This window comes from Pedobacter sp. SG908 (genome assembly GCF_011759615.1).
Lineage (GTDB): Bacteria > Bacteroidota > Bacteroidia > Sphingobacteriales > Sphingobacteriaceae > Pedobacter > Pedobacter riviphilus.
Window position 1 is genome coordinate 3,330,969 of record NZ_JAAOYY010000001.1, and the last position, 57,671, is coordinate 3,388,639.

The window sequence follows — 57,671 nt, forward strand, 5'->3', positions numbered from 1 at the left end:
ATCATCTAAGGTAAGTACCCGGTCTATCAAAGGAATCCCCGCATAATGTTTCATTAATAAATGGTAATACCATGCCCTCAAAAAACGGGCTTCTGCTTTCATCCTTTTCTTTAGCGCAGCTGATAATGGCGATTCATCTACCCTGCTGATGAACAGGTTGGCTTTTCTGATCGATTTATAGGTATTCTTCCAGATATTGTTAAAGGGATCTGGAAGTGAACTGGCACTGTAGCTCCCTTTTTGAAAAGTTCCGGCAGGGGTTGTGGTTGTAGTTGCCCAACGCTCATCAGATTCGTCACTAAATTCTGACAGTGAATTTGAGGTGTTGATGCGGGTAGTCATACTCTCAGGGCCCAGATCGGCATATATGCTGGTTAAGATCTGTATGGTGCGCACGCTATCGGTCCATACATCTTTATCAAAGATATCTGTTTGCGTATCGCCTGTTAACACGCCGTCCTTTTTACAGCTGAACAGCGCACTTACGGCCAATATAATTAATGCAATATGTTTTAGTAATTTCATGACACTTAAAAATTAAGGTTTAATCCAAGACTATAAATTTTCTGTTGTGGATAATTTTCTCCCCTGCCACTTGGCGACTCCGGATCGACGATTTTGAGGCTATCCCAAGTAAACAGATTTGCTCCATTGGCATAAACACGAAGGCTTCCTACCCCTATTCGCTTAAGAATAGATGGTGTTAGCTGATAGCCAATTTCAAAGTTTTTTAAACGCAGGTAATTACCTGAACGAAGCCAGAAAGTAGAGGTTGTTGGCCTATTATTGGCTCCACCACTTGCCAGGTGCAGTTTTGGATAGGTTGCATTGGCTGCGTTTTCGGGCGTCCATCTTCCGAGATGGAGTTCCTGAAAATTCCCTATATTATCATAAATCAGTTCATCTGAAGGTCTAACACTATTATTTACAGCGCCCTGAAGCAAAAAGCTAAAATCGAAGCCTTTATAGTTTAACCCTGCTGATAGTCCAAAACTGGTGTTTGGTACTATCGGATAACCGATAGGCCCTTTGTCATCATCATTTATAATTCCGTCGCCATTTAAATCAGCATATTTAAGATCACCCACCTGTGGTTTAAATGCAGTAACCGGGCTATTTGCAATATCTTCAGGGCTTTCATAAAATCCGATCCATTGCCATCCGAATGGTTGACCAACAGGTTGCCCCGTAAGTTGCAGCCAAGAGTATTTTTTACGTTCTTCATCACGTTCCAGAACTTTATTTTTAGCTATGGCAATGTTTCCTTTTACGAAATAACCCAGCTTACCATCTTTGTTGCTGTAACCTATCTCCAGCTCCAGTCCCTTATTACTTACTTTACCCATATTAACTTCGGGTAGGGTAATCCCCACAATATCGCCTACAGTAGTTCTGGTGGTAATGATATCATACCTATAATTATCGAAGTAATCAAAGGTGATGTTCACTTTAGATTTAAACAATTGTGCATCAAAACCAATATTTGCTTTTCTTTCCTTTTCCCAGGTAAGGTTTTCATTGCCCAGTTTCCCTTCAGCTAATCCGTTATAAGTGGTATTAGAATCACCGAACTGATAAGTACCAGTTGGCACATAAGTACTTAAATAAGCATAAGTGGTTAGATCCAGTCCAACATTATCATTTCCAACAATTCCATATGACCCTCTTATCTTAAAGTAATCCAAGAATTTGACATTTTTCTTGATGAAAGATTCTTCAGAGAGCACCCAGCCCACCGAAGCTGCCGGGAAAAGGCCATATCTACTTTTGTCGTTAAATTGATTAGATCCGGTGTAACCGAGGTTAAATTCTACCAGGTACCTACTTGCATAGTTATAAGTTGCCCTTCCTACCCAACCCAGGTAACTGATTTTACGGGATGGATCAGGGACCCCGCTGCTATTTACATACACCCTTGTGTTCTGGTTATAAAGCGCCAAAGCCGTTAAATTGTGTTTTCCGAACTGGTTTGCATAGTTAAGAGATGCTTCGAGATTGGTAGCATTTCTTGGAGCAAGGTTACCTGTACCCAGCTGATAAGGCCTTAGTACAGGATAGGCAGCATTGAACAAGCTATAAGTATTATTGGTTGGATTGTACCTGTACGTTGGGTAACCACTTCTGAACAGATCTTTTTCTGAAAACTGGGTATTGTTAAAAGCAAATGCACCTTTTGCCGATAAGCCCTTTAATAGAAAATCGAGTTTATGTGTTGCGGTTAAATTAGAGGTAAGTACCGTATTGTAAGTTCTATCGTAACCCGCCAGCGTTAACTGGGCCACCATATTAGGGTGCTGGTTGCTTTGAGGCGGTGCAGCAAACGAGCCGTCTGGATTGTAAACCGGGAATGAATACGGGGCAAAACCTGTGCGTAATAACTGGTTAAAAACAGAACGACCTGATTCATTTGGATGCGGCTGATTGATGTTTTCCAGTCTTGAAGACAAATCAAGGCCAATATTCAGGTTGTTATTTACTTTAATATCTACGTTTGACCTAAAGTTATAACGTTTAAAGTAGTAGGTATTGTCGGTTTCGCTTTCCTTAAAGTCTTTAAACAAACCGTTCTGGTTCATCATTCCGGCAGAAACAAAATACTTTACATTTTCGGTACCGCCAGAAACGTTTGCGTTAAACTGGTTCTGCAATGATTGCGGGCGCATTACTTCATCATACCAATTTACATTGGGGTAAACTGAGGGGTTTGTACCTAAACGGAATTCTTCGAGTTGGCTATCGGTATAAGGAAAATTGGCAGCCTGCCCATCATTAACATAACTTTCTTTTAATAACAACAACGAATTATAGGCATCTAATAATTTGGGCAAACGGGTAGATTGCTGTATTCCAGTCTGGTTACTGATTGACACCTTTGCTTCTCCTGTTTGGCCACGCTTGGTTGTAATAATAATAACACCATTTGCGCCACGTATACCATAAACTGCAGTGGCTGAGGCATCCTTTAAAATAGAAATATTCTCCACTTCATTCATATCGATCTGACCAATATTATCCTGCTGTACCCCATCCACAATCAATAAAGGTCCTGTTCCTGAGCGGTAGGTACTAATACCCCTAATCTGTATTGCTGCCTCATCCTTGCCGGGTTGTCCGCTATTTTGTTGGGTAAAAAGGCCCGGCAAACGACCAGATAAAGCATTGGTAAGGTTGGCAACCGGGCTCTGCTTCATCTCTTTTCCACTTATACTCGAAACCGATCCGGTCATTGTCGCTTTTTTCTGTGTTCCAAAACCAACTACCACAACATCATTCAATCCTTCCACATTCTCTTCCATCTGTACATTGTATTCATTTTTGGATTGCAGCTTCTCTGTTCTTGTCCTATAACCTACTCCGCTGAATATTAAGGTTCCGTTAGTAGGTGCGTTCTGTAGAACATACAGCCCTTTATTATCTGTTGTACTTCCAATAGCTGTACCTTCTACTTTAACATTTATTCCCGGAAGCCCTCCCGCGCCATCGGTTACCCGGCCATTTATTGTTCTGGTTTGGGCAAAACCAAATAGTACACTCAGTGTACAAACCAGCATTATATATATCTTCTTCATTATATCGTAAATAATAATTTATGCGCCTCGCTTAATTCCAGCCCTGATTTTGAACAAGGGCATTGTTTTTCTGTATTTCTACATAAGGTATCGGATACAGATACATTTTAGCGGCATCGAATGTTACCGACTGCACTACAGCATTAGGATCGTAGGTTAGCGTTTTGTCGGCATTTTGAATAATCTTCATTCCTTTTAAGGTGCCATTTAAAACATTTTCTGCAATTTTCCACCTGCGGATGTCCCAGAAACGGTGTTCTTCGAATGCCAGCTCAATGCGTCGCTCGTTTCTGATGATGGTTCTCATTTGTGCCTTATCCAATGAGCCCTGCGCAAATACCCCAGTGCTGCCACCTCTTTTCCGGAGGTCGTTAATTACTTTGTAAACAGACGCATCAGGAGCAGCTAATACTTCATTCTGAGCTTCGGCATAATTGAGGAGTATTTCGGCATATCTGAAAATGGGAAAATTATGGGTAGCGCTAGAAAAACCTGTCGCAGAACCACTGGTAGTCATAAACTTTCGCATATAATATCCCGTTTTTGTACCCATACCAATACCAATCCGCGTATTGTTCTTACCGCCAATAAACGTTTCTACAGGACTGCCTAGCCATGAAAAACCATTATGAAATATGGTTAAGTAAAAGCGTGGGTCGCGGTTTTTATATGGATCTGTTGCGCTATAGCCCGAACCTACCTCATCAATAGCCTTACCGTTTACCATCGGAAAGGCATCTACAAGATTCTGCGTCGGATTGGTTATTCCCTGCCCTGCTCTTTTATAACCAGGAGGCTCATTTAAACTTTCGATATTTGTATTGTCTGCCTGTTGGTAAGCCAATATAAATTCTTTATTGCTCCGTGTAGTGAACATGGTTCCAAAATTGGCTTCGAGTGAATAACCGTTTAGTTTAATCAGGTCGTCGGCTGCTTTTGCCGCTGCCTGCCACTTCGATACATCATTTGAAGGATTGTATAACGGGCTTGCTTCATACAACAGCAAACGTGATTTAAGTGCCAGCACGGCACCTTTTGAAAGCCTGCCCAGCTCACCTGTAGTTAATGTGGCTGGCAATTTATCTTTCAGGAATTCACATTCTGCCAGGATATAGTCTACACATTCTGTCCTCGTATTTCGGGGCAGTTGGAGGTTATCGTTCAGCACAAAAACTTTGTCGCCAATTAGTGGAACACCTCCCCATCGTTTTATCAGTTCAAAATAAAAAATGGTGCGTAGCCCCCTTGCCTGAAAACGGAGTGCATCTTTTTTGACATCTGGAATACCTGAATTCCCAATATTTGCCAACAAGATATTAACTCTCCTTATTGCACCGTAATAGGTGGCCCATGGATTTTCCGGCAGGTCTGATGAACCCCACTGCCCGGTCTTAAATTTATCGGTTGCAGTTACGGAAATATCTCCGCTCAATGCATCATCTGTTCCGGCATCGAGTAAATTATTACCGATACGATTGAAACCATTAGGCAACTGAGCATATACTCCTGCCAAATATTCATCAATGAGTACGCCTTCTCTATCCTGCGGATTAAAGATGTCGTTCAGATCGGTACGTTCTACGGGAAGCTGGGTAAACACATCCTTTTCGCAGGATGAGATAAACACGGTAAACAGTACCACTATTAATATATTGTATAATTTCATATGTTTAAAATTTAGCGGTTAAACCAATGTTATAGCTTTTGTAAAGCGGATAACTGCTGAAGAGCGACTCTGGATCTAGGTCTTTAAGTTTTGTAATGGTAGCCAAGTTAAAGGCCGAAGTAAACAGCCTTAAGTTACTGAGTCCTATCCTCTGTGTAACCGAAGAAGGAAGGGTATAACCCAATTGTACATTTTTAAGCCTCAGGTAATTACCGTTCCTGATCCAATAAGTAGAAGTTCTGTGGTTGTTGGTGTTAGTACCAAAGCTTAAACGTGGATAATCTGCAGAAGTATTTGTTGGCGTCCAGCGATTTAAGTGATATTGCTGAACATTTCCGTTATCCTGAAATTCCCAGGCATTGCTTCCTGTAAAATATACATCCCTTCCGGTTACTCCCTGAACAAGGGCAGAAAAATCAAAATATTTATATTTCAAGCCAACAGTACCAGCATAATAAACGGGCATCCCTTTTTTCCCAATAGCGGTAACATCATCTTCATTGATCACCCCATCTGCATTCTGGTCTACATACCGGATATCTCCAGGCTTAAGCACACTTGAAAACTGTTTGGGGCTCTGATCAATTTCGGCCTGGTTTTGGAAAAGACCTGAAGCAACAAGCCCGAAAGCTTGTCCGATTCGCTGACCGGTACGTTGCTGATAGGCATATTTTCTCGTCAGTTCATCGGTAAATATTATTTTGCTGTTAGGCGCCTGAAGATTCCCACTCAAGCTTAAATCTACCTGTCCAATCCTTTTTTGGTAATCTAATCCCAGCTCAATACCGCTATAGTTATAAACTCCTAAATTTTCTAATGGATAAGTTGTTCCCAATAATGGGTTTGACTGGCCTCTTTGCTGTAACACATCGTAGTTGTGTTGCCTGAAATATTCAATGCTTAGCCCTAGACTGTTTTTTAAAAACCTTGTATTAATACCTGCACTGAATACCCTTGTTTTTTCCCAGGTAATGGAAGGGTTACCTAAAGATGCTTCATTCCAGCCTGCCATTCCGGTAGCAGTACTTCCAAAATAATAAGCATTACTTGCCGTAGTGTAATAAGGCTGATAAGCAAAATTTGAAGCCCTGTCAAAACCGAGCAGACCGGCTGATGCTTTTAACTTTAACTGATCAAAAATGCCACTTTTCAGAAAGTTTTCTTTACTGAGGTCGTAACCTACAGAAATAGCTGGGAAAAGCCCATATCTTTTATGCGCAGGGTATTGTTCGGTTCCCTGATAACTTGCGCTAAAATCGGCAAAAATCTTTTCATTGTAGTTGTACGAGGCAGTTGCAACAAGCCCTTGGTAAGCATGGGTAAGTGCAGTACCAATATCATACTGATCCCAGATATAGCGTAATGAAGCATCAATATTATGATTTGAAAAGCTACGGTTATATTTTAAGCCTGCATCATAATTCAAACGCCTTGCAAAACTGTTTCCATATGAATTTGCATTGGAATAACTGGCATTGGTACCAAATTGCAAATAGCTCTCAGCTTGGGTAACAGGATCAATAACAGGCTGAAAAACAGCAAAATTAGATCTGCTCCGTGATATAATATTGCTATAATAAGATGTATAATGTATAGAGCCCGTTAAAGAAAGTCCGCTGGTAATGAAATTAAGCTTACGGTTTAGGCTAGCATCAATTAACACCGTACGTCGGTTATCCCTGTTATAACCCGTCTGAAACAACTGCCCATAAATATTCTTCACATAAAGTGAATTTCCGGATAGCGAACCGTCTTTATTAAAAACAGGGTATGCATTTGAAGGGGTTTGCCTAATCTGGTCGAGTATGGCATCGGTTCCCGCACCAGGACTGTTTACCTGTTCGTATTTTCCCGACAATCCTAAAGCTATGCTTAAATTCTTGTCAATATCAACATCAACATTGGATCGGAAATTATAATGGTTAACTGTATTGTTGGTATTCAGATTATTCGTTCCATCCCTAAAAATCCCTCCCTGATTCTGATTCTCCAATGCAACAAAATATTTTGCAGTGGGTCCTCCACCCTGAACGCTCAGATTAAAACGGTTGAAACTATAACGGGGTTTAAGTGCGATGTCATACCAGTTTACATTGGGGTACTGATATAGATTGGCACCGTTCTTATAACCCTCCAAATCTGCGGGACTGTAGATCTGAGGGCGTCCATCGTTTACCGATGCTTCATTGGCAAGCACCGCATAATTATAGGAATCGAGATATTTAGGTAGGTTTATAGACTCCTGTATTGCTCCTTGTGCAGAAAAACTGATGATCTGCTTTCCGTTAAAACCATGTTTGGTTTGCACCAATACTACACCATCAGCACTGCGCATCCCCATAGCTGCAAGTGAAGCTGGGTCTTTAAGTATAGTAATGCTCTCTATTTCATTAAAGCTTAGTCCATCCATATCCCTGATTGCTCCATCTACCATAATTATTGGAGTTCGCCCTCTTAGATTAAGGGAAGAGCGGTCATTGCCATTTGAGATAGATTGCGAAGTAATCAGCCCGTTCAGCCTTCCGCTTAGGGTATTACTAATACTTGGAACAGGAATTTCACTCAAATCCTCTCCTTTAACTTTAGCTATTGAACCGGAAAATGTTGAAGATTGATGTGTTCCAAATAAGCCGTTTACCAATTCATCCGTACCATTCTTCTGGAGAAATACATCAATGCTTTTTCCTTTAACAGGATGCTCCTGTTTATCATACCCGGCTAATTCGAAGATAAGTACATCATCAATATCAGCTTCAAGACTATAGAAGCCCTTTGCATCAGTGATTGCACTAGCAGATTTGCCTTTTACGCTCACCTTTACTTCTTTTAAAGGATATCCATAACGGTTTTTTACCTGCCCTTTAATTAATTTCTGATGATAATGGTACTCAGCTCCATCAACAGGAGAAGCGCTTGCTACATTGTACGATAGTGACCATACTATCACAATGAAAAATATCAGGTATTCTTTTTTCATGCGCTTACTATAATTTGATTAATACTGGTCGAAAAAATTCTTTTCATACAATAATTGATTAGGTCTAAAAAACTGAGGCTTAAAGCATTCCTGTTGGCACTAAATCCGATCGGGCAGTTATTTACACCCAGTGCTACCACATAATAGATGGGCCATTTACCGCCCTGCTCTTTAGAAGGATAATTTTTGGGATCTGACAAGCTTGGATAACAGAGACTGTCTTGCTGCCGGAAAATCCCAAGAAGCTCAAAATGTTTACATTTCGTAAAAAATTGGTTCATTGGTTTGTTGGTTAGTTGATTTATATTGACCGATTACTCGGCTTGGTTAGTTTGTAAAATTGTTTAATCAACTGAATATTATATGAGGAAAATTTTAAAGGAATGGTATGAAAAACTTAAATTTCAAGGCTTTTTAACGCTTTTTAGGTCATTTTCAGCGAAGAACCCTAAAGGCCTGTGGTTTATTGTAACCAACTTGTGCTAGCAAAAAAACAGGAATGGATGTAGCTGTGCTACAGGCTTGTTATTAAAATAAGAGAGTCTTTCAAAAAGAATGAAAACCGCTAACATTTAAAAATGACCGCATAAAAAAAGAGAGTGCTTTTTAGGCACTCTCTTTTTCATTAATCTTAAAAATTAAATGGCTATAACTTAATTACTTTTACAACCCTTCTTTCTGTGCCTTGTCGCACTTCTACCAGATATACACCAGTAGGGAGTTCTGCACCAAAGGTTAGTTGTTCTGTAGCTGCTATTTTAGCTTCTTTAACCAATTGTTGGGCAATATTGTATACCCTATACTGTAATGCTTCGTTACTTGGGCTTTCTACCTGCACTTTAAACCCGGTTGTACTTGGATTTGGCCACGCACTAACTTTTAATGCTAGCAATGATCCGATGTGATTGCCGTTATTGGTATTTAACGGCAGCTCTTCATAATTCACTGCAACCGCTTCCTGATTTAATAATAGTTCGGGCTTGTAGCTGGCCGCCTCACGCGAATTAAAGCCTACCAGGTTACCAAATCCTTTCGTTCCCTGATTAATCAATCTTAAGGAAACTATTTTTTTGCCTAAAGCAAGCTGGCTATTAATATATGCTGTTACATCAAGTTCATACCAGGCACGGCCAGTATTTTTAACGGTATAAGTACCAAGTAGTGTACCGTTTTCAGATGGCTTGTTATTCCAGGTAATGGTGCCCTCTCCCCAGGTGGTATTAGACAAACCATATACCGATATCATTCTGGATGGATTAACATCTATATGGGAAGCATATATCCTGATCTTTGCACTGTTTACAGCTGAACCAGAAAATGAGCTATAATCGAAACGCAAATAAGATTCTCTTAAAAAAGACCAATTATCGCTACTTACGTCCAGGCTTTTTGAGTTTCCATAATTTGTGTTTGCAAAAATCCCATCACGCACAAATGCATCAGCCACCGGATTAACGGTTAAAGCCTGTGGCAGGTTTACTTTCACATTAACGGCTGAAGATACAGCCACTCTGCCTAAATTATCAGTTGCTTTTGCGGTGAGTGTATACGTTCCAGGAGAAACATTGTTCCAAACGATGTTATACGGTGTGGTTGTAGATTGCCCCAGTAATACTGCTCCCTGGTAGAATTCGACTTTGGTAATCGTTCCGGTAGTACTGGCATTAAGGGTAATATTTGAATTTGATGTAAATGTAGCATTGTTTAGCGGAGCGTTTATCGCTACTGTTGGTGCAGCGCTAACCGTAACATTTACAACAGCAGATAAGGCTGTTCCGCCATTATTATCGGTTACCTTTGCGGTAAGCGCATAGTTTCCTACCTGAAGATTTGTCCAGGTAAAACTGTAAGGAGCAGTAGTTGACTGACCTAAAAGTGTATTACCCTGATAAAACTCAACTTTACTTACTGTCCCGTCGGCATCGGTAGCATTGGCATTTATGCTAAGGTTTGTACCTGCGGTAAATACAGCAAGATCTATTGGCGAACTGATGGCCACAGTTGGCAAGGTGTTGATGGTAACCTTAACGATATCTGAAACTGTTATCCCACCATTATTATCAGTTGCTTTAGCTGTAAGCGCGTAAGTTCCTGTAGCAGGAGCATTCCAGGTAAAGCTATACGGCGCAGTGGTTGACTGGCCTAAAAGCGTGTTACCCTGATAAAATTCCACTTTGGTAATTGTTCCATCGGCATCGGCAGCATTGGCGTTTACCACTATATTAGTACCTGCAGTATATACAGCATTGTTTGCAGGTGAGCTGATGGCTACTGTTGGCAGCGTATTAACGGTAACCTTAACGATATCTGAAACTGTTGTTCCACCATAATTATCAGTGGCTTTAGCCGTAAGCGTGTAAGTTCCTGTTACAGGGGCATTCCAGGTAAAGCTATACGGCGAACTGGTTGACTGGCCTAAAAGCGTGCTGCCCTGATAAAACTCCACTTTGGTAATTGTTCCATCGGGATCGGCAGCATTGGCATTTACCACTATATTAGTACCTGCAATATATACAGCATTGTTTGCAGGTGAACTGATGGCCACCGTAGGTAAGGTATTGATGATAACCTTAATGGTATCTGATAGGGCTGTTCCTCCGTTATTATCGGTTGCCTTAGCGGTAAGTGCATAGGTTCCGGAAGCAGGATTATTCCAGGTAAAGCTATAAGGCGCTGTGGTTGACTGACCTAAAAGCGTGTTGCCCTGATAAAACTCTACTTTAGCAATTGTTCCATCGGCATCGGCAGCACTGGCCTCGATAGTAACATTGGTACCTGCTGTAAATACAGCATTGTTTGCAGGTGAACTGATCGCCACCGTAGGTAAGGTATTGATGATAACCTTAATGGTATCTGATAGGGCTGTTCCTCCGTTATTATCGGTGGCCTTAGCGGTAAGTGCATAGGTTCCGGAAGCAGGAGCATTCCAGGTAAAGCTATAAGGCGAACTAGTTGACTGACCTAAAAGCGTGTTGCCCTGATAAAACTCTACTTTAGCAATTGTTCCATCAGCATCGACAGCGCTGGCCTCGATAGTAACGTTGGTACCTGCTGTAAATACAGCATTGTTTGCAGGTGAACTGATCGCCACCGTAGGTAAGGTATTGATGATGACCTTAATGGTATCTGATAAGGTTGTTCCTCCGTTATTATCGGTTACCTTAGCGGTAAGGGCATAGGTTCCCGAAGTAGGATTATTCCAGGTAAAGCTATAGGGTGCTGTGGTTGACTGGCCTAAAAGCGTGTTGCCCTGATAAAACTCAACTTTGCTTACCGTCCCGTCGGCATCGGTAGCATTCGCATCGATAGTAACGTTTGTACCAGCGGTAAACACAGCATTTTTTGCCGGTGAACTAATGGCCACGGTTGGTAAGGCATTTATTGTTAGCTTAACCGTGTCGGATACCATTATTCCTCCATTATTATCGGTAGCCTTAGCAGTAAGCTTGTAATTTCCTACAGCAGGATTAGTCCAGGTAAAACTATAAGGTGCAGTGGTTGACTGACCTAAAAGTGTGCTACCCTGATAGAATTCTACCTTAGCAATAGTTCCATCGGTATCAGCAGCATTTACGTTAATGGCAACATCAGTACCCGCTGTAATTACAGCATTATTGGTTGGTGATGTAATCGCTACTGTTGGGAGTACGTTAGCTACATCTACAGCCGGATAAACCAATTTTCTCGTACCATCATATCCAATAGCATAAACACTGGTAGAACCCGCCCCATATTGAACTGTTGTAGTTGCGTTTGCTGTGGTTGCTTCTCCAGCCCCATAAATAGCCACATCGGTAAGTACCTTTTGGTTATAGGTCTCAAAAGCTACTGCATTGGCCCATTTCGAATTGTCAATTTTTAATGTGTTGGTATTAACGGTTACACCAACCGTTGCAACTGCTGTTGTTGCCAATGGCGTACGGTTTTTAAAGGTGTTTATCGTATTTGCCGATATGTAATTTAATACCGGAGATACTGGTTTAGGATATCCTTTAGCCTGTATACTAGCAATTAGCGCATCTATCTGTGCTTGTGTAATGGTTAACCGCTTAATAGAATAATCGTCTATATCCAAGTCAATTGGCAATAGATAACCGCTTTTAACAAAGAAATCGGTCAGATCCTCTTGAACGGCATCGCAGGTAGCACTTACAAAATTGAGTAATAACTGACCTTCACTTAGACCTGTCTGGCTGGTGGTGCGCATTTTCTCCAGCACATCGCCATACCAGAAAGCCACATCTGGCTGCCCTACCGGAGCTGGTGTACCTGATAATCGCTGTTGCATGGTAGGTAGATTTTTACTTGCACCAGCAAGCTGATAATATACTTCCAATTGCCATAAAGGCACCAATCGCACAAATACGTCACCCTGTGCCTCCATGTGTTTTTTCTGTATCAGGCAATTATCAAACAACGATCCGTACCGGCCACCATATACACTGGCAGCCCCTGCCTTAGGTACATCGTTACCTTTTTCAAGTCTTGTCGTATTTGCATAATTGGTACTAAAGCGATATTGTATCCATGCCGAATTAACATTGTTTGTTACCTCGGTCATGCCTATCCATTTCGCTCCCGGTCTAACCTGGTTATTATGACCAAACTCATGGGCAATTCCCCAGGGATCTTTAAAAACCCCTGTAGCACTTGCCAGGTTAGCGCCACTTCCACCAACACCTATAGGATAATTTACACCGTCGCCTCCCGCGTTGGGGTTTCCATCTCCGGTTATAGACCTTAGAAACATGTGGTTTTTAGGCACTTTGTTATATTTTGTAAGGCCGTTTAAAATATACTCATTGTGTACAATGGTATCATAGGCCGTAACCAGCTCTTTTCCTCCAGATGCCGAATTACTGATCAGTATATTTTTGTGTAGATTTAGGTTAGCATAGGTTCCTTTTATATCTAACTTCGGGTACACACCGTTAAGCAACATCTGTGTCCACTGGTCGTTGGTATCGGTTAAGGGATTGTAATATCCATTCACCTGGCCTGTAGTAACATTAATCTGTATAGGCTGCAGATTGGTATTATCGCTAAAATAAGCGATATAGCCTAATCCATCATGAAGTACATTAATAATATTTATCCCTTTTTTCAAGGGATAGCTATCGGTAGTAGCACTATAATCAAGCGCAAAATCTTTAATGATTAATTGCGGATTTACCCCATAGGTATCGCCAACAAAAACAACCGCTTTGGTATTCGCCTTAAAAGCAATTCCAGTTGGATTTTCAACTCTGTTTAAGCCGTTTGTTTTTAGTCTGCTTTCTACCGTCCCCGGGTTTGGGTAAAAATCGTAGGTTTGGACACGGTATTTCCTATTGTAGCTATTGTTAAAAATACATTGTGCCAAAGATTTAAAAAATGGAGAAGCAATGGCATCGATATCAGTCTGCGTTATTCCAGGTTTTAACGTGGTATGCAGATCATCAGCAAAAATATTGGTGTATAAATTGCCGGCGCTGTTTTTCTGATAGAACTGCATTTCAGCACAACTGGCGAAATTATTTTTACCCGTAAGCACCTTAACTACAATTTGGGTAACGTTGGTTAACGCTGTGGGGAAACTGATCTGATACGCGGCTGTACTAAAACCCGTATCAAAATTCATTAATTTGGTTAAAGTAGTTTGTGTTGTCGTTTTATACCAGATTTCGCCTGTACCAAAAATACCATTTGAGCCACCATCTTGCCTTGGTAGGTAACTGATATAATCGATAGTAGGATTGGTTGTAAAATTATAGGTTAAACTGATCGGGAATCCTCCACCCGCATAGTTAGAATGATATAATGTAGCTGTATTATTATCGTAGGTACGCGAAATATCTTCACCCGCATTTGCCGCAGGACTTACACTGGCGCTTGAAATGGCTAGTTTAACATCAGAATAAGTCGAAAAATCTTCTGCTATCGGATTATCGCAATCTAAAGGCTGAACAGCTGCACCTGTTTCTGCAGAGCTAAAATTGATTTCGGCGCAACTCGAAAAATTGCCTCCTGCTGACCTGATTACAAAGCGCACGATATAGGGTTTTACAATTGGGCTTGCCGTCATGTCGATCGTTTTTACGGCATTGGTTTGGGCCCAGCTGATATTGCTCTGCTTACTTACAAAAACCGAAGGTGCATCGGACGTAGTATAATAAACATCTACAGTAGTCCAGATACCATTTGGACCCGATTGCCTTGGAGTATAATCAACCTTATTAATGCTTTTTACACCAACAAAATAAAAGTCAACCGTATCTGGCATTGCGTTTAAAGACCAGTTAGAGTGATACATGGTTGTCAGATTACCATCGTAGGCTTTGGAAATTTCGGCACCAGGCTGTGATGGCCGTTTTGAAGCGGCTGCGGTGATGGTGACCGGGTTTTGGGCATTCGCAATTGCACAAAGCAATAGCATAGCAAGAAAAGAGAGTAATCGTTTTTTCATTTAGTCTGGGTTTAAGTTAAATAATATTTGTATTATATTGCTTTTCAACCGCTTGCCTGGAAAGGCTGTTGGTTATCAAAGCCGTTGGTTTAGTTTTATTCAGCCCTCTCCTCCTATTCTGACATATCTTTTCCGCAGTAACGCGTGATTGGGAAATGCCTGTTATTCCCGTTATTTTCCTTTCTTCGGGAGAAAATTTACCGCAAGGCCAAACCGCAGCGTATTGGCCAATGGATTGCTTCTTTCAGCAGTAGCCAGGTAAGACATATCAATACTGTAGATTTGATACCTAAAACCCGCTCCGAGGGTAAAATAACTACCATCACCTTTCTGCGCATCCTGATAGTTATAACCTGCACGAAATACCATCATATCTTTAAATAGCAATTCGAGTCCTGTTGATAAACCTATTTCCCTTGCTTCTTCACTAAAGCCTCCGGGTGCATCATTAAATGACCCAAAAATCCCTGCCGGAACAGACCTATCGGGATTCTTTCCGCTGATAATCTTTCCATCAGCTGAATAAATGGGCTGCGTAGGTATAAGAAGTTTATTCAGATCTAAAGCGAATGTGAGTTTGCTTTCTTTTCCGATGAAGGTAACTGCAGATCCGAGTTTGAGCTCGGTAGGCAGAAAATATTGCTTCCCGGTATTGCTATAGCTCATTTTTGTCCCAATATTGGATATATTCACTCCCATCGACCAATCTGCAGGCCCTCCGAACAACATGGCTCCGGTTCGGTAGATTCCGGATATATCGGCTGCCAGGGCCCTTCCTGGCCCTGCCTGCACGCCTGAACTTGTTGCCCCTGTAAACAGGTTGCTATTGATAAAACGGATACTTCCGCCAAGTGCGAACTCTTTTCCGAAACTCCGCGCATAGCTTATATCAACCGCAAACTCAGAAGGACGGGCCATTCCCAACTCCTGCGAATTATCATCGGTGAGATTAACCGTACCCAGAGAAAAATATCTCAAAGAAGCCCCTATGGTATTACGTTCATCCAACTTGCTGTAACCGCTCAGATAGGAAAGATTCATATCTGGAACCAGATTCCTCATCCATGGCGTATAGGTTAGTCCTATTCCGGCTGATCCCTGGGGCAGATAGGCCATAGATGCGGCATTGATGGCCGCCGAATGGGCATCAGCCTCAACCGCCACCCCGGCATTTCCCATTCCTGCAATGCGGGCACCCGGAGTAATCCGTAAAAAGGGGGCTGCAGCTATTAAATTGTTAGATCTGGTGCCGTTATCTATTTTCCCTGCCTGCTGTGCATCTACTTGTATAAGAACTAAATCAAGCAGCACTAAAAGGAAAAGTATTTTGTTCATCGGTTATTTATTGGTTATGAGTTAAAATCATCAGTCTCTTAAATCCAAAAACAACCATTATTTCTTCCACTATTAACCACTGGTTTGTATTAGCCAGTTTTACTATTATGACATTACATTGCCAGTACCTTTTCTTGAAAGGCATATCGCAAATGAAATTCTCAATTTCGGGCAATACTGTAATTCTTCTTGAGTTCAACATAATATTTCTTTCAAGAGATTATATACAGCAAAAACTCGCTTGTAGATTTAGTTGGTTATCGCAACCAATTAGTTGGTTTGGTTAGTTGTAAAATGCTTATAGAATGATTGGTATAGTTCTTAGTTAGAGACCTTTATCAAAACTAAACACATTTGATTTAAGTCAAATAAAAAAGACAGCACAAACGTTTGTTTACTAATAAATTGCCAGCAAAACTGTGTTTAAACAGGGCTAATGTTATCAATAATGTTACAGAATTTGCTCCAAATTTTTTAAACAATGAGGTAATGTTAGCGGCAGAAATAGAAAAATAGTAAATTCTATTTAACATGGTTTAATTCACTGGTTAAGCGCATAGTTATCCTGATTATTTGAGAAATAGGGAACATATGTAAATTTATTATTACAAAAATAGGAGATGATCGAAATAAATAGTAAGGCAAAAACTGGAAATCCATTTAATATGGGTTTATTGGTGATCACCATTTTATTACAAAATTTGAAATAGAGAATTAAACGCAAACGTTTGTGCTTTGTTTTTAAAAGAGCGCTGCACAATGATTATAGCCTTTTCTGGGTAATTACTCGGGTTCGTTTATATTAAGCCCATCCAACTTACCAGATCTATCCTATAAGGAAATTAAGATCAGCAAACTGGTGCAAAATATCCCGAATAGATACAGCATGAGCCGTTCGCAAAATCTTTGCTGTACTGGCATCGCCCAGGCTTTAATCCTAATTTTCAGAAATGGGTTTGTTTTCATAAACTACAGGTGCTTGCGCCTGTAACCAGATCGTCATCCATGCGGATCCCATCCGGCTGGCAATGGCCTCTTCTCTACCCGGATAGCTGTTTTCCTGATCACCTGCATAAGTATGCCCATCCGCAAAACGCTTTTGCTGAACCAGTACCTTATCCATATGCAGTTTAGCCCAGTATTTTCCTTTATGCTTTTGGGCAAGATTATCCCAGCCATAAGTAAATGCGGCAATATCGAGGTTAGCATAGTTATCGTAAACCCCTTGCCCCCAGTCTGATCCTTCGGGATAATAAACATCGGCAGTTCCTTCGCGATACATAGTACCGCCCGGTGCCTTATAGGGTGGTGATGAAAATTGATGCGCGGTTACCGAATAATAAATTTTATCAAGATTGAAGCGCGCTGCCTCTGGTGTTTTTTTTCCAGCCAGCGCAAATACAATCGGCGCATTTATCATAGACGCAATTGCATTGTACTGCGGATGGATGATACCATGATTGATCACAAAACCGGGTTCTTCCATATTAGAGCCCTGCACCCAGTGATTAACAGGATATCCGTGTATCACGCGCGAATTATGCAGATCGGAAGGCAAAGCTGTTGAGGCCATCAGATATTCGACAGCCTTATGCAACCATTTACCCGAATGCGGATGACTTGGCAACATCACTGCAGCTAAATATAACAACTCGGCATTCCAGGCATCCTCTTCAATTTTAGAATCGCCAGGAAATAATACTTTCCCACTACTGTCTTTATAATAAAGTGGAACTAAGTTAAGAAAACGGTCTGCTTCCGAAACAATCATCCGGGTGATGTAAGTTTGATCTTTTTTGGAAAAATCATCCCATAAAAGCCAGGCCGCATATCCCGAATAATAAGCCCAGTGGGCCGCCTGCCAATCGCCACCCCATACCTTGCGTTTCTGGTTCACCTTATGATCGTAGGCAACAGCGCTTACCATTTGGATTGTTTTATTTTTAGCCTCTTCCAAAGAAACCCCTGTTATAGCAGAATCGTATATCCCAGTTTTGATGGCAATCGCAATACCGAACGACATTGCCGCAGGAAAACGGTATCGGTATTCGTTAACCTTTGATTTGCTTTTAAGATCGAGGTAACCGCTCGAATCTTGCTGGTATTTTTTTATATCCCGATACCAGGTTGTGAGCGCAAATTTATTGGCATTTAGCAGACTTGTTTGCACAACTTTTGCCAGTTGATCATGAGGCGCTTTTTTTTGGAAACTGCTCCAGTTAATCGGCATTACTTTTACCGTGTAGTTGGTTAATGGGCCCGACTGGCTGTAAACAGTTTTTGTACTGAATAAAATGGTGATTAGAAAAAGTAATAGTCTAGGTTTATACATTCGATTATCTCCGGTTAATTTTAATACATGCTCATTCTAATGTGCATAATTTTAAAAAACTAGTTAATGGGTTTATTTGGTTATAGATCTTGTTGATCAATTGTTTGGTTAGGTTAGCTTGTAAATTTCCTTAATTAACTGATTATTAATAAGAGAAAATCTTAAACAAATAGGCAGAAAATCTTAAATTCTACGATTTTTTCAATACTTCGCCAGTCGATTATGAATATTAAAACCAAATATCTCATAGCTTTGTTACAATGATCATCCTGCTCCATCTAAATTTAAACAGAAAATGCGCCATCCGTATATCCGGCTGGATAGGCATTATATGCTTAATACTGTGTGGGTCTTTACAGGTAAATGCCCAATTGGCTGTTTCTACGCATTTTAGTACAGAAGACGGGCTTATTCAGAACAGTGTACTTTCTATTGCTCAAGACCGGCAGGGCTTTATGTGGTTCGGCACCGAAGGTGGTTTGAGCCGATTTGATGGCTTAAGGTGGCGCAGTTTTAAGAATATCCTGGGTGGTACAAATAAACCTTCATCTGATGCTTTGATCAGGTCTTTGTTTTGGGACAAGCAGAACAAGTTGTGGATGGGTACTTTATTAGGGTTGATCACCTTCGATCCACTTACCGAAAAATTCAGACAGGTCAAGCTTCCCTACCAAAAGCAACCCGAAGTTAGGCAGGTAACAACAGATCGTTCTGGAAATATCTTGGCCAGCACCACAGCCGGTATAGTATTAATTACTCCAGGAAATAAAATCATTGCCTCTCCTAAGACTTTTGATGACGGGGAAAACATATTATGTTATACGGTATGCCAGGCACCCGATGGCAAAATCTGGTGCGGTACAAATAGGGGGCTTTTTGAGATAAAGGCCAAAGCTGATAAGATTATCCTGACCAGAACAGTTGCTGAACTACCCATTTTCTTGCAAAAGGAGAAAATTACTTCAATTAAAATAGATAGTATTGGAAGGTTTTGGTTTGGGTCTTATTCCTCTGGTCTTTTATTATGCGATTATGAACAAGGGAGATTCACCAGCGAAAAAAAACAACCTATGTTGCCAGGTGGAGCTACACACAAGATCCGCTCGATCATCAGTTTACTAGACCATAAAATTAGCGTTGCCACTGCAGACGGACTGTTTTTTTTCGATATTAATACACTGGGCATGATTGAGCTGAACAGCAAGCTGGGCAATGAAGAGACCCTGCGCAACAGTTCTGTACATAGTGTGTTTCAACAGCATTCGGGAACCATTTGGATTGGGACTTACTACAGCGGTTTGGACTTAATAAAGCCAATCCTTACCCCTTTCCACCATCTAGCTATTGGTCCAACTTCTTTAAACCTTAATCATCGGGTGGTGAGCAGCATGTGCAACCGTAATCAAAAGGAGCTTTGGATTGGCACCGAAGGCGGAGGAATAAATATTTTTAACCAGGTTACCAAAGAAGTCTCTTATTTAAAAAACCAACCGGGTAATCATAAATCAATCAGTTCAAATTTCATTAAAACCCTGTTTAAAGATAAGGATGGGAATTTATGGATTGGAACTTTTTCGGGCACTTTAGATGTATTTAATGCCAACACTAATACGATCGAACATCGCTCAACTGAAAGTGACCGTATTACAGAGGTGAACTCAATTATAGAAGATAACCAGAACCGGCTGTGGATGACCTCGAGCGATGGCTTAAAGGTGTATAAACGTACCGGAACCGGTTTGAAAGCGGATGGATTGATGCAGGAAAAAGCGTTAAAATCTTTTATAGCCGGTGTTGCCTTTCAGGATACCAAAAAAAGGTTATGGTTTGCCAACGAAACCAAGGTAATGAAAGTTGAAGCTAACATCATCAGTACCTATCATTTAAAGTATGCTGTACATACCATTTCTGAACACCAAGGAATCGTTTATTTAGGTTTGGAAAGCCATGGCATAGCTGAGTTTAATGAAAAGCGTAGGCAGTTTATTCCATATCGTTTGAATAGTCTGATCAGCAAACGCTCAATAGTAAGTATAGCTTTTGATAGACAAAACCATATCTGGCTGGCCAGCGATAGTGGATTGCTCAAGGTTACACCACAAAAGAAAATCGTTACACAATATACCAAAGCAGATGGACTGGTGAGCACGAACTTTAATATCAATGCTAAATATCAAAGTGGCAATAACCTGTTTTTAGGAACACTGGATGGATTGATCTATTTTGATCCGGAACAGATCAGGAACAATACCTCAAAATCGAGTATAGTAATTACAGGTATGCGAATTTTCGATGTACCTGTAGAGATTGACAGTTCGGTACTGCGCAAATCCATCACCTATACGGATAGGGTCGAACTTAGCCATAACCAGAACTCGTTAACCTTCGAATTTGCCCTGTTGGATTTTATTAAACCCAGAAAAAATACATTCCGGTATACGCTTCAGGGATTAAGCAAGGGATGGACAACAACTAATCTAGCAGAAGTAACATTTAACAACCTTGCTCCCGGCAATTATACCTTAATGGTAAGTGGCAATAACGGCAGCCCCAACTGGATGCCCCCCATTCATTTAATCATTAAGATATTGCCTCCATTTTGGGCAACATGGTGGGCATATACCCTATATGGTTTTATGCTAATCAGCATTATTTTCTTCATCAGCCGTTATTTTGTATTACGCACACTCTTAAAAAGAGAAGACGAACTTCACCAATATAAGATCAATTTTTTCACCAATGTATCTCACGAGATCAGAACACATCTGAGCCTTATTTCTCCACCGATAGAGCAGCTCGTTTCGGATGAACATTTGAATAAGAAACAAAAAGATAAAATATTAGGGGTTGCCGGCAATGCCAGACGGTTACTCACGCTCGTTAACGAACTGCTTGATTTTAGAAAAACCGAGGACAAGCATCTAACACTATCTGAAAATGTACAGGATTTGCTGCCAATATTGGAAGATTGCCTGCAGATGTTTGCAGAAACAGCTGAGCGAAAACAGATTACTACCGTATTCGAAAGTGAACATCAAAAATCAGCCTTTTTGTTGTGCGATGCCTTCCAATTAAAAAAAGCCATTATTAACCTATTGGCCAATGCCTATAAGTTTACACAGAATGGTGGCCTGGTTGAACTCAAGATTAGCCAAACCGAGGGCGATGTGACGATCAGGATTGAAGATAACGGAAGGGGTATTTCGCATTCGCATTTAGACAAATTATTTGAAAATTATTATCAGGTTGCAGACCATGGTTTTCAAAATACAGGTTATGGCATTGGCCTGGCCTTATCTAGGGCTATTGTTGAGCTTCATCAGGGTACTATTACGGTAACAAGCCGGCTGGAGACTATGAACGAACCCGGGCATACTTGCTTTACGATTTCCTTACCAAAAAGGCAAAAAGAAACGTATGATTGGCAAGAAGTTTACTACGCAGACAATACTTTTCCTGATCATGAGACCGAACAAGTACATTATGAACAGTTATTGCCCCTAACACTGGCTGATGAAAGCCAGAAACCAACCATTTTATTGGCTGAGGATAACCTTGAACTGGCTACCTTATTGGATGATATCCTTAACCCTTATTATCATGTAATAATCAGCAGAAATGGCAAACAGGCATGGGAACAGGCAAAACGGCATATTCCAGATCTGATCATCAGTGATGTTACGATGCCAGAAATGTCGGGATTTGATTTTTGTGATCTAATCAAATCCAACGTAGCTACAAACCATATTCCTTTTATATTGTTAACAGCAAAAACACAGACCGAAGATGTAATTGCCGGCTTATCCCACGGTGCTGATGTTTACCTTACCAAACCATTTACCCCACAGGCTTTGCTGTTGCAGGTAAACAACCTTATTGTAGCCATACAGAACATACATGTGCATGTTAGCCAGCTATTGAACAAAAATTCGGCACCGATTGACATCTTTAACCAGTTAATCCAAACCAAACTCGGGGCGGAAAGTCAGAAATTTATGAACCAATTAATCGAAAACATAGCGGTTTCTATAGAGAACCCTGAATTTGGTGTTAACGAACTGGCTAAACTGATGAACATGAGTACGCCAATCCTGTACAAAAAAGTGAAATCGGTTACCGGTTCTTCAGTGAACGATTTTATAAAAGGGTTGCGACTAAAAAAGGCAGCAGAACTTTTGGAAACCAAACTTTATACGGTTTATCAGGTTTCTTATATGGTAGGCTTTTTAGATAGCCGATACTTCAGTAAGGAATTCAAGAAATTTTTCGGAAAGTTACCTTCAGAATGGCCCGAAATTGACTAAAGCTAAGCTTAATGTATTATGCCAGTAGTTACGCCTAACTACTGGCTTTTTTGATTTGAATTGAAAGTCACTAAAAATCTACATGATAATCTTTAGCAAAGGGTTTTGCTGCCCAGGCTTTTTTCGATGTCCATTCTGCCGAAGGTGCGGCCCAAAATTCGTCGGTAGCGGGTAAACCCAAAGGAAGGAACGATAGCGTTGCCATATACAAGCTGCCTGTAGAGGTATAATAATCTGCTATTTCAGGATCGTGGCCACAAAAACCAAGCTGCAACCACCCTTTTTCATCGAAAGTTCCAGGCATTTCATATATATTCTGTTTAACCTTAGTTAAGGCAGAACGTACCTGTGCCGGCTGGATAGTAGTTGGTAATTTATGCATGAGGGCGATTTGGCTTAAAGCCTGAAAAGCACCTGTTCTGTAGGTAATTGAACGTCCAATTGGTGGGTAGGTTCCTTCAGGAGAAATCATGCGCTCTTGCCCTACTACATAACGCTGCATCCTTTTTACAGCCAGATCATACCGTTCTTTTTTAATCAGCTTTTTATCCAGCATCACGGCAAGTGTATCTACCATCATCGGGTGGATTACAAAAGAGTTATAATAATCAAAAGCCATATTAACGCCATCGCCATACCAACCATCTCCTTTATACCAGGCATTTAATGTATCTACACCCTCATTTAGGCGGCTTTCATCGTGCTGTTCGCCAATCGACAATAAAAAGGCCTCGGTAATAGAACCAAATAACAACCAGTTATTTTTAAAGGGTTTTCTGTTTCTTAATGATTTAAAGGAAGCGATAATTTCGCGTTTTGTTTCTGGCTTTAAAGGTTCCCACAAAGCTTTAGGGGCCCTTAAAAAAGTTTGTGCCAGGTAGGCTGAATCAACAATAGGCTGATAATCTTTAGTAAAATTTAATTTATCAGGACTGTTTACCGCGAAACAGCTATCCAACCCCTGAATGGCCTGTAATTTCAGCTTGTTTCTTAAAATGCCTTCAGTTGTTGTATCATCAGGTAACGAAAGCCAGGGTGCAATGCCGGCATAGGTACGGCCAACGGCTTCTAAATACGATACAGCAGGTGTTCTGGAGTCGAATTTAGGCGCCGTAACCACTGGCATATTTTTAATGAGCGTTCCTTTGGCTAAATTGGAAACCACGGGGCTGGCAATTTTATATAGCAGTTTATACCAATATTCTCTGTCGTTTTTTGGCGCAGTGCCTGTATTGCTCTTAATTTTTGTTGCTGATAAAACTTCTTTAGGATTAAATAACCCAAATACACCAGTTAATGACAACGCTCCTATAAATTTTCTTCTTTCCATTCTTGTGTGTTATAAATACCAGTTTTTATAGCGCATTAACGCCTCTAGATAGTAATAATCGGCGTAACTCAATGGAACGTCGACTTCTGATTTCAGGGGTAAGGCCCCTGTGCTGTGCATGAGCAAAAACCCGCCGTTTTCGCCCGGCTTTGCAGTATATGATTCAGATGAAAGTGAAACGATCATTTTCTTTGCTTCACCTACATATAATTTTCGTTCGCTTTTTGTTGCGTACTGCCCTAATTCCAACAAAGCAGAGGCAATAACCGCAGCGGCGGATGCATCACGGTAAGTATCTGGAATATTAGGTGCGTTAAAATCCCAGTATGGAACCTGATCGGCAGGCATATTCGGGTGATTAATGATAAATTTAGCGATGTTTTTTGCCTGATTTAGATATTGTTTGTTTTTGGTAAAACGGTACATCATGGTATAACCATATAATCCCCAACCCTGGCCACGGCTCCAGGCCGATTCGTCGAATGCGCCTTGAGCAGTACCTCTTTTAAGTACTTTGCCCGTAGTCATATCGTAATCTACTACATGGTAAGAGCTATAATTTGACCTGAAATGGTTTTTAAGCGAAGTATCGGCATGGTTAATGGCAATTTTCTTGTATTTTGGATCACCACCATGATCTGATACCCATGCCAGTAACTCCAGGTTCATCATATTATCAATAATAACAGGGCCTTTCCACTGTTTACTACTATTCCACGATTGGATTACTTTAGCAGCCGGCCGGTAGCGTGTGGCCAACGAGGCTGCAGCGGTATCGATAGTTGGCTTATATAGTTTATTACCTGTAATGCGGTAGGCATTGCCAAAACTACAGAACATCATAAAACCTAAATCGTGGTTTCCGGTATAATGTTTCTCCTGCTCTAGTATAGCCAGGCGTTTTTCTGCTTCTTTTAAGGTACTGGAGTCCTTGGTATATTCGTAAATATAGAGTAGCGAACCTGGGTAAAAACCACTGCACCACCATTTGGTATCGCTCGTTTCCAGTTTATTATTTTTTGAATAATAGGTTTTCGGCATGCGGTCTGCCGGTGTGTTTTTGGCCAGTAATTGATATTGTTTCTGAGCAAATGCAAACTGCTTGTCGAGCAGGGTTTTCATTTCTTTTTTCTCATCAGCTGCCTGTTGTGCATGAGCAATTACTGTTGTAGCCAGAAAACATATGGCGCACAATAATTTCTTCATTGTTTAGGTAAGTTAGTATAATTCATTTTGTGTTAAGCCTTAACATAGGCTTTGATGTTGGTTGTGGCAAATTTGTGCTTTTACAAGTTTAAAAGAGGTGAAAATCATAAATGATATGGTAGAAAATCTGTAATCAACTACATTTTTCGGGTATATTTTACATCAAACTATTTTACAGACCATATTTTATGCTACCCACGTTTTTTAAAAAACAATGCCTACTTGGCTTGTAGGCAATTTCCTCGTGTTCCGCTTTTACGCTTCTGCCCAATGTCATTAAGTTAAGCCCCCGACAAAGGTAGATGTAACTTAACCACAGATAAAAAGGATTAAAAACGCCCAACTTAATGAATTGGATAACACCACAGCCTGGGCTAAATGGCTAAAACAGCCTTTCATTTTTTAGGGGGCTGCAAGGTACACCTACACTGTTTGTAAACCTGATAGCATACCAATACAAAAGATACGATCAAATATCCCAAATTCCGGCAGCTCGCTCCAACTCTACGCAGGCCCTTGCATAGTTTGCCTGTGCACTATAATAAGCCTGCTGTGTATCGCTATAGATTCTCCGCGCAATCAGCACCTCAAGCAAAGAAGTTTCGCCTCTTTTATAACTGTATATTTTGGCATCCAATACTTTTTTCCCTTCACTTAATAAACCATTTTGGTATCGCACAACCTGTTTTTGAGCGGCCAGATAACTAAAATAGGCCTGTGCCACTTCTGATCTGATTTGCTGCAAAACACTTTCATATCTTAATCCAGCCTGCTGAATGGTGAAACGGGCAGCTTTGAGATCGCCTTTGTACCGGTTTGAAAACTTCAAAGGAAAGCTAATGCCTACATTAACAGTTTTGTGATAAGGTGTGGGCGCTATTTCATTTATTGAAACACCATTAAACTGTAAACCCGCATTGATCCCTAAATCAGTTACCCGGTTTGCCTTTACCAGCGCAAGCCCCTTATCAGCCACCGTTTTACTATTTGTTGCCGCAATAGCATCAGCACGCGAATGCTGGGCCTGTTCTATTAGCGATTCCAAATTTAAAGTACGCGTTAAATTTTCAAAATTTGCCACAGGACAGATCAATGTATCGGGGTTTTTCTTACCAGCAAAGGTACCCATTACCAGACGTGCATTTTGCCAGTTAGCCTCATACTGATCAATACCGCTGAGCAGGTTGTTAGCCTCTAACTTAGATTGCCTGGCATCGGTTTGCGAAATGGAACCGAGTTGATAACGGATAGAATCCGCATCGGCAATCTGTTTCACAATGAGATAAGATTGTTGCTGCAACCGCAGCAAATACTGCTGTTCAACGGCATTGTAATAAGCGATGGCTGCATCAGCACGTAAATTGCGTAAATAATCGAGCAGTACAGCCTTATTTAACTCGGTTTCACTTTTTGCGAGTGCAATCCGGGCCGTTCTCTTACCACCTAGTTCAAGTGTGGTAGATAAACCAAAGCTTACGCCCTGCCCCAATTTTAACTTTTTCTGCTGATTATCAAATACTCCTGTAGAAAACTCGGGATCTGGAAAAACCCGCGCAATTTCTATGCCTGCTTCGGCAATACTTACATCATATTTCTGGGCGGCATAACCAATATTCTCTCGGCCAACCAGATTCAAATACTGTTGCATCGACATTTCGGATACAGCGGGTAAAGTATTTTTTTGTGCATATACCCGTGTTAAACTCAGCATGGAAAGCACTGGAATTAAATATTTTAAATTCATGATTATAGATTGATGGGTGGATTAAAGTCGTTTTTACCCCATTTACTTTCTGATAGATAATAAAGGGCTGGCAGTACAAAAAGGGTAAGTGCAGTGGCTGCAAACAGGCCATACACAATTACCGTGGCTAAAGGGCGTTGTACATCAGAGCCAATCCCCGTAGCCAGGGAGGCTGGCAAAAGGCCGAGTGCCGCAACGCTGGCCGTCATTAATACCGGCCTGAAGCGGTCTTTAGCCCCTAAAATCACGGCTTGGAGCAATTGATAACCTGCCTTACGGAGATCATTGATGTGCGAAACCAAAATAACGCCGTTTTGGATAGCAACTCCAAAGAGAGCAATAAAACCAACTGCCGATGATACGTTTAATGTCATGCCCCTTAGGTTAAGGGCCAGCATTCCGCCAAAAAGTGCCAATGGTACAACACCTAAAATTAAGCCCGCCTGCCTGAATTTGCCAAAGGCGCCATATAAGAGCAGAAACATAATAGCCAATGCCAGGGGTACAACCAGTGCTAATTTTGCATAAGCACGGTTTTGGTTTTCGAACTGGCCGCCCCACTCAATATTATATTTTTCGGTATCATATTTTACATCTTTATTAATTTTAGACTGCGCGGCTTTAAGGAAAGTACTTAGATCAGTTCCCCTTAAATTTAGCCTTACCGTGAGTTGCCTCCGGTTCATTTCCCTTGAAATGGAACTTTCGCCCAGGTCGGTTTTAATATCAGCAACCTGCGATAGCGGTATCAATGCGCCGGTTGAAGCATGTAACATCAGGTTGGCAATTTTATCAGGCGTATCTCTACTGGTTTCCTTATACCGACATATTACATCATAAACCCGATCACCGGCAAATACCTGCGATATCGCCTTACCTCCAATGGCAACCTCTACCAATTGGGCCACATCGTTCATGTTTAAGCCATACCTCGCTACCGCATCGCGGTTTATCCTGATCTGCAATTGAGGTAATGGCGGTTCCTGATCAATGGCAATATCTACCGCTCCTTTTACCTGCTGTAAAGCGTGCACTACCTGCTCGGTAATGCGTCTGGTTTCTTTAAAATCTTCGCCAAAAACCTTTACAACCAGTTCGCTATGGGCACCAGCTATTTTATCCATCACCCCATCAATCATAGGTTGGGTAAAGGCAATTGAATAACCGGGCAAAGCAGCATATTCTTTAGCAAGTTCTTCTATCAGATCGGCTTTGCTATATCCATGCTTCCACTCGGCATAGGGTTTTAAACCAACAGAAACTTCAAAGTGTGAGGGGGTAAAATAATCGGTGCCCTCATCATTACGCCCTGCCTGTACATTTACATAGGTAATTTCTGGATGTTTTAATGTAGCTTGCCTTAGCGCATTGCTCATTTCTTTCGATTTTTCAAGTGTAACACCGGGAGGGAGCGATACCTGTAACCAAATCGATCCTTCATCCAATGGCGGAAGAAAATCCTTGCCAACTGTTGCCGAGAATAGCACTGCTCCCACCAGTACAATTACCAGGGGCAAAAATATTTTTTTTGGCTTCGCGAGTATTTTAGCTACACGCTGCTCATACCAGAACGAAAGTTTTTCAAGCCATTTGTTGTGGTAAATTTTGCCAGGTTTTTTATATATCACATAAGCCAGTCCAGGAATAAGCAATAATGCAACGGCCAAAGCCCCCAGCAAAGCATAACCTACTGTAAACGCCATTGGGGTAAAAAGTTTCTTTTCTACACGCTCAAAAGAAAATAAGGGAAGATAGGCCGTTATGATGATGATAGTGGAAAACAAGATAGGTTTAGCCACGGCCAGTGCCCTTTTAGCAATCGAAACCTCTTCAAGCGGCTCATCAGGATTTTCTTCCCTTTTTTTGAGAATGGTTTCGAGCATCACAATTGCACCATCAACAATAATCCCAAAATCTATAGCCCCCAAAGAAAGAAGATTAGCCGGAATTTTGGTAAAATGCATTAATATAAAAGCAATAAGCAACGATATAGGCACTGTAATGGCCACAATTAATGCGCCCCGCCAGCTTCCTAAAAAGATAATAAGTACTACAATAACCAGCCCCATCCCCTCTAAAAGTGTATGCGAAACGGTATTAAGTGTAGTATTTACAAGGTTTGTCCGATCGAGGTAAGGGCGTATACGCACCCCTTCAGGTAGAATGTTTTTATTCAGCTCATCAACCGCTTTATGTATACCGGTAAGCACAGTTGATGGATTTTGGCCTTTTAACATCACCACAATACCTTCGATACCATCATCGTAATTTACTTTACGATCAGTATAGCCTAATATTCCTTTACGTTCCAGTGTGCCATATTTTAGTTCGCCAAGGTCTTTTACAAAAACCGGCACACCTTTAACCGACTTTACCACCACATCGCCCAGCACAGGTAAATCTTTTACCAAACCGATTCCCCTGATTACGTAACCCTGCTCTCCCCTGTTTAAAATGCTACCGCCGGCATTTGCATTATTACTGCTAATGGCTGTTTGCACATCTGTTAGCGCAACCTGGTATTGCGTTAGTTTATCCGGATCGATCTCTACCTGGTATTGCGTAGTGATCCCCCCGAAATTAGTTACATCTGCCACGCCCTGAACCTGCTTTATTTTGGGGATAATTACCCAGTTTTGCAGATCGGTGAGTGCTCTGAGGTCGCGGTTTTTACTTTCGATAATGTAGCGGTAAATTTCGCCAGTTGGCGAAGTAAGCGGATCTAGTCCTGGAGCTGCACCAAATGGCAGGCTTACACCAGATAACCTCTCCTGAATGCGCTGACGGGCCCAGTAATCATCTACCCCGTCATCAAAAACCATTGTTACAAGCGAAAGCCCGAAAAGACTCCTGCTACGCATCACATGCATGCCAGGTAAACCGTTTAATGCCCGCTCGATGGGAATAGTAATCTGTTGCTCTACTTCTTCAGCAGCCAAACCAGGCACCTGCGTAACCACCTGCGAGGTTACATCGGCAATATCCGGATAAGCTTCAATAGCTAGTTGTTTCCACGAATAATAACCAAATACACCCAGAAGGATAAATAAGGCTACAAAAAGCCAGCGCTTCTTAATTGCGGTAAAAATAAGTTGTTTCATTATAAATAAATTGAAATATTATGGCTTGGCCTGCAATAAATAGAAGCCACCTGCTGATACAATTTTTTCTCCCTTTTTAAGTCCCGATTTAATGATCACCAGATTTGCAGTACTGGCACCAGTCTCCACTTTTCGCCGCTCGTATTTACCATCTGCATCAATTACAAAGACAAAACTGGCTCCGTTCATCTGTAATAATGCTTTGCTTGGGATAGCAATTACGGCACCCGGCGGAGCTAAAAAATCTACATTAACATACATGCCCGGTTTTAACAGCAGATGTTCGTTTTCACATTCTATAAATACTGCAATGCTTCTGGTTTCTTCATCAACCATAGGGGCAATCCGGTATATCTTTGCCTTTAATTTTTTACCGGGTATTGCGGCAATTTCAATTTCACAAGCGCCGTTTTCGTGGATATATTGAATGTCTTTTTCTTTTACCTGCCCAACAACCCATACCTTCGATAGGTTGGCTATAGTAGCCACGCTGGCCGCATCATCTTTGATAAACTGGCCCAAAACCACCTTATTTTCTATTACTTCGCCTTTAATGGGCGAATAGACTGTTAGTGGCTGTCCTAATGATAATTTTTCGGGATCTGCTTTAAAAATCTTAATGCCGATTAAAGCATTTTCGTATTCCTTTTTCTCCACATCAAAAGCTGTTTGGGCCTCTTCGAGCTCCTTCTGGATACCCACACCATGGGCCATTAAATCCTTTTGACGTTTTAAAACACGTTCGGCCTGTTGCATCTGCGACTTCTCCTGAAAGAAAACCTTTTGTGCGGTAATAAAATCAGGCGAACTGATCTCAAACAAAGGTGTCTCGGCTGTTGTTTTCATTCCGGGTTTTAGAAACGACCGGGTTACGCGCCCTTGAAACGGTGGGGCAATTTTGGCGTATTGGGTAGGAATTGCTTTTACCGTTCCGGCAGTAACCACCTGCTGAGTATAAGAAATGGTGTCTACCAGGCTTTCTTTTAATTTTGCTTTTATCGGATCGTGATCCGGAACAATAACCAAGTTATCTTTTTCACTAATGCCTATAGGGGCTTGCACGGATGGCCGTTGTTTGCAGGATACAAATATGGCCATCATACCAGCCAAAATAATTGATGCAAAATGAGGGTTGTTTTTTAGTTTCATATCTATGTGATTATTTGACGAAGGCGATTATTTACAGGTCATTTTCATCACCGGCCTTGTTCCAGCTGATTTCTGATACCTGCTGTTCGATTGTTAAGCGGCCTGCGATCTTTTCCATTAGCGCATCTTCATTGCTGTTGGCAAATATTTCGGCGGTAATAATGGCAATCGAAGGGTTTACATCATCGGTACTTTTTAACGAGCGCAACAAAAGTTTACTGTCATTACCGGTAAACTGCAATAGCAATACCCTTAAATGGTTTTCTACATCCTGTCGGCATTTAATAATCAGTACATATGGTACGGGTACGTGTGTGTTTTTGAGTGGGAGACGGCTTAGTTTTACACCAAGCGGGCGCATGATCATGTGTGTAAGAATAATCAATGTGGTAAAAAAACCAGCTTCCATGATAAAGCCGGTACCGCAGGATGCACCTACTGCTGCTGAGCACCATAAGGTTGCTGCAGTATTTAAGCCGCGTACATGGAGGCCATCTTTCATAATCACCCCTGCACCTAAAAATCCAATGCCGCTTACTACATAAGAGATTACCCTGCCAGCAGCATCGCCACCTTCTTTTACACCCAGGGTAACAAACATACAGGCGCCGATACAAACCAACATATTGGTGCGTAAACCTGCCATACGTTGCCGCCATTGCCGTTCGGTGCCAATGGCAGCACCTAAAATAAAGGCTATTATCAGCCTGATCGAGAAGTCAAAAAAAGTCATAAATTTCTAATTATGCCCTTACCAGGCATAAAAGAAACTTATACCTGCAGGGCGGTTAAAATGTGGATAGTTACGGTATTTAAATAGGGGCCAGCGTCCATATATTTTCTTTGTTTTTATTGTGCTGCAAAAGTAAAACATGGCTTTTAAAGGCACTGTTAGAGGAGAAACAGAAATTCATTAGAAATTTATTAGAAAGATTTTGTTATTCTGAGTGTAGCGAAGGATCTGCAAGAAATGCGCCTGAAAAGTAAATAGATCTGTTGCAGTAGTAATAGACCGCGAAAAGTAGTCAATTGCGAGATACGAAGATAACCGAACGAAATGAGCTCATGAATGCCCTTAAAAGCAACCGTTAAATGAATAATCTTACAACGATTGCTATGCCCTATAGTAGTAGGATTGCTTCGTCGTACTTCCCGCAAGCACGACTCTTTTTATTGGATTCTGCAAGGATAGTTTAACGCATCACAGCCCAGAGGACAGTTCTATTAGCATCAGCAAATGATGAACCGGAAATACAGATAATAAAGAGAGCTTTCGCTTAAGATGATAAAATTCTGAAGGAAGGAATAGTTATTTTTCTATCGTACCGGATAACTAAACATGTGGAATTTCTACACTGAAAATGCTCCCCTCATTTATTACAGAACGAATTTGTATCGTACCATGATGCATGGAAATGATTTTTTGAGTAAGCGATAAACCTATTCCATTTCCTGTTGTAAACGTTTTGTTATTGCCCCTATAGAATGGAGTAAAAATATGGTGGATATCTTCAGGTGGAATTCCAATCCCGGTATCGGCAAAGCTTAACCTGATCATATCAGTACCAAAATCAATTTCTACCGCACATTGGTGATTAGATGAAAATTTGCAGGCATTTTCCATTAGGTTAATAAAGGCTATCTGAAGCAAATACTCGTTTCCCTTAACCAGAACATCGCCATCTTTTTCAATTTCACGGGTAAACTGAATATCCACTTTATAAGCCTGATCGATTTTAAGCACCGCCTCGCGGGCGTCCATCAATAATTCATCAGCACGCTGTGTTTTCATGCTGATGGTATGCTGATCGTAACTGGCTTTGGCCAGATCAAGCAAACCGTTGGAGAGCCGCACCAGTCCCTGCGCATCGCTCAAAGCAAGCTTAATGATTTCCTGATATTCTTTTGTAGTACGTTCTTTAATCAACGCCAACTGCAGCTCGCCAACGATGGTAGATAAAGGCGTACGGAGTTCGTGCGAGATATTGCTCACAAAACTTTTTTGCCCATCAAATGATTGTGCCAGGCGATCGAGCATATGGTTAAAGGTACCGGCCAGTTCGCCGATCTCATCTTTTTCGTTTTTAACCTGAACCCGGTTGTGCAAATTTGTGGCCGTAATTTTAGCCACCTCCCCTATAATTCCGGTTACAGGCTTTAATGCACTTCCCACAAAATAATAGCCAGCTACTATTGTTAAACTAATAATGATAATGAAAGAAACTATTAAAGCGTATTTAAGTTCCTGCAAGCGGCTTAAGCCATATTGATCGTTTGCCGCAGCAGTAATTACATAGTTTTTTTGGTGGTGCTGGTAAAGTAACCCGACTACCTGTAATGAACCCTGCTCGAAGGTAATTTCTTTTTGCTGCACAATCTTATCGATCATTTTTTTGGTCTCTTTAACCTTGTCTATCTGCACGGCATCATGGTAAAGCAGGTTAAATGAGGTATCGTAAATGGCCACTTCTTCTTCAAAAAGCGAATTAGGAGCACTTTTATAAATGAGCTGCAATACCTGGGCAGGAACTTTTGCGTCAAAAAGCAGGTTAGCTTTCATAACGGCTTCTTTTTTTAACTGCTTGTAATACTGGTCTTTTCTAGTCTTAGCACTGTAAATGTAAACAAAGATGGCAAAGGCCAGAAGCAACGAAGCAAAAAGCGTAAAAAACAACAATAAGAGTTTTATCCTTATTTTCATTTTCAGGCATCAATTATGTGTTTAACCTTCTTTAAATATAAAGCCCATTCCAGGTTTGGTATGGATCAGTTTCACGGCATGGTCCTTATCTATCTTCTTCCTGAGGTAATTGATATACACATCAATAAAATTGGTACCCGAATCAAAAGTATCCCAAACCTTTTCTGCAATTTCGGTTCTGGATAAAACCCTTTCTGAGTTGCTCATCATATATTCCAATAAACGGAATTCTTTTGGTGTGAGGTTTACCTGTTCATGATTACGTTTTACGATTTTCGTTTCAAGGTTCATCTCCAGGTCGGCAAAACGAAGTATAAAACCCTGTTTAAAACCATTGTTTAGGCTTTGGGTTCTGTTAATCAGCGCGCGGATCCGGGCATGAAGCTCCCTGAAATCGAAAGGTTTTACCAGATAATCATTAGCCCCTGCATCAAAGCCTTCAATTTTATCGTCGGTTGTGCCCAAGGCAGTAAGCATAATAATCGGGATATGGGGTAAATTGCGCCTAATCTCATTACATAAATCAATCCCATTAATTTTTGGCAGAACCAAATCCAGCAAAATCAGATCAAATGGCTTAAATAAAGCCAATTTTTTTCCCATTTCTCCATCATAGGCCAATGTAACCTGAAAACCAAGTTCAGTTAGCCCTTTTTGGATCATTTCTGCAACCCGAAGTTCGTCTTCAATAACGAGTATCTGCATTGGAACATTTTAGATCACAAATCTGGGTATTATTTATTTATGTTTTATCTTTTTTGCAATCATAATAATGTATTTGTAATGTGGCAGGCATTGCCAAGCAACATACATTAAAAATGAAAAGCCACTGATAGCTAAAAACACAGGAATTTACTCGATTAAAAAGAATCGCTTAAACAGGAGATATCCGTTTAACATTTGAATTATCAATTAATTTTTAACTGGGTATAGTGTTTAATAAACCAGGTTAATGCAGGGTTTTTATTCGATTCTTTATAAGCCAACACCACCTCTGTATTAATAGGAATGGCATCAAATTCAATAAATGAAACTTTCAACTGTGCATATTGCTCTTTTAACGATAATGGCAAAATAGACACACCCAAGCCTGCTTCTACCAATTGTAATATGGAGTGTACATTGTTGGCCTCGTGGGTAATGTCTGGACTAAAGCCCATCCGCTGGCAAATTTCTATAAGTTTCTGGTTATACTGGGGTGCAAAATCTTTATTAAAGAATATAAACGGACTCTTCTTCAAAAAATCAGCAAGTCTGTACTGATCATCAATTTTTTGATCTGTTAAAGGGATAACCACCACAAAGGGATCAAAAAATAAAGATTCTACTTTCAATTTTTCAGATAAAACCGGGGCTCTTAAAATCCCCACATCTAAGCCGCCATGTTCGAGCGACTTAATTTGGGCCAGCGTAGGCACTTCGAACAAACTCGTTTTCAGATAGGGGAATTCCTGGTGCATCAATTTTAAAATTTCTGCCAGGTGCGATTGGTAAACGGAGCTGATATAACCAATCTTTAATTCGCCGCTAACGCCTTCATGAATTTTACGAACAAATCTTTTACTTTCTTCCAGTTTGGCAAACACAGCATCTACTTCAGCCTTAAAGTACTTTCCGGCATCTGTTAATGCAACCCGCTTATTACTCCGAACAAACAACTGTACACCAAGTTCTTCTTCAAGTTCTTTAATCTGCCTGCTCAAAGGAGGTTGAGAGATAAAAAGTTTGGTTGCTGCCTTGGTAAAGTGAAGTTCTTCTGCCACGGTTTTAAAATACAACAAATGTCTAAGCTCCATACTTATAATACTTAATAGGTATTGAATTATGCTAAAATTGATATTTTACAAATATGATTAACAGCGCTAACTTTACAAAAAAAATAAAGCAATGAATAAAGATTATTCGCATAAAGCAACAAATGAAGAAATTAGAACAAGGTTTGATAACGATGTAGAACGTTTCTCGAACTTAGAGAGCGGACAACAAACCACCATCGACGCACCACTTACCATGGAGCTTTGCACAGGGGCGGCCAAATACACTAATCCGAATGCGAAAGAACTATTGGATATTGGATGTGGTGCAGGTAATTACACATTAAAAATGCTCAGCAAAATCCCAAACCTTAACTGTACACTTAACGATTTGAGTTTACCGATGTTAGAACGTGCAAGAGACAGGGTATCGGCACAAACTACCGGAAAAATAACACTTGTACAGGATGATATGCGTAACCTTAATTTGCCCGATAATCATTTCGATATTGTACTTGCTGCTGCAACATTTCATCATTTGCGCACCGATGCCGATTGGGAGCTTGTTTTTACTAAAGTTTACCGGGCCTTAAAACCAGGAGGCAGTATCTGGATTTCAGACCTTATTGCACATGATTCCGTTTTAATCGATAATCTTTTTCAAGATCAATATGGAGCCTATCTTGAAACGTTAGGTGGTGCAGCATATAAGCAAAAGGTATTTGATTATATTGAATATGAAGATACCCCACGCTCTTTAAACTATCAACTGGCTTTGTTGCAAAAAGTTGGGTTCAGCGTTACCGAAATCCTGCATAAAAACGCCTATTTTGCAGCATTTGGTGCAATAAAATAAGATATGCCTGGGTTATAGTGCACTATAACCCAGGTATAATTTCCATTATGTTTAAATGAGTAGTTTAAGGCTACGTGTTATAGATAAAATCCACGTTTAAAATTAATATCGAGTTAACAATAGTAGTTTTAAGTTTGCTTCTAAAATCAGGAAAGGCAATGACAAACTCCATAATCTATTTAAAAAGAACAACTTATTACAGCATTTATTTTGTCATTCTATTTTTAGCCATTCTGCCATCCTGCAAAAAAGGCAATAAAATCCCTGATTATCCGATTGGAAGCAACGAGAATATCAACAGCTGGATACTCGATAGCCTTAAGCGATACTATTATTGGAACGAGCAATTGCCTGCTAAGCCCAATCTCAACTTATCCCCAAAAGATTTTTTTAATTCCATCCGCAATTCATCCGATCGCTTTTCCTATATCAGTATCCCTAACGACCCTTCCACCGCAACACCAAGCAATAGAAATTTTGGTTTTGATTATGCAACAGTAAGCGACCAAAATAGCGCAAAGGTTATCGGGGTCATTAAACTTGTATTAAAAGATTCTCCTGCTTCGAGAGCTGGCTTAAAGCGTGGAGATTACATCAGTAAAATTAACGGAAAAACGTTAACCGTAACCAATGCGCAAACTTTGCAAACCGAAATATTAAACAGCGACCGCTTTTCGATGGGTTTAGCCGAGCTGAATAACAATACCTGGACAGATACACGCACGGTTGAGTTAAATAAAGGTATAATACTCGACCAACGGGAGATTAGCAAGGTGATAGAAAGTGATGGAAAAAAAATCGGTTACCTCTACTTTTTGGATTTTAATGGTGGTTTGGCCAGCTCGCTCACCCCTGTTTTCAGTAATTTTAAAGCAGAAGGCATATCCGACCTTATCCTCGATCTGCGTTATAACGCGGGTGGTCAGGTAGCAGAAGCAGCAGGCATATGTGCCATGATTGCCAAAAATATATCTTTCGATAAACCTTTTATTACCTATCGGGGCAATAAAAATGGAGGAGCCAAAACAGAATCTATCGGTACTGCAGCTACTTTCGATGGCACTGTAAATTTTAATACCCTGTTGCAACAAAACCTTGGGCTAAGCCGGGTTTATATTTTATCAACAGCCGCCACAGCATCTGCATCGGAAGTAATAATCAATAACCTTAAACCTTTTATCCAGGTGGTGCTAATCGGCGAAAAAACAAGGGGAAAAGATGAAGCATCATTTAGGATATTTGATGCCCGAAGCCCTAAACAGGTGAACTGGGAAATGCACCCGATTGTTTATAAACTTTTTAATGCACAGGGCAGCGGTGGGTATACTTCAGGTATCACACCCGATATCGCAGTCAATGAAATGAGCATTTTGCCTTTGCTTCAACTGGGTGATGCTGCAGATCCAATGGTAAAAGCAGCAATCGCTTCAATCACAGGTAAAGCCATCAAAACTTCGGTTGCTTTAAATCATGTACTTCCTGAAAGCTTTAAGGCCGACCATATTTTAATGGATTCGAGGGTGCAATCTGCCCAGCAAAGTATTGTAACCACTCACCGGTTAAAGTGATAGAAAAGGTTTTCATTGTGTTAACATTAACTTTAAACGCGACTACTAACTTGGCTCCCATAACCGGTACTTATGGAACAGTTGGAAGATTTTAAAAATGCAAAACTCCTGAACGCAGTAAAAACTGGCAATTCGGCTGCTTTTAATGAAATTTACCACCAGTACCGCAAAAAAATATATGGTTATGCCTATCATTTTACCCGGAGCAGAGAAGAAGCTGAAGAACTTACGCAGGATGTTTTTGTAAGGCTCTGGGAAAACAGATCGAAGATCGATCCGGAAAAGAATTTTGATGCCTTTCTTTATACCCTCATACGCAATAATTTTCTTTCAACACTCCGTAAAAAAGCCAGAGAAAAAGCCTATAGCAACGAAAATCTTAAACATGAGCAGTTTTTTAATGCCACAGAAGACGAACTTAATGCCAAAGATACCAGGCAGATTGCCCAGGAGGCAATAGAAAGCCTTTCTCCGCAGGTAAAAAAAATATACCTGATGAGTAGAAATGACCACCATACACATGAGGAAATATCGCAGTTGATGGGCATTTCCAAAAACACAGTAAACAATCACCTTAAAAAATCGCTTGGGATTATGCGTAAATATTTTAGAACATATTCTCCAGAAACGATTATATCTTTTGTACTGGTAATGTTTTGTTAAGATCTGTCAATGGTCTCTAACAGTCGCCCTCCTGAACTTGTTTCAGGATCTATCCTATTTTAATCCATCGCTGTTGATTATTGAAAATTAATTAACGTCCAAATTTTTTAAAATAAATTTCATTTCCCTATAGCTGTATCGCAACTCTCGTGCATATATACAGTAGTGCGCAGCATAAAGCTTACAAACATTAAGGTGAAAGAAAACATTAAAATACTATTTGAACATTACTTAGCAGGTAAAACCGATCCGGAGCAAGAAAAAATTCTGATGGAGTACCTGGCCGATCCAGCGAATGCCGATAGTGAATTTCATGGTGCAATGGAAAAGGCATGGGCAAAACAAACAAGAGAAACCGATTACTCTAGAACTGCTGCTCAAGGACTGGCGCAAATATGGGATAAGGTAGAGGAACGCCAACCAAAAAGCCGGTCACTCTTCCCACTATTAAAATATGCCGCAGCAATTGTGGTCATCATTTCTGCATCGCTTGGCTGGTATGCATATCAGAAAACACAACAACCTGTGCAAACAGCCATTACCTTTTTAAGTAAAACCACTCAAAAAGGCGAAAAAGTAAAGTTGATTTTGCCCGATAGTTCTATCGTATACCTCGGTGCCGGCAGTAAGCTTACCTGGCCGTCGCACTTTGTGAAAGGTAGTTTAAGAAGTATCCGGTTGGAAGGTGAAGCATTTTTTGAAGTAAAACATGATGCCTCAAGCCCTTTTATAGTGCATAGCGGACAGATGCAAACCCAGGTTTTGGGTACTTCATTCAATATCTATGCTTATCCAAAAGATGGAACTTTCAGTGTGGCTGTGCGTACCGGTAAGGTAAAGGTTTCGGAGAACAGTGCGGGAAAATTAAAACAACTTTCGCTTCTTACCCCTGGAATGAAGTTATCATACCATTTAAAAGCACGCAATTATACCGTTAGTAACGAGCGTATCACGGAAGTAAATGCCTGGATCAAAAATAGCTTTGCCTTTAAAGATATAAGTCTGCCAAATATGCTCAAATCGCTGGAAAGGTATTACAACGTGCATTTCGAAGTAAAGGTCCATAAATTAAACCAATGCAGGTATAATGCCACATTTACGAACAAAAACATTGGCGAAGTAATGGAAGAAATCCGTGTAATGAGCGGCAAAAAGATGAAATATAAAATAGACACTGCGAACAAAACAATTACCGTATGGGGGGAGGGCTGCCAATGATAGGTTAGCTTATACTTAAGGACGCAACACATCTGCGCAACATTACCAGGTTTATACCTATGAAAAACAAATTAAACCTCTTAACACAAACATGGAGCCGGATTGCTCGAACAATCCAGCTCCTAAACAAAAGTTTTTAACCCGTGAGAATTAAAAAACATCTTGAACCTATGAAAATAGGGTTTTATGAATATATAAAAGAATATATTATCAATTTCGGTTACAGGCCAGCGGCATTTATGTTGATGCTGTGCATCCTTTTATTTAACCAAAGGATAGCAAAAAGCCTTGAGCAAACACCAAGAGAAAGTAGTGTAAGCATCAAAATAGCAGAAATGAGCATCTCTGATGCCCTGAGTCTTTTAGAAGAAAAAGCTGGGTTATCGATTAATTATAACAGATCGATTTTTAACCAGAACAGCAAAATAAGTCTCGAGGTAAAAAGTATGCCCCTCGAGCTGATCCTCAAAAAAATACTTTCAGGCACCAGGGTAACCTATAGGTTTTCGGATAACAATACCATATTACTCTACAAACTACCAGATCCGGTAAAACCCGGGCGCATATCGGGCAAAGTATTGGACGAAAAAGGAATAACCCTTCCGGGTGCTTCCATTAAAATTATCGAAACAGGCAAAGCCACACAAACCGCCAGCGACGGAAATTATACTATAAGCGTTGAACCGGGCACTTATACTGTAGAGGTTAGTTATATTTCTTTTGTTACCAAGCGCGTTAGCGAGGTAAATGTAAAGGCTGATAAAAATACACCGTTAGACATTTCTTTAAAACCTGATGCAAAAGGCCTGCAGGAAGTGGTGGTAACCGCCAGTTACAAAAAAGCTTCGGTTGAGGGTTTACTGGCCCGCCAGAAAAATGCCTCCGAAATCAGCAACGGAATCAGTGCCGAACAAATTGCCAGAACACCTGATAAAAATATCGGTGAAAGTTTGAAACGCATTAGCGGTGTAAGCACTATTGATAATAAGTTTGTAATTGTACGGGGAATTGGCGAGCGTTATAATTCTGCGCAATTGGATGGTGTAACCCTGCCTAGTACCGAGGCACAGACACGCAATTTTTCTTTCGACCTTATCCCTTCCAACCTGGTTGATAATGTAGTAGTAAGTAAATCTGTAACGCCCGACATGAATACTAGTTTTGGAGGCGGGCTGATACAGATCAATACCAAAGATATTCCCACAGAGAATTTCATGAGTTTTACGGCAGGAACATCCTATAATGATCAAAGTACTGGCAAGGATTTTTTGAGCCACAAACGTGGCAAGTATGATTATTTCGGATTTGATGATGGCCGTAGGAAATTTCCGGCTGGTTTAGAACATACGGAGCGTACTACAGCCCCCAACAATACCCTTACAGACGAACAGTATCTGCAAAAGCTGATTGTCCAAAGCCAAAAATTCACCAATGATAATTTTACGATGTACCGCTATAAAACCGCTCCGTCTCAAAATTATCAGTTTACCTTGGGTAGAATCGTCGGGATTGATACGACAAATAATAAAAAACTGGGCTTCACCACATCGTTAAGTTACCGCAATAATCAGAACATTAACACTATTGAGCAGCAAATAAGAGGCGATTGGAATGTTAATACCCCAAACTCTGGTGCGAAATACCTGTTCAACACTACTTTAGCCGCCATACTGAATGTGGGTTTACAACTTGATAAAAACAGGTTTAGTTTCCGCAACACCTATACACACATTTATAACAACGATTTAGTAAGAACCATTGGTTACGATGCCGATAATGGATTTGAATTCTTTACCAAGGGTAAAAAACCAAATGCCATTGTAGAAGCCGACGACCCTACCTATACCGATCTGTTACAGAATAAACTAAACGGGCAGCACCAGGCTGGCAAGGTAAAGCTGGAATGGAATTTATCGCGCACATCGATAGATCGTAAAGAGAAAGATCTGAGTATTGCTACGCAGAACTTGCAGCAATTTGGTAATGATTACGAATATTTTTATCAGGCAAGCGGGCAAAGGGAGGGCTATATTAAACCTACCTCACGGCATAACTACAGTAATAACGAACACCATTTTGCCTGGAGTGGCGATGCCAACATGCCTTTTAAAACTGGTCTGTTAAATAACATCATAAAAACGGGTTATTTTGGCATACACAAAGAAGGAACGTTAAACTGGGAAATTGCATCGCTTGTTCGCAGCGCAACGATACCCGATAGCCTGAGGTACATTTCTATTGGCCAAATGACCGATCCCTCCAAAATTGGCAATAATGGTTACAACTACTTTATTAACCCTTATTTTTTAAACGGTTATAAAGGAAAAAGTATTACCCATGCAGGCTATGTAATGCTCGACAACCGCCTTGAGGAAAAATTACGCCTGGTTTGGGGTGTAAGGGCCGAATATTATAAATATACGGAGCTACGTAACGATTTAAATGTTAGGGGGACAAGCAGCTTTGTACTTCCGGCCGAAAAAAAATGGCGCTGGTTGCCATCGGCTAATCTAACCTATAGCCCGGCAAAAGAAATTAATATCAGGACAGCTTTTTCAAACGCTGTAGTAAGACCCGAATTAATGGATAACAGCCAGTTTTTCAGGTACGACCCTATGTTCGATGCTCAGTTTGGTAACGAAGGTTTAGCCAGTACACAGATTAAAAATTACGATCTTAAAGTAGAATGGTTTCCTGGCTTGGGCGAAATTATCTCGGCAAGCGCCTTTTATAAAAAGTTCGATCAACCGGTTGAAGTAGTTTACAGTATTTCCAACGGCGGTGGTTTTTATTACATCAAAAACTCTGATGAAGCCAAAGTTTACGGATTGGAACTGGAGTTAAGGAAAAATCTGGGATTTCTTACGGGCAATACCCTGTTATCGCGGTTAACACTTTATGGCAACCTCACGCTACAAACAGCCAATGTCATTGGAACCTACGAAACTACAGGTGCCAATGGCGAGAGCGTTACAGTAAGCTCCAAAGCCAAAAGAAACATGTATGGGCAGGCACCTTACCTTATTAATGTCGGTTTACAATATTTAGACGAACACTTTGGTTTTAATGTGGCTTATAATAAATCGGGCCGCAAAACCACATTGGTGAGCCCGGAACTGAATAATATCGAATATGAAAACCCACGCGATCAGATTGATGCGCAGATCAGTTATAAATTTTATAAAAACAGGTTTGAAGTAAAACTGAATGCCGGTAATTTACTCAATAAAGCTTCATTGATTTATAGAAATACAGGGAGTTATGAGCCTAACCCCGATTACCAGGTAGGTTCTGATTACAGCAATAAATTGCGTTTAAAGCCTGGTTTTACCAATAATTTGGAAGATGGAGACCAGGTGATGTTTTTGCAAAAATTTGGTCGTACGTACAGTACTTCCATCACTTATAATTTTTAAACCGACCATGAAAAACAGCTCTAATAAGGTTACACCATTTAGCAAGAAAGGAGGAAAATTATTTCCTGTATAGCCATAAAAAAAACGAAAGGTTGTACCAGAACCCTCCGTTTTAAACCGATCATTTCTAGTAGAACGGCAAATCAGGATAAACCTGAAATATTTTAAAATATACTGTTAAAAACCCAGGGTGGCTAACAGATTTACTTAGTTAAATCGATATGAATGACTAAGATATAAAAAAACATCACATTTAGGTATAAACATGCTTTTATTTCCTTAAAAACATTGGATAATTGGCCAGTTTACCTGAATGACCTTGAAAAAAATCAACCTGAAAAAACATGGATCATACCTATAAGATCCTATGAAAAACAAAAAAATGAAAATGAAAAATTTCAAAAACTTAATCGGTCTTTTATCAATTGTTGCTGTTTCATTTACAGCTTGTAAGAAAAACGAAGGTGGTGCTGATACATTCGCTAACCGCAGCACTTCGGCAGCAGATTATTCACAATCATCATTACCGGTTGTTGCCGTTAGCGGAGACATTACCAGCTCTGTTACCTGGACAGCAGGAAACGTTTATGAATTAAGTGGTGTAGTAACCGTTAGAAACGGTGCAACTTTAACCATCCAGGCCGGCACCTATATTAAAGCTTCGGTAAATACACCGGGTGTACAAAATGGTGTATTGGTTATTGCTAAAGATGGTAACATCAATGCAATAGGTACAGCTGAAAACCCAATTGTATTTACCAGCCGTTATCTTTTAGATGGTGATGCCAGCACAACAGGTAAGCCAGGCGATTTAGGTGGTGTAATTGTTTTAGGTAATGCTAAAATCAACGTTGGCGATAAACTGATTGAAGGTTTAGCAAATGAAGATAAGTTTCATTATGGCGGTAATAATGATGCTGATAACCGTGGTACTTTACAATACGTACGTATCGAATATGCAGGTTTCCAGTTGGCTCCGAACGTTGAGGTTAATGGTTTAACTTTAGGTGGTGTGGGTAGTGGTACTACAATCGATCACGTACAGGTTTCTTATGGTTTAGATGATGGATTCGAATTTTTCGGGGGTACTGTTAGCCCAAGCAATTTAATTGCTTTAGCTTCTGATGACGATCAATTTGATTTCGACAATGGTTTTACCGGAACATTAACCGATGCGGTAGCCATTGCTGATAAAAATTCTACACACAGCACAAGTGGAGGTAACAGCGATTCAAATGGTATCGAATCAGACAACAATGCACCTGCTGAAGATGCAACCTTTAGCTTAACGCCTAAAACGCACCCAACTTTACAAAATGTGAGCGTTTTTGGTACTGAAAACCCTAATGGTATTGCTGGTTTAGGTTACCGTAATGGTATCCGTGAGCGCAGAGGTTCGGAAGTTACTTTATCTGATGTAATTGTTTCTGGTTATAACACTGGTATTGCTTTCGATGCTGATGCCAATGCAAGCCTTTCAGATATTAATAGTACTTCTGTTCATGGTTTCACCAATTCAATCACGGCGGCAGTTGGTGCTTATGTAGATGGTGGTGGTAATTCATTAGTAGTAAACGCAACCAATGCCAGTTATTTTGGTGTTAGCCAGCCATGGTACAACACACCAGGTTCGCCGGCTACAGTTACGCTACCAAGCTGGGCTTCAGGTTGGTCAAAACTTGTATTCTAATTTTTTTCTCTCTTAACTAAAGGCGGCCGTACCCCATGGGTACGGTCCCTTTATTACAAAAACAGATAGCTGTTTTAAATGTAATTACCCTATATGAAACTAAAAATTTTTACCCTTTTCTTTCTTTCTGCTGTTGTAGCCTTAAGTTTATCTTGCCGCAAAGCAGAGCTGCTTCAACCAGAGCCTGCTAAAATTATCCAGTTAAACATTACTGGCACCACTGATGTTGATCTGGAATACCTGTATAAAGATAGCATTATAGCCAGTACCAAGGCAGGCACAGGCGGCATTGGTGTAAAAACCCTGCTTGCCGTAAAAGATCAGAACTCCACCTTAAAAATCAGAAATAAGGCCACTGCCGAAATATTACTGACCAAAACGATTGCTGCAGCCCCATTCGACCAAAACATCAATGTTTTTTACGATGGCACCAAAATATATAATAATGCCATTTCATTGCGGATTAAGGGTTATGCCCTATCCGGCGAACTCGAATTCTTATTAGATGGAAATTTATTATTTTCAGCAACAGGTGCTGTAAATAAACCATATTCCATCCTTATTGATAAGGGTACTACGAGAGAAATTTCTATCAGAAAAAAAGGTGAAACAGCCATTTTGTTAACCAAAACAATCGAATCGACCGCGGCTCAACAAAATATCGGTTACTTTTTTGACGGCACTAAATTAGTGGATAATGTAAAACTCGATCCACCTGTTAATCCAGCCAATATGATGCTGACGGCTAAATTTGAAACTACATTTCCAAATCAGTTTAAAAATATAGATGTGGATCTTGTATTTTATACCAGGCTTAAAAATGCATCAAATACAACTGTTGGTACGAAACTAGTACCAGAACTCAGATTTACCCTTCCTAAAAATGGTTCTTTTAATTCAATAGAGCTCCCTGCTTTACCGGGTCCGAATTATATTTACAGCTTCGATATATTTGAAAAGGGAACCACGAATGATCCTTATATTTCCGGTACACCTTTAGTTCTGACCGGTTATACAATTAAACCGAACGAAGGAAGAATTACATCAATATTTGCCGACAATGGGATTAATTTTGAGGCAGGAAAATCGAAATTATATTTAATTACCGATGGCAAAACAAATGTATCAACGCCTACAAAATCTGTTTATATATCGGGAGGCAGGTTAACCGACCTTTCGCAATATTTTCAATAGGATTTATCATTATTACACAGAAAAGGGAAAAACCAAAGCAAACTGCAGCGGCTATTCCCTCTTTTCCTTTTATTACCATTTGCGCATTAACCTATTAATAACAATCATTTAACTTACAACACGATTTAAATCAGCTACTTATTCATTTATTTGAATAACGCAGATGAGTGATCTGCAATGGATACCCAAACTGATCTTATGCCGTCGTTCTGCAACATCATTTCCTTTCTAGGAAACACCGATTTAAGTACTCCCCTTGTCATCATTTTTATAGTATGCTTACTTGCTGTAGTTGGGTTCGAATTTGTTAACGGGTTCCACGATACGGCCAATGCCGTAGCTACAGTGATTTATACAAAAGCACTTAAACCAGTTGTGGCCATCCCTTGGTCGGGGTTCTGGAATTTCATGGGCGTATTTACAGGAGGAATTGCCGTAGCTATGGGCATTTTAAAACTGGTTCCCTTAGATGCCTTAATGAACCTTCCTATTGGTGTGGGCGCTGCCATGGTATTGGCTGTTTTATTGGCCTCCATTGCATGGAATCTAGGCACCTGGTATTTGGGTATCCCTTGTTCGAGCTCGCACACCATGATTGGTGCCATGATTGGTGCTGGTTTAGCATTTACCTGGTACTATGGGGGCAAAGGCGTAAACTGGGGCAAAGCCGAAGAAATTGGCTTATCGTTAATCTTATCGCCTATTATTGGTTTTGGATTGGCTGTTTTGCTGATGTACTTTTTAAAACACATTGTGAAATACCATGCCCTTTTCCATATCCCACATGGAGAAAACGACCGTCCGCCTTTACTCATTAGAGGCTTACTCATCACCACTTGTACATTAGTGAGCTTTTTTCATGGCAGTAACGACGGACAAAAAGGTGTTGGTTTGCTGATGTTGATCCTGATTGCTTTTTTGCCTGCAAAATTTGCTGTAAATCACCATATCCCAAATGATAAAGTACTTTTCCAATTGAACCAAACCGAACAGGTACTTCAAAAAACCGCAGCACTTAATCATGGTAAAAGACTGGATATCACCACGCTGGTGACTAAAATAAATAAGGCTAAATTTCACCTGTCGCTAAAAAATGAAACAGATAAAAAAAATACCTATCTTTTCCGTAAACAGATAGAAGAAGTAATTGCTGCGGTAAAAACGGTAAGGACAGATAAAACATTGATCATTGACAAAGCCGACAATCAGCTCCTCGCCGATAATACTACCGAATTAGCCAAAGTGGTTGAGTTTGCACCTTTATGGGTTATACTTTTAATTTCCATTTCACTGGGCCTTGGCACCATGATTGGATGGAAGCGGATAGTGGTTACCATTGGTGAGAAAATTGGGAACGAACACTTAAATTATGCCCAGGGTGCAACATCCGAAATCGTAGCCGCATCTACCATCGGTTTAAGTACAGCCTTCGGATTACCGGTAAGTACCACACATGTACTATCGAGCGGGATAGCCGGTGCCATGGTGGCTTCTGGCGGAAAAGAGAATTTAAACAATAATACCTTAAAAAATATTGGCTTGGCCTGGATACTTACGCTACCCGTATCAATCGTTTTAGCCATCTTGTTATTTATGCTTTTTCATTTGTTTATCTAACCTTTTCAATCAACCCATATCCTTTAAAAAATGAAACAGATACTTGTAGCAACAGATTTTTCGAGAAGTGCAGGAAATGCCCTGGCTTATGCGCTGGCTATGGCAAAAACGCTAAATATGGAGGTTGTGGCCATCCATGCCATCCATCCTACCGAAGGCATAAATAACAGTACTTACAATGCCATTTTTATCGAATCTTATTACGAAAACAAAAGGACTGCTTTAAAAGAATGGGCCGAAAACATCAGAACGAAAGAAAATTACACTGATGTTAAATTAGAAACCAAATGCGATGTTGGTTTTTTAAGGGCAGTAATTACCAATCATACCGAAAACAACCTGGTAGAACTTTTGGTAATGGGCATTACCGGGGCAACAGGTATAAGTGGTATTGTGGGCAGCAATGCCAGCATGGCCGTTACCAAAATGAGAATCCCAACACTAATTGTTCCCTTAGAAAGTAGTTTTACAAACTTTCCGATTATTACGCTGGCTACCGACTACGAAACCGTTTTATCGCCTAAAGACATTACAGCACTGAGCGAGCTCTTAAAAGCTTCGGGCACGAGAAAAATGCAGGTGCTTTATGTTGCCGAAAAATCGGATGAACTACATATTCAAACCGGAGAAAAAAGGATTAAAGAATTGCTTCCTGATACAGAAATAGAATTTAACTACATTATAGACAGTAGCGCGCCAAATGGTATTATGGACTTCATAAAAAGCAACCATACTGATATACTTTGTTTAGTTAAACATCACCACAATATTATTTACCGGTTATTTACCAGTAGTACGGTTAATCAGGTACTGAACAAATCGGTAAAAGCAATCCTGGTTTTACACGAATAGATTTTTTATTGATTGATCTGATGTGATTTTCTTCCAAGTACCCAGCGGTTACGCATGCAACGGTAACACCTATAACGTTTCATAGGTAACCAGAATAACAAGGCTTTAATTATAAATGTTCGTGGAATTCTTTCCATATCAGATTTATCGCCTTTACCGCATGGGCATACACCTTGATAATGCTCGTTTCCGATTGATTTGATCGCTGCTGTCATGACACAAGAAATTGAAAATTTATACTAACCTTATAGATAAACAAAAATATAGCGCTAATGTTAACATAAAATAATCTGTTCAACACCAAAACAGGTTTATGACTTCATTATCAGTAAATTTCGTCCTAATTTCCCTATAAAAACTCGGCTATTTTGATTTAAGATCAGCTATTGGGCTTAATTACCAATTGCGCTTATCATCGTTGCTATAAGCCGTTTCAACTTCGTATGATGCATTAAATAATTAAAAGAAATAATACCCAAAAATGCGCAGATTACTCCAGCCAATACATCAAGCGTATAATGATGGCTGGTATAAACAGCCGAAAACCAGATTCCGAGCATAACGGTAAAAAAGAAAATATTAATTTTCCCCAAGCGGTTTTTTAGGCCATAATAAACAACAATAACGGGATACGATGAGTGTAAGGATGGCATGGCAGCAAATACATTAGAACCTTTGCTGTATATCCCATGAAAAAGTGTAATACCAAAAAAATGGTCGAAACGGGCCAATCCTGCAGTATTGCCGGCTGTTTTGGCTATAAATTCGAAGCCGTGTTCCTGCACATACCATGGTGGTGCTGCCGGAAAAGCATAATAGACTACAAAGCCCAATAAATTTACCCAAACAAAAGTGAGCGAAAACTGAACAAACTGTTCTTTATTCTTAAAGAAAAGATAAGTAGCAAATGCCAAAGGAACAGGCACCCACATTAAATAGAAAAAACCTGTCAATACATCTAAAAATGCATTACTGTTTATCTTCCAGTACTCGTTAGGGGTAAGTATTAGCCCATGAGAATGAACACCAAACAACTTTTTTTCAAGTGAATACAAATCTTCAATATGCACTTGATTAAAAAGATAGTTTGGAAAGGCTTTCATGTAATCAAACAATATCCAGTATACAATAAAGATTGAAAAGCCGAGAATAAAGCGTCTTGTTCCCTTCGAGATAAAGAACAAAGCGTTAAAAATAAAAATCAGCACCAACTGATCGGTTTTAAAGCCGACCAGCAGCGCTGATAACAATAGATATCCAACAGATATAGCAACTGTTAGATAAACATTCCGGATATTATAAAAACTATTTTTAAGCAATACTTCTTGCTGCATGTTATTTTTTATCAAAATTAGACCTAAAAATATGGTCCCAAAAAGTCCAGCTTACACCATAACCTTTGGTCGAATCGGAATAATGATGAAGCATATGGTGTTGCTTTAGCTGTTTCCAGAAACCGCTTTTAAAATTAGCATGATGAAGGGCGTAATGCACCATATCGTAAAACAGATAACCAATCATAAAGCCTGAGAAAAATGGATAAACCATTGTATCGGGTAACAACCAATCGAAAAGAAAGTAAAAACCCAAAGCCATAGGAATACTGGCTGAAGGCGGCATCACCAATCTTTTGGCATCATTGGGATAATCGTGGTGTACGCCATGAAAAATGAAATGGATTTTCTTTCCCCACTCGGCTTCTGGTTCGAAATGAAAAACATAGCGATGCAAGATGTATTCCGTGATGGTCCAGATGCCAAGGCCGAACAATAACCATCCCACAAAATTTAAAACAGGCATTTCGATTTCCCAAAGCGCTTTCCAAAAAAGAAAAGCTATAACCGGAACATACACGATTAATGGCACATAAAATCGAACTTTTGATAAACTTTCCAAAAAGTCATTCTTAAACATCCTGATGGATGCGGTTGAATTTGAAACAAAATTCTTTTTCATTTGGTCATATTTTTTAACTGGTCTTCGACTCCGCTCAGACTGACAAATTGAGATAGATTTCCCGACTGCGCTCCGCTCAAAAATGAAGGATTCCAGTAGAAACAGTCGTCATTCCCGCGCAGGCGGGAATCTTAAAGCTTATAGCATTACGATTATTCATAAGTCTTCCTTTTTTCAAAGGCATTCATGAGCACTACGTGGTTCCCAATCAAGTTGGGAATGACGATCTATCTTAAACCTTTATCCTTTCAATTAACACTTTTGAAGGTTCCGCAGCATCAAAACCTTTTATTTCTACATATTTCACATTCGGGAACCAAAAGGTACCGCCCTCAATCCGAAGGAATATCCGTTCCAACTGCATTTTTTTATTGTTGATAGTTGCAAAAACATGATATTTTTTATCTATAGCAGATTTATTCAGGTACATTGGCAGTTTTTTATGAGAGGTAAACCGAAGTTCGAACTGACCATTACCCAGATTTTTGCTAATGATGCCATAAGCAAATTTTCGTTGGATGTAACTCAGTTCTTTCTTTTCACCTTTATCTCCGTAACGCATCCAAAATACGTTTACGGGCTGCTCTTTATTTACTTCGCCATGTTTATCTACATTTAACTGGCATATAATGGTATTGGTATTCGGATCGCGCTGTAAATAAAACAATTGATTGCTGATATCTTTTGGTGTAGGGAAAGTAATCGGAGAAGGATCTGAGCCCTGTGCGCTTGCACTAAAGGAAAATACTCCGGTTAAGCTTCCCATTAATACCAAACCAGCAATTAATGCGGCCTTGTTATTTCCTTTTCTTTCGTTAAATTCTTGTGCTTCCAAGCCTTTTTTGGCTTCCTGTAAACGTTTAACAGCTGTAATATTGGTTAAAACGGCCATTATCGTTATGGGCATGGTAAAAATCGACATCGTTTCGAAAACATGGAAAGAAATGCCCGGCACATATACCTTGTAATCGCCACCGATAAAGTGACCGGCAATGCCACAGGCAATGGCAAAAACGCCAATGGTTACCACCCTTTCTGGCCTTTGCATTAAACCACCTTTACATTCAACCCCTAATCCTTCGGCCCTTGCACGGGTATAACTCACCATCATCGAACCGATGAGTGCAATAAAAGCAAATAGCGAACTTAAAAAGTAATGATGTGCCACAAGGTAATAACAGATACCTAAAAACATAATCATTTCGCTGTAACGGTCGAGTACCGAATCGTACAGGGCTCCAAATTTCGAGCTCATGTTCCCTAAACGCGCTACCTGACCGTCGAGCATATCGAACAGGCCAGCAAAAAGTACCAATGCACCTCCCCAGCCAATGTAAGACATATCTCCACGATTCGATTTTTCGGCACCGAGCACAAAAATTACGGCTACGCCAATATTCAGGATCAAGCCAATGGTGGTCACCGCATTAGGTGTTAAACCAATTTTAATTAATCCCTTTACAAAAGGGTTAATTACTTTATATATGCCCTGTTGCAGGTTATCCCTTAATTTTTTTTCCATAGCTTTTTTCTTAAAAATCAAATTTTACCCTTGCCCTTATCCCCCATTCAGAAACTTCTGGATTATTGAGGTAATTGAAGCGTTTTACCAGATCTACTCTTAACAGTTTAAAGATATTACCTACGCCAACGCTGCCTTCCATGTAGGGTTTATTACCTAATGCATAAGTCCTTTGTGCACCGTTTTCATAAACCGGGAGCTGATATAAGCCTGTTTGAAAATTTGGGTTATTTTCATTCCGTAAACCACCATATAATGCTTTAAATGACACCACTTCCCTTAACTTTAATTTTTTGATCAATGGTACTTTATTAAAAAAGAAGCCGTTAAAATTATGGTCGATATTAATACTCACATAATGATCACTCACAAATTCGAGGAAGTTCATCAGGTTGTACGAATTAAGTTGATAGGCATAGGTTTGGTTGGCACGGTGAATATCCAATAAAGGGAAGGGTACTTTTCCAGCGATATAACCACCTTCAAAGGTTACATCGCTATAGCCAAGCTGTGATAAATAAAAACGTTTATCGATACTTCCCATTAAACTATGATAATTATATTCACCCCCTAAAACACCTTTTAAACCTGCGGTATAACGCAAGTTAAATACCGGATAGCGATCGGCAATGGGTACACGGTATATTTTACCCTGGTAAAATTTTTCGTTTGGTGCGTACCTTAACTGTACGGAAACCTCACTAGTGGTTAGTCTGTTCACCAGTTGGTTATTAGAATTTAAGTAATTTAATCCGCCGGCTGGCGTTTGACTCCATTTTTTAAAACCAAGGTTATATGAAAAGTGGTTCTCGAACTCTTTTACATAATCCAAGCGGTAAAAATCGTTATACAATAACATATCGTTTACCCCACGTTTAAATGATAGCAAGAAATTATCTTCCTGCACAAACTGCAACTCTTGTCCGGGTATTTTGGTATCGCGCTGAAAACTGGCCCTCACGTAGTTTTGGGGAAATTCGTAGATCGATTTGTTATTCAGCGAATAGGTTGCTGAAAGGAAAAACTTCCATTTCTCATCTTTAATCCCATAAGCCAGGTAGTTTTCGAAGTAATAACGTTTACTGAGTTCGGGGGTTGTTCGGCCTCCAAACCGTAACCTTAAACCTTCTACATTGTTAAAGCTATAAAATGTATTTACGGGGCCAATTTCGTAAGGACCGAGATTTTGATAACCAGCAAATAAGAGCGTAACGATTTTCATTGTACGTTTAAAGGATGGCAGGTTTTGCAGGGTATCGATATTACCATAAATTTTCAACTGGTTTGTCGAAATGGTATCTAACCTATTTTTCTCCCAGAACTTATCGTCTTTTTTTGCTGCATCGGCCTGTACAACGGTACTTTTGCCTTGAAAAATAGTGTCTGGCAACGCCGTATCAAACTGGTAATTTTTAAAAGTAACGCTGCGCTCACCTGTAAAGCCAATTCCTTTGGTTTTACCAATACCAAAATCGGCCAGTAAGTTGCTTTTGCTCAAACTGTATTTGCCTTTATCGTTTGCTTCAAAATTTAGATCGATTTTAAGTGCACGTACAAAGTTGAGGTTAATGTTTTTATTTACCCCAAAAGAAGCTCCGGTAACAGCATAATGGTTATCATTCGTTACATAAATCTTCCCCTCAAACAACATATCGTTTGTGTTGCGCGGTGTAAAAGACAACTCAATAATCTGAGGTTTTTGATTTTTTAACGTATCGGTGATAAAAAACTTATAAAAGGCAGGTGCTCCATCGGCAATAGGGCTTAAAAACTCGTTACTGATTACCGAAATATTATTTTTATAGATATCGATATCCTGATACATCCTATCGAAATAAGTTTTCATTCCTTTGTTATCGATGTAACGGCTATCAAACTGGACCTGTTTTTCCCCGATTATAATGGTTTTGTTCTTTTCTGGATTTTTGCTCAGGTAATTATCGGCCAGTTTCTCTTGAATATAAATCGGTAACAGATTTTTTCCGCCAATTAATGTCGAATCCTGTTCCTGAAACAAAAACTGGTAATTCCTGAACATTCTTTTGTTCTTAAACTTATCCGATACATTGCTCAAGGAGAACAACATTTTTTCGTACTGCCTAAAAGAAACGGTATTGTAGCTCTTAATGCGGTTTTCTTCCTTGTGAGCAATTACCTGGCGGATCAACTCTACTGCCGGATTATCTTTATTCCGGTACTTCAACTTTTTCCCACCCACAATAACCACTTCATCCAGCGCTCTTGCATCGGGTACCAAGGCCACATCAAATTCCTGCGTAGCAGAAGGCACAATATTTTTAAAAACGGTTCGGTAGCCCACATAATTGAAACTTATTTCACTTTGTGGATTAGGCGAAACAAGTGTATATTTCCCGTTTACATCGGTTTGCGTGCCTATTTGGGTATCTTTAAAAAAAACGGAAACATTGGGTAATGTTTCTTTGGTCACAGCATCGCGAACGGTTCCCGACACAGTGGTTCTTTGCGCAAAAGCATTTACCTGCAAAATAAAACTGAGCACCACAGATAACAAAAATGAATAAATCGGTTTCATCTAACTTGAAAAAATAAACTGCTTTTGCATGATATAATTGTAGCTTAAGCCCGTTAAAACAGCGCTCAAAACTTTGGCGAGTACGTAATTGAGATTTAAAAAATGGGTGAGGATAAACACTCCTGCTGTTACAATAACCAGGTTACCAGCCCATACCAAAATGTATTTCAATATCTGCCATTTAATGGCTGCAGATTCACTTTCGAAAACCCATTTGCGGTTCACATAAAAGTTAACCGCCCCACCAGCAACCGTCCCCGTAATACTTGCTGCCAGATACCACCAGCCAAAAAGATTTACTGCAACAATGGTTACACCGAAATCTGTTGCCGAGGCCACTAAGGATGATGCCTGTGCTTTTAGATAAGTAAACATCATGGTTAAAATAGTTCTAAAACAACAACCAGTTGCAGTATAAGATTTGCATAAATCCCGGCCAGTACATCATCGGCCATTACACCCCATCCACCTGGCAATACTTCGAGCTTTCGGATGTAAAGGGGTTTGAGGATATCGAAAAACCTAAAAAGAATAAGTCCTATTAAAGTGTACTCCCATTTTAAAGGCACAAATAACAGGGTGATGCACATTCCGGCAACTTCATCAATCACCACCCTGTTATGGTCTTTGCCCCAAATTTCCTCTACCCTATCTGCACTCATCACCCCTATCATCACGATCAACATTGTGAAAAGCACGGGCCATAAATAGGGGTTGGTATAAGGGCTCTGGAAAAGATGCCAGCAGATGCAGGTTGCTATAGCAGCATAAGTACCAGCACCTTTGCCGATATGCCCGATTCCCAGAGCCGTTGAAAGAAATTTGTGGATAAACACTATACCGTTTCTATCAGTTCTTCTTCGTAATCCTGCCCCAAATGGGTGATCAATTCTTCGCCCATGATGTAACGTAAAGTATTCTGAAGTTTCATCAACTGTTTAAAAATGTCATTTTCTGCAGGTACACCTGGAATCGTTTGTGGCGATTTCAGGTAAAATGATAACCATTCCTGAATGCCCGATAGGTTTGCACGTTTAGCCAGATCAATAAACAAAGCAAGATCCAACACAATTGGTGCAGCTAAAATCGAGTCGCGGCAAAGGAAATTGATTTTGATCTGCATTTTGTAACCTAACCATCCGAAAATGTCGATGTTATCCCAGCTTTCTTTGTTATCACCGTGAGGCGGATAATAGTTGATCCTGATTTTGTGGTACATATCGCCATACAGATCAGGATTAACCTCTGGTTTAAAGATATCTTCCAATACGCCCAGTTTTGATACTTCCTTTGTTTTAAAGTTATCAGGATCATCTAATACCAAACCATCACGGTTACCTAAAATATTATCAGAGAACCAACCATTTACGCCTAATGAACGTGCGGCTAAACCTGGAGCCAAAATGGTTTTCATTAAGGTTTGACCAGTTTTAAAATCTTTGCCGGCAATTGGGGTATCGGTTTCTTTAGCCAATTCGATTAAAGCAGGAATATCAACTGTTAAGTTTGGTGCACCATTAGCAAAAGGAATTCCTAATTTTAATGCGGCATAAGCATAGATCATACTTGGCGCAATGCGCGAATCGTTATCTCTTAAACCTTGCTCAAACGCAGCTAACGATTCATGCACTTCTGATGGTTCGAAATAAATTTCGGTAGAACCACACCAAACCAGTACTATACGGTCGCAATTGTTTTCTGCTTTGAAGTTTTTAATATCTTCCATTACGGCTAAAGCCAGTTCGTAACGGTTATCAAGATCTTTTACATATTTACCATCCAGGTTTTTCACATAATTTCTGTCGAAAGCAGCACGCATCGGTTTAATAGCCTGTAATTCTTCGCGTACATCGCGCAAAAGGTTAGCATCTAATACGCGGGCATTCAATGCCGCTTCGTAAACATTATCCTCGTAAACATCCCAGCCGCCGAAAACCAAGTCATCAAGACCAGCCAATGGCACAAAATCTTTAATTTTCGGTTCTCTTTTTTCTGTTCTTTTTCCCAAACGGATGGTACCCATCTGTGTTAACGAACCGATAGGTTTTGATATTCCTTTTTTAATTGCAGCAACTCCGGCAATCATAGTTGTTGCTACAGCGCCTAATCCAGGCATTAATATTCCCAGCTTGCCTTCAGCTGCTTTTACTTGTTGTTTCATTCTATTTTATTTAAAATCTTATAACCAATTGTTTTTACGGTACCAGTTTATCGTTTCAGTAAGGCCTTGTTCCAGCCCAAACTGGGGTACAAAACCAAAGTCGTTCTGAATATTTTTAATATCACAGCCCCAGTTAAGGGCGGTGAGTTCTTTTATCTTATCTACATTTAAGGCTGGAATTTTATTAAACATGCCATACAACCGTTCCATCGACCAAGCAAGCCCCTTAATCATCTGCACAGGTACATTCACGGTCAATGTTTTTTTGTTTAAAGCCTTACGCACATGGGCAGCTAGCGCAGAACGGTTATAAACTGCCCCATCGGATACATTATAACTTTTACCAACTACGTCAGACGCAAGTGATTTTATAATGATATCGGCTAAATCGGTGGCGTATACAAAGCTTAATTCCTGCTCCTGCTTGCCGATATACAGTTCCAGTCCTGCTTTAATTGTTTTAATTAATATGAAAATGTCTTTCTCACGCGGCCCATACACTGCCGTAGGCCTGAATATGATTAAGGGCAGATCCGGGACCTGAGCCAGGTATGTTTCAGCAAGTGCTTTGCTGATCCCATAATTGGTTACCGGATTTGAGGCACCCTTATCGGTGAGTTTTTCATTTTTTTTATTTAAGGGCCCCAATGCGGCCAAACTGCTTATAAATACAAATTTCTTTATTCTATGTGCTGATTTTGAAGCCGCCAAAGCCAGGTTTCGGGTATAAATGGCGTTTACCTGGTTGTAGTCTTCACGCTTTTTTGCCTTGGTTACCGCAGCCGCATGCA

34 protein-coding genes (2 of these 34 cut by a window edge) are annotated in these 57,671 nt (G+C 40.2%); 10 read left to right on the plus strand and 24 right to left on the minus strand.

Going from position 1 to position 57,671, the window contains the following annotated elements; genetic code table 11:
- From FHT21_RS13630 to FHT21_RS13660, 7 genes are all read right to left on the minus strand, one after another.
- On the minus strand, positions 1–525 hold the beginning of the coding sequence (locus FHT21_RS13630; protein ID WP_167295188.1) for a RagB/SusD family nutrient uptake outer membrane protein. Its footprint begins 1,209 nt before the window's first position; only the first 525 of its 1,734 coding nucleotides appear in the window; the start codon lies at positions 523–525; its stop codon lies off the left edge, out of view.
- A 5-nt stretch (positions 526–530) separates the two neighbouring features.
- Positions 531–3,569 carry a TonB-dependent receptor gene (locus FHT21_RS13635; protein ID WP_167295189.1) on the minus strand — a complete coding sequence of 1,013 codons (3,039 nt, stop codon included), beginning with the start codon at positions 3,567–3,569 and terminating at the stop codon, positions 531–533.
- A gap of 31 nt (positions 3,570–3,600) precedes the next feature.
- The gene (locus tag FHT21_RS13640) at positions 3,601–5,235 is read right to left on the minus strand and encodes a RagB/SusD family nutrient uptake outer membrane protein (RefSeq protein WP_167295190.1); all 1,635 of its coding nucleotides are present in this window, start codon (positions 5,233–5,235) and stop codon (positions 3,601–3,603) included.
- 4 nt (positions 5,236–5,239) lie between these two features.
- Positions 5,240–8,212, minus strand: a complete 2,973-nt coding sequence (locus tag FHT21_RS13645) for a SusC/RagA family TonB-linked outer membrane protein (RefSeq protein ID WP_167295191.1) — start codon at positions 8,210–8,212, stop codon at positions 5,240–5,242.
- A gap of 646 nt (positions 8,213–8,858) precedes the next feature.
- The gene (locus FHT21_RS13650) at positions 8,859–14,657 is read right to left on the minus strand and encodes an Ig-like domain-containing protein (protein ID WP_167295192.1); all 5,799 of its coding nucleotides are present in this window, start codon (positions 14,655–14,657) and stop codon (positions 8,859–8,861) included.
- Between the two features lie 171 nt (positions 14,658–14,828).
- On the minus strand, positions 14,829–15,992 hold the full coding sequence (gene porV / locus FHT21_RS13655; RefSeq protein ID WP_167295193.1) for a type IX secretion system outer membrane channel protein PorV: 1,164 nt from the start codon (positions 15,990–15,992) through the stop codon (positions 14,829–14,831).
- 937 nt (positions 15,993–16,929) lie between these two features.
- Complete coding sequence (locus FHT21_RS13660; protein WP_167295194.1) at positions 16,930–18,324, minus strand: hypothetical protein; 1,395 nt, start codon at positions 18,322–18,324, stop codon at positions 16,930–16,932.
- Between the two features lie 260 nt (positions 18,325–18,584).
- On the opposite strand from FHT21_RS13660, the gene FHT21_RS13665 reads away from it, so the two are divergent.
- Positions 18,585–22,628 (plus strand): hybrid sensor histidine kinase/response regulator transcription factor, encoded by a 4,044-nt coding sequence (locus FHT21_RS13665; protein ID WP_167295195.1) that lies wholly within the window; start codon positions 18,585–18,587, stop codon positions 22,626–22,628.
- 70 nt (positions 22,629–22,698) lie between these two features.
- On the opposite strand, the gene FHT21_RS13670 is transcribed toward FHT21_RS13665, so the two are convergent.
- From FHT21_RS13670 to FHT21_RS13710, 9 genes are all read right to left on the minus strand, one after another.
- Entirely contained in the window at positions 22,699–23,958 is a 1,260-nt protein-coding gene (locus tag FHT21_RS13670) for a DUF2264 domain-containing protein (protein ID WP_167295196.1), read from the minus strand.
- Positions 23,959–23,967: 9 nt separating this feature from the next.
- A complete protein-coding gene (locus tag FHT21_RS13675; protein WP_208398918.1) occupies positions 23,968–25,164 on the minus strand; it encodes a glycoside hydrolase family 88 protein in 1,197 nt (398 codons plus the stop codon).
- Positions 25,165–25,633: 469 nt separating this feature from the next.
- Positions 25,634–26,908 (minus strand): TolC family protein, encoded by a 1,275-nt coding sequence (locus FHT21_RS13680; protein WP_167295197.1) that lies wholly within the window; start codon positions 26,906–26,908, stop codon positions 25,634–25,636.
- Positions 26,909–26,910: 2 nt separating this feature from the next.
- Positions 26,911–30,009: a CusA/CzcA family heavy metal efflux RND transporter gene (locus tag FHT21_RS13685; protein WP_208398919.1), complete on the minus strand. Its 3,099-nt coding sequence runs from the start codon at positions 30,007–30,009 to the stop codon at positions 26,911–26,913.
- Positions 30,010–30,027: 18 nt separating this feature from the next.
- Entirely contained in the window at positions 30,028–31,158 is a 1,131-nt protein-coding gene (locus tag FHT21_RS13690) for an efflux RND transporter periplasmic adaptor subunit (protein ID WP_167295198.1), read from the minus strand.
- Positions 31,159–31,189: 31 nt separating this feature from the next.
- Positions 31,190–31,891, minus strand: coding sequence for an MgtC/SapB family protein (locus FHT21_RS13695; RefSeq protein WP_167295199.1), 702 nt, complete (start codon positions 31,889–31,891; stop codon positions 31,190–31,192).
- 600 nt (positions 31,892–32,491) lie between these two features.
- Positions 32,492–33,859 (minus strand): ATP-binding protein, encoded by a 1,368-nt coding sequence (locus tag FHT21_RS13700; RefSeq protein ID WP_167295200.1) that lies wholly within the window; start codon positions 33,857–33,859, stop codon positions 32,492–32,494.
- A gap of 21 nt (positions 33,860–33,880) precedes the next feature.
- A complete protein-coding gene (locus FHT21_RS13705; protein ID WP_167295201.1) occupies positions 33,881–34,564 on the minus strand; it encodes a response regulator transcription factor in 684 nt (227 codons plus the stop codon).
- A 203-nt stretch (positions 34,565–34,767) separates the two neighbouring features.
- Positions 34,768–35,655 carry a LysR substrate-binding domain-containing protein gene (locus tag FHT21_RS13710; RefSeq protein ID WP_167295202.1) on the minus strand — a complete coding sequence of 296 codons (888 nt, stop codon included), beginning with the start codon at positions 35,653–35,655 and terminating at the stop codon, positions 34,768–34,770.
- A 91-nt stretch (positions 35,656–35,746) separates the two neighbouring features.
- Here FHT21_RS13710 and FHT21_RS13715 point away from each other — a divergent pair, with 91 nt between their 5' ends.
- The 9 genes from FHT21_RS13715 (at position 35,747) to FHT21_RS13755 (ending at position 48,687) form a co-directional block, all read left to right on the plus strand.
- Entirely contained in the window at positions 35,747–36,469 is a 723-nt protein-coding gene (locus FHT21_RS13715; RefSeq protein WP_167295203.1) for a class I SAM-dependent methyltransferase, read from the plus strand.
- Between the two features lie 158 nt (positions 36,470–36,627).
- Positions 36,628–38,037, plus strand: coding sequence for a S41 family peptidase (locus tag FHT21_RS13720; RefSeq protein ID WP_167295204.1), 1,410 nt, complete (start codon positions 36,628–36,630; stop codon positions 38,035–38,037).
- Positions 38,038–38,109: 72 nt separating this feature from the next.
- Positions 38,110–38,700, plus strand: a complete 591-nt coding sequence (locus tag FHT21_RS13725; RefSeq protein WP_167295205.1) for an RNA polymerase sigma-70 factor — start codon at positions 38,110–38,112, stop codon at positions 38,698–38,700.
- A gap of 195 nt (positions 38,701–38,895) precedes the next feature.
- Positions 38,896–39,918 carry a FecR family protein gene (locus tag FHT21_RS13730; RefSeq protein WP_167295206.1) on the plus strand — a complete coding sequence of 341 codons (1,023 nt, stop codon included), beginning with the start codon at positions 38,896–38,898 and terminating at the stop codon, positions 39,916–39,918.
- 170 nt (positions 39,919–40,088) lie between these two features.
- Entirely contained in the window at positions 40,089–43,334 is a 3,246-nt protein-coding gene (locus tag FHT21_RS13735) for a TonB-dependent receptor (protein ID WP_167295207.1), read from the plus strand.
- Positions 43,335–43,722: 388 nt separating this feature from the next.
- Positions 43,723–45,024 (plus strand): hypothetical protein, encoded by a 1,302-nt coding sequence (locus tag FHT21_RS13740; RefSeq protein ID WP_167295208.1) that lies wholly within the window; start codon positions 43,723–43,725, stop codon positions 45,022–45,024.
- 93 nt (positions 45,025–45,117) lie between these two features.
- Entirely contained in the window at positions 45,118–46,218 is a 1,101-nt protein-coding gene (locus FHT21_RS13745; RefSeq protein WP_167295209.1) for a hypothetical protein, read from the plus strand.
- A 198-nt stretch (positions 46,219–46,416) separates the two neighbouring features.
- Entirely contained in the window at positions 46,417–47,835 is a 1,419-nt protein-coding gene (locus tag FHT21_RS13750; RefSeq protein WP_167295210.1) for an inorganic phosphate transporter, read from the plus strand.
- 30 nt (positions 47,836–47,865) lie between these two features.
- Positions 47,866–48,687 (plus strand): universal stress protein, encoded by an 822-nt coding sequence (locus FHT21_RS13755; RefSeq protein WP_167295211.1) that lies wholly within the window; start codon positions 47,866–47,868, stop codon positions 48,685–48,687.
- Positions 48,688–49,079: 392 nt separating this feature from the next.
- Here the strand turns inward: FHT21_RS13755 and FHT21_RS13760 are convergent, their stop codons facing one another.
- From FHT21_RS13760 to FHT21_RS13795, 8 genes are all read right to left on the minus strand, one after another.
- Complete coding sequence (locus tag FHT21_RS13760; protein ID WP_167295212.1) at positions 49,080–50,021, minus strand: phosphatase PAP2 family protein; 942 nt, start codon at positions 50,019–50,021, stop codon at positions 49,080–49,082.
- Between the two features lies 1 nt (position 50,022).
- Positions 50,023–50,643, minus strand: a complete 621-nt coding sequence (locus tag FHT21_RS13765) for a sterol desaturase family protein (RefSeq protein ID WP_167295213.1) — start codon at positions 50,641–50,643, stop codon at positions 50,023–50,025.
- 232 nt (positions 50,644–50,875) lie between these two features.
- The gene (locus tag FHT21_RS13770; RefSeq protein ID WP_167295214.1) at positions 50,876–52,165 is read right to left on the minus strand and encodes a DUF4833 domain-containing protein; all 1,290 of its coding nucleotides are present in this window, start codon (positions 52,163–52,165) and stop codon (positions 50,876–50,878) included.
- Positions 52,166–52,175: 10 nt separating this feature from the next.
- Positions 52,176–54,719, minus strand: a complete 2,544-nt coding sequence (locus FHT21_RS13775; protein ID WP_167295215.1) for a DUF5686 and carboxypeptidase-like regulatory domain-containing protein — start codon at positions 54,717–54,719, stop codon at positions 52,176–52,178.
- On the minus strand, positions 54,720–55,097 hold the full coding sequence (locus FHT21_RS13780; protein ID WP_167295216.1) for a GtrA family protein: 378 nt from the start codon (positions 55,095–55,097) through the stop codon (positions 54,720–54,722).
- A gap of 2 nt (positions 55,098–55,099) precedes the next feature.
- Entirely contained in the window at positions 55,100–55,555 is a 456-nt protein-coding gene (locus tag FHT21_RS13785; protein WP_317169952.1) for a phosphatidylglycerophosphatase A, read from the minus strand.
- The gene (locus FHT21_RS13790; RefSeq protein WP_167295217.1) at positions 55,555–56,880 is read right to left on the minus strand and encodes an inositol-3-phosphate synthase; all 1,326 of its coding nucleotides are present in this window, start codon (positions 56,878–56,880) and stop codon (positions 55,555–55,557) included. Before FHT21_RS13790 ends, FHT21_RS13785 begins: the two co-directional genes overlap by 1 nt.
- An 18-nt stretch (positions 56,881–56,898) precedes the next feature.
- Positions 56,899–57,671 carry the 3' portion of an NAD(P)-dependent oxidoreductase gene (locus FHT21_RS13795; RefSeq protein WP_167295218.1) on the minus strand. The gene runs 217 nt beyond the window's last position, so 773 of the gene's 990 nt are visible here — the last part of the coding sequence; the start codon falls outside the window, past its right edge; its stop codon occupies positions 56,899–56,901.

Bases quoted from the DNA above. Each gene is read 5' to 3' on its own strand.
- FHT21_RS13635 (WP_167295189.1), bottom strand. From the start codon at position 3,569: ATGAAGAAGATATATATAATGCTGGTTTGTACACTGAGTGTACTATTT.
- FHT21_RS13640 (WP_167295190.1), bottom strand. From the start codon at position 5,235: ATGAAATTATACAATATATTAATAGTGGTACTGTTTACCGTGTTTATC.
- FHT21_RS13645 (WP_167295191.1), bottom strand. From the start codon at position 8,212: ATGAAAAAAGAATACCTGATATTTTTCATTGTGATAGTATGGTCACTA.
- FHT21_RS13650 (WP_167295192.1), bottom strand. From the start codon at position 14,657: ATGAAAAAACGATTACTCTCTTTTCTTGCTATGCTATTGCTTTGTGCA.
- porV (WP_167295193.1), bottom strand. From the start codon at position 15,992: ATGAACAAAATACTTTTCCTTTTAGTGCTGCTTGATTTAGTTCTTATA.
- FHT21_RS13660 (WP_167295194.1), bottom strand. From the start codon at position 18,324: ATGTATAAACCTAGACTATTACTTTTTCTAATCACCATTTTATTCAGT.
- FHT21_RS13665 (WP_167295195.1), top strand. From the start codon at position 18,585: ATGATCATCCTGCTCCATCTAAATTTAAACAGAAAATGCGCCATCCGT.
- FHT21_RS13670 (WP_167295196.1), bottom strand. From the start codon at position 23,958: ATGGAAAGAAGAAAATTTATAGGAGCGTTGTCATTAACTGGTGTATTT.
- FHT21_RS13675 (WP_208398918.1), bottom strand. From the start codon at position 25,164: ATGAAGAAATTATTGTGCGCCATATGTTTTCTGGCTACAACAGTAATT.
- FHT21_RS13680 (WP_167295197.1), bottom strand. From the start codon at position 26,908: ATGAATTTAAAATATTTAATTCCAGTGCTTTCCATGCTGAGTTTAACA.
- FHT21_RS13685 (WP_208398919.1), bottom strand. From the start codon at position 30,009: ATGAAACAACTTATTTTTACCGCAATTAAGAAGCGCTGGCTTTTTGTA.
- FHT21_RS13690 (WP_167295198.1), bottom strand. From the start codon at position 31,158: ATGAAACTAAAAAACAACCCTCATTTTGCATCAATTATTTTGGCTGGT.
- FHT21_RS13695 (WP_167295199.1), bottom strand. From the start codon at position 31,891: ATGACTTTTTTTGACTTCTCGATCAGGCTGATAATAGCCTTTATTTTA.
- FHT21_RS13700 (WP_167295200.1), bottom strand. From the start codon at position 33,859: ATGAAAATAAGGATAAAACTCTTATTGTTGTTTTTTACGCTTTTTGCT.
- FHT21_RS13705 (WP_167295201.1), bottom strand. From the start codon at position 34,564: ATGCAGATACTCGTTATTGAAGACGAACTTCGGGTTGCAGAAATGATC.
- FHT21_RS13710 (WP_167295202.1), bottom strand. From the start codon at position 35,655: ATGGAGCTTAGACATTTGTTGTATTTTAAAACCGTGGCAGAAGAACTT.
- FHT21_RS13715 (WP_167295203.1), top strand. From the start codon at position 35,747: ATGAATAAAGATTATTCGCATAAAGCAACAAATGAAGAAATTAGAACA.
- FHT21_RS13720 (WP_167295204.1), top strand. From the start codon at position 36,628: ATGACAAACTCCATAATCTATTTAAAAAGAACAACTTATTACAGCATT.
- FHT21_RS13725 (WP_167295205.1), top strand. From the start codon at position 38,110: ATGGAACAGTTGGAAGATTTTAAAAATGCAAAACTCCTGAACGCAGTA.
- FHT21_RS13735 (WP_167295207.1), top strand. From the start codon at position 40,089: ATGAAAATAGGGTTTTATGAATATATAAAAGAATATATTATCAATTTC.
- FHT21_RS13740 (WP_167295208.1), top strand. From the start codon at position 43,723: ATGAAAAATTTCAAAAACTTAATCGGTCTTTTATCAATTGTTGCTGTT.
- FHT21_RS13745 (WP_167295209.1), top strand. From the start codon at position 45,118: ATGAAACTAAAAATTTTTACCCTTTTCTTTCTTTCTGCTGTTGTAGCC.
- FHT21_RS13750 (WP_167295210.1), top strand. From the start codon at position 46,417: ATGCCGTCGTTCTGCAACATCATTTCCTTTCTAGGAAACACCGATTTA.
- FHT21_RS13755 (WP_167295211.1), top strand. From the start codon at position 47,866: ATGAAACAGATACTTGTAGCAACAGATTTTTCGAGAAGTGCAGGAAAT.
- FHT21_RS13760 (WP_167295212.1), bottom strand. From the start codon at position 50,021: ATGCAGCAAGAAGTATTGCTTAAAAATAGTTTTTATAATATCCGGAAT.
- FHT21_RS13765 (WP_167295213.1), bottom strand. From the start codon at position 50,643: ATGAAAAAGAATTTTGTTTCAAATTCAACCGCATCCATCAGGATGTTT.
- FHT21_RS13770 (WP_167295214.1), bottom strand. From the start codon at position 52,165: ATGGAAAAAAAATTAAGGGATAACCTGCAACAGGGCATATATAAAGTA.
- FHT21_RS13775 (WP_167295215.1), bottom strand. From the start codon at position 54,719: ATGAAACCGATTTATTCATTTTTGTTATCTGTGGTGCTCAGTTTTATT.
- FHT21_RS13780 (WP_167295216.1), bottom strand. From the start codon at position 55,097: ATGATGTTTACTTATCTAAAAGCACAGGCATCATCCTTAGTGGCCTCG.
- FHT21_RS13790 (WP_167295217.1), bottom strand. From the start codon at position 56,880: ATGAAACAACAAGTAAAAGCAGCTGAAGGCAAGCTGGGAATATTAATG.